The 57,414-nt window shown below is 68.5% G+C and carries 52 protein-coding genes (2 of these 52 cut by a window edge); 33 read left to right on the forward strand and 19 right to left on the reverse strand.

Going from position 1 to position 57,414, the window contains the following annotated elements:
* The 3 genes from ACZ7OI_RS03690 to ACZ7OI_RS03700 all read left to right on the forward strand — a co-directional run.
* On the forward strand, positions 1-1,526 hold the final stretch of the coding sequence (locus tag ACZ7OI_RS03690) for a DUF7507 domain-containing protein (RefSeq protein ID WP_470262648.1). 2,461 nt of this gene lie to the left of the window's left edge; 1,526 of the gene's 3,987 nt are visible here — the last part of the coding sequence; its start codon lies off the left edge, out of view; its stop codon occupies positions 1,524-1,526.
* A gap of 174 nt (positions 1,527-1,700) precedes the next feature.
* Positions 1,701-4,292, forward strand: a complete 2,592-nt coding sequence (gene rph / locus ACZ7OI_RS03695) for a rifamycin-inactivating phosphotransferase (protein ID WP_470262649.1) — start codon at positions 1,701-1,703, stop codon at positions 4,290-4,292.
* Positions 4,293-4,389: 97 nt separating this feature from the next.
* Complete coding sequence (locus ACZ7OI_RS03700; protein ID WP_470262650.1) at positions 4,390-5,079, forward strand: CAP domain-containing protein; 690 nt, start codon at positions 4,390-4,392, stop codon at positions 5,077-5,079.
* On the opposite strand, the gene ACZ7OI_RS03705 is transcribed toward ACZ7OI_RS03700, so the two are convergent.
* From ACZ7OI_RS03705 to ACZ7OI_RS03715, 3 genes are all read right to left on the reverse strand, one after another.
* On the reverse strand, positions 5,073-6,065 hold the full coding sequence (locus ACZ7OI_RS03705; RefSeq protein ID WP_470262651.1) for a cation diffusion facilitator family transporter: 993 nt from the start codon (positions 6,063-6,065) through the stop codon (positions 5,073-5,075). The two genes, ACZ7OI_RS03700 and ACZ7OI_RS03705, sit on opposite strands and share 7 nt — an antisense overlap.
* A 10-nt stretch (positions 6,066-6,075) precedes the next feature.
* Positions 6,076-7,005 carry a hypothetical protein gene (locus tag ACZ7OI_RS03710; RefSeq protein WP_470262652.1) on the reverse strand — a complete coding sequence of 310 codons (930 nt, stop codon included), beginning with the start codon at positions 7,003-7,005 and terminating at the stop codon, positions 6,076-6,078.
* 132 nt (positions 7,006-7,137) lie between these two features.
* On the reverse strand, positions 7,138-9,429 hold the full coding sequence (locus tag ACZ7OI_RS03715; RefSeq protein WP_470262653.1) for a (Fe-S)-binding protein: 2,292 nt from the start codon (positions 9,427-9,429) through the stop codon (positions 7,138-7,140).
* A 169-nt stretch (positions 9,430-9,598) separates the two neighbouring features.
* Here ACZ7OI_RS03715 and ACZ7OI_RS03720 point away from each other — a divergent pair, with 169 nt between their 5' ends.
* Genes ACZ7OI_RS03720 through ACZ7OI_RS03730 form a run of 3 tightly spaced genes read left to right on the forward strand, consistent with a single transcriptional unit; the run spans position 9,599 to position 10,951 of the window.
* A complete protein-coding gene (locus ACZ7OI_RS03720) occupies positions 9,599-9,925 on the forward strand; it encodes a DMT family transporter (protein WP_378303537.1) in 327 nt (108 codons plus the stop codon).
* The gene (locus ACZ7OI_RS03725) at positions 9,922-10,482 is read left to right on the forward strand and encodes a TetR/AcrR family transcriptional regulator (RefSeq protein WP_009085017.1); all 561 of its coding nucleotides are present in this window, start codon (positions 9,922-9,924) and stop codon (positions 10,480-10,482) included. Before ACZ7OI_RS03720 ends, ACZ7OI_RS03725 begins: the two co-directional genes overlap by 4 nt.
* 43 nt (positions 10,483-10,525) lie before the next feature.
* A complete protein-coding gene (locus tag ACZ7OI_RS03730) occupies positions 10,526-10,951 on the forward strand; it encodes a GNAT family N-acetyltransferase (protein WP_470262654.1) in 426 nt (141 codons plus the stop codon).
* Here ACZ7OI_RS03730 and ACZ7OI_RS03735 read toward each other — a convergent pair whose 3' ends face one another.
* Complete coding sequence (locus ACZ7OI_RS03735; RefSeq protein ID WP_470262655.1) at positions 10,952-11,416, reverse strand: NUDIX hydrolase; 465 nt, start codon at positions 11,414-11,416, stop codon at positions 10,952-10,954.
* A gap of 8 nt (positions 11,417-11,424) precedes the next feature.
* Positions 11,425-11,964, reverse strand: coding sequence for a YbhB/YbcL family Raf kinase inhibitor-like protein (locus tag ACZ7OI_RS03740; RefSeq protein ID WP_470262656.1), 540 nt, complete (start codon positions 11,962-11,964; stop codon positions 11,425-11,427).
* Between the two features lie 162 nt (positions 11,965-12,126).
* On the opposite strand from ACZ7OI_RS03740, the gene ACZ7OI_RS03745 reads away from it, so the two are divergent.
* The 7 genes from ACZ7OI_RS03745 (at position 12,127) to ACZ7OI_RS03775 (ending at position 18,950) form a co-directional block, all read left to right on the forward strand.
* Positions 12,127-12,903 (forward strand): DUF4097 family beta strand repeat-containing protein, encoded by a 777-nt coding sequence (locus tag ACZ7OI_RS03745; protein WP_470262657.1) that lies wholly within the window; start codon positions 12,127-12,129, stop codon positions 12,901-12,903.
* A gap of 19 nt (positions 12,904-12,922) precedes the next feature.
* Positions 12,923-13,141, forward strand: coding sequence for a hypothetical protein (locus tag ACZ7OI_RS03750; protein WP_370933009.1), 219 nt, complete (start codon positions 12,923-12,925; stop codon positions 13,139-13,141).
* Entirely contained in the window at positions 13,138-14,544 is a 1,407-nt protein-coding gene (locus tag ACZ7OI_RS03755) for an alpha/beta hydrolase (protein WP_470262658.1), read from the forward strand. Before ACZ7OI_RS03750 ends, ACZ7OI_RS03755 begins: the two co-directional genes overlap by 4 nt.
* Before the next feature lie 187 nt (positions 14,545-14,731).
* Positions 14,732-16,597: a molecular chaperone DnaK gene (dnaK, locus tag ACZ7OI_RS03760; RefSeq protein ID WP_370933012.1), complete on the forward strand. Its 1,866-nt coding sequence runs from the start codon at positions 14,732-14,734 to the stop codon at positions 16,595-16,597.
* Positions 16,594-17,292, forward strand: coding sequence for a nucleotide exchange factor GrpE (gene grpE, locus ACZ7OI_RS03765; protein WP_470262659.1), 699 nt, complete (start codon positions 16,594-16,596; stop codon positions 17,290-17,292). Before dnaK ends, grpE begins: the two co-directional genes overlap by 4 nt.
* A 33-nt stretch (positions 17,293-17,325) precedes the next feature.
* Positions 17,326-18,510: a molecular chaperone DnaJ gene (gene dnaJ, locus ACZ7OI_RS03770; protein WP_470262660.1), complete on the forward strand. Its 1,185-nt coding sequence runs from the start codon at positions 17,326-17,328 to the stop codon at positions 18,508-18,510.
* 5 nt (positions 18,511-18,515) lie between these two features.
* Complete coding sequence (locus ACZ7OI_RS03775; protein ID WP_116199398.1) at positions 18,516-18,950, forward strand: heat shock protein transcriptional repressor HspR; 435 nt, start codon at positions 18,516-18,518, stop codon at positions 18,948-18,950.
* A gap of 25 nt (positions 18,951-18,975) precedes the next feature.
* Here the strand turns inward: ACZ7OI_RS03775 and ACZ7OI_RS03780 are convergent, their stop codons facing one another.
* Positions 18,976-19,566, reverse strand: coding sequence for a TetR family transcriptional regulator (locus ACZ7OI_RS03780; RefSeq protein ID WP_470262661.1), 591 nt, complete (start codon positions 19,564-19,566; stop codon positions 18,976-18,978).
* A gap of 100 nt (positions 19,567-19,666) precedes the next feature.
* Between ACZ7OI_RS03780 and ACZ7OI_RS03785 the strand changes: the two genes are divergently transcribed.
* Positions 19,667-20,599: an SDR family oxidoreductase gene (locus tag ACZ7OI_RS03785; protein WP_470262662.1), complete on the forward strand. Its 933-nt coding sequence runs from the start codon at positions 19,667-19,669 to the stop codon at positions 20,597-20,599.
* On the opposite strand, the gene ACZ7OI_RS03790 is transcribed toward ACZ7OI_RS03785, so the two are convergent.
* Positions 20,596-21,255 carry a response regulator gene (locus tag ACZ7OI_RS03790; RefSeq protein ID WP_470262663.1) on the reverse strand — a complete coding sequence of 220 codons (660 nt, stop codon included), beginning with the start codon at positions 21,253-21,255 and terminating at the stop codon, positions 20,596-20,598. The genes ACZ7OI_RS03785 and ACZ7OI_RS03790 overlap by 4 nt on opposite strands.
* Positions 21,248-22,306 (reverse strand): sensor histidine kinase, encoded by a 1,059-nt coding sequence (locus ACZ7OI_RS03795; protein ID WP_470262664.1) that lies wholly within the window; start codon positions 22,304-22,306, stop codon positions 21,248-21,250. Before ACZ7OI_RS03795 ends, ACZ7OI_RS03790 begins: the two co-directional genes overlap by 8 nt.
* A 134-nt stretch (positions 22,307-22,440) precedes the next feature.
* Between ACZ7OI_RS03795 and ACZ7OI_RS03800 the strand changes: the two genes are divergently transcribed.
* Positions 22,441-23,139 carry a hypothetical protein gene (locus tag ACZ7OI_RS03800; protein ID WP_470262665.1) on the forward strand — a complete coding sequence of 233 codons (699 nt, stop codon included), beginning with the start codon at positions 22,441-22,443 and terminating at the stop codon, positions 23,137-23,139.
* On the opposite strand, the gene ACZ7OI_RS03805 is transcribed toward ACZ7OI_RS03800, so the two are convergent.
* Together ACZ7OI_RS03805 and ACZ7OI_RS03810 are read right to left on the reverse strand one after the other, a co-directional pair.
* Positions 23,140-23,832, reverse strand: a complete 693-nt coding sequence (locus tag ACZ7OI_RS03805; RefSeq protein WP_470262666.1) for a dienelactone hydrolase family protein — start codon at positions 23,830-23,832, stop codon at positions 23,140-23,142.
* A 4-nt stretch (positions 23,833-23,836) separates the two neighbouring features.
* Positions 23,837-25,015 (reverse strand): globin domain-containing protein, encoded by a 1,179-nt coding sequence (locus ACZ7OI_RS03810; RefSeq protein WP_470263435.1) that lies wholly within the window; start codon positions 25,013-25,015, stop codon positions 23,837-23,839.
* Positions 25,016-25,359: 344 nt separating this feature from the next.
* Here ACZ7OI_RS03810 and ACZ7OI_RS03815 point away from each other — a divergent pair, with 344 nt between their 5' ends.
* The 4 genes from ACZ7OI_RS03815 (at position 25,360) to clpB (ending at position 32,017) form a co-directional block, all read left to right on the forward strand.
* Positions 25,360-25,845, forward strand: a complete 486-nt coding sequence (locus ACZ7OI_RS03815) for a MarR family winged helix-turn-helix transcriptional regulator (RefSeq protein WP_009085003.1) — start codon at positions 25,360-25,362, stop codon at positions 25,843-25,845.
* A gap of 38 nt (positions 25,846-25,883) precedes the next feature.
* The gene (locus ACZ7OI_RS03820; RefSeq protein ID WP_470263436.1) at positions 25,884-28,004 is read left to right on the forward strand and encodes an MFS transporter; all 2,121 of its coding nucleotides are present in this window, start codon (positions 25,884-25,886) and stop codon (positions 28,002-28,004) included.
* A gap of 137 nt (positions 28,005-28,141) precedes the next feature.
* Complete coding sequence (locus ACZ7OI_RS03825) at positions 28,142-29,329, forward strand: MFS transporter (RefSeq protein WP_470262667.1); 1,188 nt, start codon at positions 28,142-28,144, stop codon at positions 29,327-29,329.
* A 93-nt stretch (positions 29,330-29,422) separates the two neighbouring features.
* Positions 29,423-32,017: an ATP-dependent chaperone ClpB gene (gene clpB, locus ACZ7OI_RS03830; protein WP_470262668.1), complete on the forward strand. Its 2,595-nt coding sequence runs from the start codon at positions 29,423-29,425 to the stop codon at positions 32,015-32,017.
* Between the two features lie 45 nt (positions 32,018-32,062).
* Here the strand turns inward: clpB and ACZ7OI_RS03835 are convergent, their stop codons facing one another.
* Together ACZ7OI_RS03835 and ACZ7OI_RS03840 are read right to left on the reverse strand one after the other, a co-directional pair.
* Complete coding sequence (locus ACZ7OI_RS03835) at positions 32,063-32,530, reverse strand: hypothetical protein (protein ID WP_470262669.1); 468 nt, start codon at positions 32,528-32,530, stop codon at positions 32,063-32,065.
* A gap of 76 nt (positions 32,531-32,606) precedes the next feature.
* A complete protein-coding gene (locus tag ACZ7OI_RS03840) occupies positions 32,607-33,503 on the reverse strand; it encodes a hypothetical protein (RefSeq protein WP_470262670.1) in 897 nt (298 codons plus the stop codon).
* 271 nt (positions 33,504-33,774) lie between these two features.
* Between ACZ7OI_RS03840 and ACZ7OI_RS03845 the strand changes: the two genes are divergently transcribed.
* A complete protein-coding gene (locus ACZ7OI_RS03845) occupies positions 33,775-34,914 on the forward strand; it encodes a glycoside hydrolase family 88/105 protein (protein ID WP_470262671.1) in 1,140 nt (379 codons plus the stop codon).
* 274 nt (positions 34,915-35,188) lie between these two features.
* On the opposite strand, the gene ACZ7OI_RS03850 is transcribed toward ACZ7OI_RS03845, so the two are convergent.
* The 5 genes from ACZ7OI_RS03850 to ACZ7OI_RS03870 form a co-directional block, all read right to left on the reverse strand.
* A complete protein-coding gene (locus ACZ7OI_RS03850) occupies positions 35,189-38,386 on the reverse strand; it encodes an arabinosyltransferase domain-containing protein (protein WP_470262672.1) in 3,198 nt (1,065 codons plus the stop codon).
* Between the two features lie 278 nt (positions 38,387-38,664).
* Positions 38,665-39,843 carry an McrC family protein gene (locus ACZ7OI_RS03855; protein WP_470262673.1) on the reverse strand — a complete coding sequence of 393 codons (1,179 nt, stop codon included), beginning with the start codon at positions 39,841-39,843 and terminating at the stop codon, positions 38,665-38,667.
* Positions 39,840-41,903 (reverse strand): McrB family protein, encoded by a 2,064-nt coding sequence (locus ACZ7OI_RS03860; RefSeq protein ID WP_470262674.1) that lies wholly within the window; start codon positions 41,901-41,903, stop codon positions 39,840-39,842. Before ACZ7OI_RS03860 ends, ACZ7OI_RS03855 begins: the two co-directional genes overlap by 4 nt.
* Positions 41,900-43,756, reverse strand: coding sequence for a DNA/RNA helicase domain-containing protein (locus ACZ7OI_RS03865; protein ID WP_470262675.1), 1,857 nt, complete (start codon positions 43,754-43,756; stop codon positions 41,900-41,902). Before ACZ7OI_RS03865 ends, ACZ7OI_RS03860 begins: the two co-directional genes overlap by 4 nt.
* Positions 43,757-43,917: 161 nt before the next feature.
* Positions 43,918-44,787 carry a hypothetical protein gene (locus tag ACZ7OI_RS03870; protein ID WP_470262676.1) on the reverse strand — a complete coding sequence of 290 codons (870 nt, stop codon included), beginning with the start codon at positions 44,785-44,787 and terminating at the stop codon, positions 43,918-43,920.
* A gap of 61 nt (positions 44,788-44,848) precedes the next feature.
* Between ACZ7OI_RS03870 and ACZ7OI_RS03875 the strand changes: the two genes are divergently transcribed.
* From ACZ7OI_RS03875 to ACZ7OI_RS03930, 12 genes are all read left to right on the forward strand, one after another.
* Entirely contained in the window at positions 44,849-45,616 is a 768-nt protein-coding gene (locus ACZ7OI_RS03875; protein WP_470262677.1) for an SDR family NAD(P)-dependent oxidoreductase, read from the forward strand.
* Between the two features lie 79 nt (positions 45,617-45,695).
* Positions 45,696-46,442, forward strand: a complete 747-nt coding sequence (locus ACZ7OI_RS03880; RefSeq protein ID WP_470262678.1) for an ABC transporter ATP-binding protein — start codon at positions 45,696-45,698, stop codon at positions 46,440-46,442.
* A 14-nt stretch (positions 46,443-46,456) separates the two neighbouring features.
* Positions 46,457-48,880: an ABC transporter permease gene (locus ACZ7OI_RS03885; protein WP_470262679.1), complete on the forward strand. Its 2,424-nt coding sequence runs from the start codon at positions 46,457-46,459 to the stop codon at positions 48,878-48,880.
* Positions 48,881-48,920: 40 nt separating this feature from the next.
* The gene (gene pyrE / locus ACZ7OI_RS03890; RefSeq protein WP_470262680.1) at positions 48,921-49,484 is read left to right on the forward strand and encodes an orotate phosphoribosyltransferase; all 564 of its coding nucleotides are present in this window, start codon (positions 48,921-48,923) and stop codon (positions 49,482-49,484) included.
* Between the two features lie 92 nt (positions 49,485-49,576).
* Entirely contained in the window at positions 49,577-50,131 is a 555-nt protein-coding gene (locus ACZ7OI_RS03895; RefSeq protein WP_470262681.1) for an RNA polymerase sigma factor, read from the forward strand.
* On the forward strand, positions 50,122-50,679 hold the full coding sequence (locus ACZ7OI_RS03900; RefSeq protein ID WP_470262682.1) for an Asp23/Gls24 family envelope stress response protein: 558 nt from the start codon (positions 50,122-50,124) through the stop codon (positions 50,677-50,679). Before ACZ7OI_RS03895 ends, ACZ7OI_RS03900 begins: the two co-directional genes overlap by 10 nt.
* Positions 50,676-51,038, forward strand: a complete 363-nt coding sequence (locus ACZ7OI_RS03905) for an Asp23/Gls24 family envelope stress response protein (RefSeq protein ID WP_470262683.1) — start codon at positions 50,676-50,678, stop codon at positions 51,036-51,038. The genes ACZ7OI_RS03900 and ACZ7OI_RS03905 overlap by 4 nt, the downstream gene beginning before the upstream one ends.
* Positions 51,035-51,337, forward strand: a complete 303-nt coding sequence (locus ACZ7OI_RS03910; RefSeq protein WP_470262684.1) for a hypothetical protein — start codon at positions 51,035-51,037, stop codon at positions 51,335-51,337. The genes ACZ7OI_RS03905 and ACZ7OI_RS03910 overlap by 4 nt, the downstream gene beginning before the upstream one ends.
* 56 nt (positions 51,338-51,393) lie before the next feature.
* The gene (locus ACZ7OI_RS03915) at positions 51,394-51,711 is read left to right on the forward strand and encodes a hypothetical protein (RefSeq protein ID WP_470262685.1); all 318 of its coding nucleotides are present in this window, start codon (positions 51,394-51,396) and stop codon (positions 51,709-51,711) included.
* Positions 51,712-51,994: 283 nt separating this feature from the next.
* The gene (locus ACZ7OI_RS03920; RefSeq protein ID WP_470228476.1) at positions 51,995-52,393 is read left to right on the forward strand and encodes a DUF2784 domain-containing protein; all 399 of its coding nucleotides are present in this window, start codon (positions 51,995-51,997) and stop codon (positions 52,391-52,393) included.
* Positions 52,394-52,409: 16 nt separating this feature from the next.
* Entirely contained in the window at positions 52,410-53,069 is a 660-nt protein-coding gene (locus tag ACZ7OI_RS03925) for a TrmH family RNA methyltransferase (protein ID WP_470262686.1), read from the forward strand.
* Positions 53,070-53,398: 329 nt separating this feature from the next.
* Positions 53,399-54,652 carry a glycoside hydrolase family 76 protein gene (locus tag ACZ7OI_RS03930; RefSeq protein WP_470262687.1) on the forward strand — a complete coding sequence of 418 codons (1,254 nt, stop codon included), beginning with the start codon at positions 53,399-53,401 and terminating at the stop codon, positions 54,650-54,652.
* Positions 54,653-54,655: 3 nt separating this feature from the next.
* Here ACZ7OI_RS03930 and ACZ7OI_RS03935 read toward each other — a convergent pair whose 3' ends face one another.
* Entirely contained in the window at positions 54,656-55,522 is an 867-nt protein-coding gene (locus tag ACZ7OI_RS03935) for a LacI family DNA-binding transcriptional regulator (RefSeq protein ID WP_470262688.1), read from the reverse strand.
* A 147-nt stretch (positions 55,523-55,669) separates the two neighbouring features.
* On the reverse strand, positions 55,670-56,689 hold the full coding sequence (locus ACZ7OI_RS03940; RefSeq protein WP_470262689.1) for a LacI family DNA-binding transcriptional regulator: 1,020 nt from the start codon (positions 56,687-56,689) through the stop codon (positions 55,670-55,672).
* Positions 56,690-56,820: 131 nt separating this feature from the next.
* On the opposite strand from ACZ7OI_RS03940, the gene ACZ7OI_RS03945 reads away from it, so the two are divergent.
* Positions 56,821-57,414, forward strand: partial view of a substrate-binding domain-containing protein gene (locus ACZ7OI_RS03945; protein WP_470262690.1) — the 5' portion only. The gene runs 426 nt beyond the window's last position; 594 of the gene's 1,020 nt are visible here — the first part of the coding sequence; its start codon is at positions 56,821-56,823; the stop codon falls past the right edge of the window.

A 57,414-nucleotide genomic window follows, 5' to 3' on the forward strand; every position in this document is an offset into this window, starting at 1 on the left:
TCGGCGGCACGGTAACCGCTACGGCCGACGCGGCGTTCACCGTGGTGCACCCAGGATTGGCGCTGACGAAAATCGTCCACGGCGGCCCCTTCCGCGCAGGCGACCCGGTCACGTTCACCATCACGGCCACCAACACCGGCGACGCTCCGCTGACCGCCGTCAAGGTCGCCGACCAGGGTCCGTGCGCGAAAACCCTCGACACCCTCGCCCCGAAAGCGAACAAAACCTACGACTGCACCATCCCCGCCCCAGCCGACGACGCGGTCAGCACCGCGCGCGTGACCGGCACCCCGCCGGTGGGTCCGCCTCTCACCGCGTCCGCGGACGCGCACATCGACGTCATCCACCCCGCGCTCACCGTGATGACCTCCGCGAACCCGACCGTCGCACGGGCTGGCGACACCCTCACCGTGACAGTCGCCGTCACCAACACCGGCGACGTCCCGCTCGCCGCGGTGACCAGCAACGATCCCAGCTGCGCGAAGAAGTTCGACCGCCTCGAACCCGGCGCCGCACAGAGCTACCAGTGCACGGTGAAGGCCAAACCGGACGACTTCGCCGTCGTCGCGACCCTGACCGGAAATGACCCGACGAACCGCCCGGTCACCGCGTCCGGTTCGGCGAAGATCGACGTCATCCACCCGGAAATCGCGATCATGAAGGACGCCCAGCCGTACGAGGTGCGCCAGGGCGACAAGGTCACCTTCTCGCTGCTGGTCCGCAACGTCGGCGACGTCCCGCTGACCGCGGTGTCCGTTGTGGACGATCGCACCCCGGCCTGCGCGCACCAGATCCCGAGCCTGGCCCCGGACGCCCAAATCGAATACCAATGCACGATCACCGCGGGCGCGGCCGGATTCACGAACACCGCGAAGGTCACGGGCGCCGACCCGACGCAGCGCACGGTGAGCGCGTCCGCCCAGGCGTCGTTCAAGGTGAAGAAGCCCGAGTTCACCGTCGCCAAGCACGCCGCCGGCACCGCGTATCGAGCCGACGACTCGGTGCCGGTCGAGGTCGTGCTGACCAACACCGGCGATCAGCCGTTGCACGACGTCCGGGTGACTGACCCCGCCTGCGGGCGCACCTTCGCCGAGCTGCCGGTCGGCGGAATCCAGCGCTACCAGTGCGTGACTCCAGCGAACGGCGCCCCGGCGACAGCGACCGCAGCCGCGCCGTGGGGCCCGCCGGTCACCGCGACCGGAAAAGCGGACTTCGCGGTGCTCCATCCGGCGCTCGACCTGCGTCGCGATTACCTGCGGCAGCCGATCCGGCCGGGTGACCCGGTGACGTACGTGAGCACCCTCCGCAACACCGGGGATGCGCCGCTGCACGACGTGACCGTTCGCGCCGCGGACGCGGCGTGCTCGTTCACCGTCACCCAGCTGGCCCCTGGCGAACAGGTCACTCGCGCCTGCACGCTCTCGGCGCGTGCGGACGTGACCACGACGACCACCGCGACCGCGACCGATCAGACCGGCCGTCCGGTGACGAAGGATGCCGTCACGACGACGAAGGTCAGCTCGTGAACTGGGAAAAAGAAAAGGCAGAAGAGATCTCGTCTCCCTGCCGTATTTAACTTATAACGCATTGGGGGGCTTGCCGCAAGACCCGGGTGGTACCGCAGAATCTCCAGCCGAACAGGCTGCCGCTCGCGGGCGAGAAGAAAGCCGAGAACGACCACAGACGGGGGAAACGAACGAATGGGCAGCTACGTGCTCGGTCTCCAGGAGATCGACCGGGAGCAGGTCGCGATCGTCGGAGGCAAGGGCGCGCATCTGGGCGAACTCGCGCGGATCGACGGGGTCCGCGTGCCGCCCGGTTTTTGCGTGACGACGGATGCGTTCGAGCGGATCATGGAGAACGCGCCGGAACTGGCGAAGCCGCTGGAGCGGTTGTCGAACCTGAACCCGGACGACCGGGACGCGATCAGCGAAGGCAGCGCGGAGGTCCGGCAGGCGCTCGAAGCGATCGTCATCCCGGACGACCTGGCCGCGGAGATCACCGGCGCGCTGGTGGACGGACGGGCCTACGCGGTCCGGTCGAGCGCGACCGCGGAGGACCTTCCGGGGGCTTCCTTCGCTGGTCAGCAGGACACTTACCTGAACGTCATCGGCGCGGAGGCCGTCCTGGCGCACATCAGCCGGTGCTGGGCGTCGCTGTTCACCGAACGCGCGGTGACCTACCGGCTGCGCAACGGCTTTGACCACCGGAAAGTCCACATGGCCGTGGTCGTGCAGCAGATGGTGTTCCCGCAGGCGGCCGGGGTTGCCTTCACCGCTGACCCGGTGACGTCCAACCGCAAGATCGTCACCGTCGAGGCCAGCTTCGGCCTCGGCGAGGCGCTGGTTTCCGGCTTGGTCAACGCCGACAGCTACCAGGTGCGCGACGGCGCGATCGTCGAGAAGGCGATCGCCGCCAAGCAACGCGCCATCCTGGCCGTCGAGGGCGGCGGCACCGAAGAGCAGCTGATCGCCGCGGACCAGCGGGAACAGGCCGCGCTGACCGACGAGCAGGTGCTGCGGCTCGCGGAACTCGGCCGCACGATCGAAGCGCATTTCGGCCGTCCGCAGGACATCGAATGGTGCCTGGCCGACGACGAGTTCCAGATCGTCCAAAGCCGCCCCATCACGACGCTGTTCCCGGTCCCGGAGGCCGCCGACGAGAAAAACCACGTCTACGTCTCCGTCGGCCACCAGCAGATGATGACCGACGCGATGAAGCCGCTCGGCCTGTCGGTCTGGCAGCTGACGACCCCGCGGCCGATGGCCGAAGCCGGCGGGCGGCTGTTCGCGGACGCCACCGCGATGCTGACCGCGCCCAAGAGCCGCAGCAGTTTCCTTGAGATGGCGGGGAAATCCGACCCGCTGATGGGCGACGCGCTGGAGACCGTCCTCTCCCGCGACGGCTTCATCCCGCTGGCCGAGGACGACGGCCCCGGCCAGCAGGTCCCCGGCGCCGCACCGGCCACCATCGAGACCGATCCGGCTGTCGTCACCGAACTGATCCAGCACAGCGAAGCTTCCATCACCGCGCTGCAGGACGAAATCGCGACGAAATCCGGCAGCGAGTTGCTCGACTTCGTTTTCGAGGACATCAAGGAACTGCGCAGGATCCTCTTCGATCCGCGCAGCCACGAGGTGTTCACGGCGGCGATGCAGGCGTCCTGGTGGCTGAACGACCACCTGCAGGACTGGCTCGGCGAGAAGAACGTCGCCGACACGCTCACCCAGTCCGTGCCGCACAACGTCACCGCCGAGATGGGGCTGGCGCTCCTCGACGTCGCGGACGTGCTCCGGACGCATCCCGAGGTCGTCGGGTTCCTGCAGGCCGTCGAGGACAACGGTTTCCTCGACGAACTGCCCAAGCTGGCCGGCGGGGAGGAATCGCGCGCGGCGATCCAGGGGTACCTCGACAAGTACGGCATGCGCTGCGTCGGCGAGATCGACATTACCCGGCCGCGGTGGAGCGAACAGCCGGGCGCGCTGGTGCCGATGTTGCTGTCCAACATCAAGAACTTCGAGCCGGGAGCCGGGCAGCGCCGCTTCGAACAGGGGCGGCGGGAGGCGTTGGACAAGGCGCAAGAAGTGCTGGAACGCTTGCGCGCCTTGCCGGACGGCGAGGCGAAGGCCGAAGAAACCGAGCGGATGATCGAACGCGTCCGGACGTTCACCGGATACCGCGAGTACCCGAAGTACGGCATGGTCAGCCGTTATTTCGTGTACAAGCAGGCCTTGCTGGGCGAGGCGCGGCGGCTGGTGCGCGCCGGGGTGCTCGACGAGCCGGAGGACCTCTTTTTCTTGCGGCTGCAGGAATTCCAGGAGGTCGTGCGGACGAACAAGGCCGATCGCGAGCTGATCCAGCAGCGCAAGGAAGCGTTCCGGTCCTACGAATCGCTGACGCCGCCCCGCGTGCTGACGTCGGACGGCGACGCGGTTTCCGGCAGCTACCGCCGCGACGACCTGCCCGAAGGCGCGCTGGTCGGGCTGCCGGTGTCCGCCGGGACCATCGAGGGACGCGCTCGCGTCATCCTGGATCTGGCCGACGCCGATCTCGAGCCGGGAGACATCCTCGTCACGGCGTACACGGACCCGAGCTGGTCGCCGCTGTTCGTCGCGATCACCGGCCTCGTGACCGAGGTCGGCGGCCTGATGACGCACGGCGCGGTGATCGCGCGGGAGTACGGCCTGCCCGCGGTCGTCGGGGTCCAAGGCGCTACGCGGCTGCTCAAGGACGGACAGCGGATCCGGGTCAACGGGACCGACGGGTACATCGAGGTTCTCGACGCCGGGTAGTGGGTCTCCGGCCGCTGCGCCATTTGGAGGTAACCATCGTAATCAGTTCGTGATAGTTTCCGCGGCTGTGTCCTCCATTAGTGTGCGCGTCCGGGTCGTGAGTGTGACTCTCAGTGTTCTCTTCGGGGGGCTCGGAGCAGCCGGCGGAACCTTCGCGCTGCGCTCCGGGCACCTCGACACACTGAGCGTCGCAGTCCCGGAAACGCACGACGCCGGGCTGTCCGCGGGTGCGTTGCGGCCCTTCGCGGTGTCGCCGGCGTCATCCACGTCGGCGACACCGAGCTCCAGCGCCCCCGCGACCACGACGACCCCGTCGACGTCAGCCAAGCCCGCGCCGCCGCCTCCGCCCACCGAAGAGTCCAAAGAGGACACTCCGACGAGCAGCAGCGCGAAGCCGTCGCCGAAGCCGCGCAGCTCGCCGACGCTGGCGGGGCAGGTCATCGGCCTGGTCAACGACGAGCGGAGCAAAGCGGGCTGCGACCCGGTGACCGAGGAATCGCACCTCGACAAAGCGGCGCAGGGACACAGCGACGACATGTCCAGCCGCGACTACTTTTCCCACGACACCCCGGAAGGCGAAAGCTTCGCCGACCGCATCACCGCCGCCGGATACTCCAAGCCGGGCGCGGAGAACATCGCGAAGGGCGCGACCAGCGCGGACCAGGTGATGCAGATGTGGATGAACTCCAGCGGGCACCGCAAGAACATCCTCAACTGCTCGCTGACGAAACTGGGCGTCGGCGTCGCGACGGACGGCTGGTACTGGACCCAGGACTTCGGCTACTGAGTCGGCCGCGGCGGGAGGCCGTACCGGGCCAGCACCGTCGCGCGCAGCTTCGGATCCGTCCGCGGCACCGGTTCGATGAACACCTCCGCGACGTCCGGGAACCGCTCGCTCAGTTCGTCCGCCATCCGCACGCACGCGCGTTCCAGGTCGGCGGCGCCGAGTGCGTCGTCGAAGTCCACGCGGGCGCAGACCAGGACGTGGTCGGTGCCCATCAGCATGGTCTGCAGATCCACCAGCGCGTCGATTTCCGGCGCGGCCCCGAGGTGGTCCCGGATGCCGCGGACCAGGCGCGGATCCGCCTGACGGCCGACCAGCAGGCCGCGGTTCGTGCTGCCGAGCAGGTACGCGACGCACGCCAGCAGTACGCCGATGAGGATCGACGCGATGCCGTCCCACACGTCCGAACCGGTCAGCTGGTGCAGCCCGATTCCGGCGAACGCGAGCAGCAGCCCGACCAGTGCCGCGGAGTCCTCGAACAGCACCGTCTTCGGGGCTGGGTCGTCGATCATCCGCAGGTAGGCGAAGAACGACCGCTGCTCGGCCTTCGCGTCGCGGCGCACCTGGCGGACCGCCTGCGTCCACGACACCGATTCGAGCGCGAACGCGATCGCCAGCACGATATAGCCGACGATCGGTTTGGTCTGCTCCGCGCCTTCCCCGAAAACGGTGCTAAAGCCTTCGTACAGCGCGAAAACCGCACCAGAGGCGAAGATCGACACCGCGGCCAGCAGCGACCAGAAGTACCGCTCCTTGCCGTACCCGAACGGATGGCGGCGGTCCGCCGGTCGCTCCGACCGCTTCAACGCGGTGAGCAGCAGCACCTCGGTGATGGTGTCGGCGACCGAATGCGCGGCCTCCGACAGCATCGCGCCCGACCCGGTGACGATGCCCGCGACGAGCTTCAGCACCGCGATGGCCAGATTCACCCCGCCGGCCAGAACCACGGTGAGAGTGCTTTCGCCGCCGCCCTCGGATTCGTCGCTCACGCCGGGAAGACTAACTGCACTGCGGGGTGCGCCGCCTGCTGCAAGCGGCCACCACGAGCGCGAGCGCGCCCGTGACCAGTACCGATTGTTCGACCGTCGCGGCGAAGCCGGCGTCCACGGCTGTCAGCAACCCGACCCAGCCGTACGTCACGGTGGCACCCGCGGCCAGCGAAATGGCTGGAGGACGTACGCGGATCGCGTACGCGACCACGGCCGCTTCCAACGCCAGCATGACGCCGACAGTCGGCCACGGAGGCAGGTCCGCCTTCATGACGAGCTGGAACACGGTGCTTGCGATGAGTCCGACCGCGAAGCCGATCCACCCGTTGCCGCGCGCCGGCTTCGGGGCGGCCGTCAGCCGAAGAGCGGCGAACGCGAGTCCGGCTGCCACGAGGAACGCGCCGATCAGCTGTGCCGGAGCCGCGAGGAAGTACCCCATTCGGTAGCTCACGACGAACGTTGCCGCGCAGCCGATAACCAACACGACGCTCCACGCCCATAACCCAGGTCGGCGCAACCACGGCGTACGGCCGAAGAAAGCTTCCGCGATCGCGATGGGCGTTGCGATGCTCCACACCACGTGCAGCGTCACCACGTAGACCGTCCACTGCCCGCCGATGCCCAGCCATGGAACGTACGCGGGCTTCAGCAGATCGAGACCGAGGTAGTGCGGGTTGAAAAGGGTCTGGGTCAGCAGTCCTTCTTCTGCGACGCCGTACGCGACGGCCAGCGCGATAATGGTTGGCCAGCCGCGATTCATCCGCCGCGCCACCTCGCGGATCAACACCGCCCCGGCTCCGTACAGCGTCACGAACATCGCGAACATGGCCAGCTGACCGACTTCCGGCGGGCCCGCCAAGTATTGGTCGCCGAGCAGGAACTCGGCGAAGAGCGGAGAAAGCGCTGCCAGTGCGGCGACGGCGGTCTTCCGGAATGTCATATCGGGAGAGTCGCAGGGCGCGCGTCTCCGGACCCGGGCCGAACATCACGATCCGCCCCTGACAAATGTCCTGGTAACGGAACGGCCCCTGGCATCCGCGGATGCCAGGGGCCGTCTTCAGTGCTGACAGGGTCAGTCGTCGCCCTCGGGCAACGGCGTTCCGGTCGGCTTCTCGTCGGTCGGGACGTCCGGCTTGGCCGACAGCTCCGCGTCCGATTCGTCGAGCGACGGCGCGCCCGAGGCGACCAGCGCCGGCTCCGGCTTGCGCTTCACCGCGGTGAGCAGCAGCTGCGCGACGTCCACGACCTCGACCTTCTCGCTCGCCAGCCCGTCGCTCTGGCGCGAGGTGACGCCGTCGGTGAGCATCACGCGGCAGAACGGGCAGCCGGTGGCGATCTTCGACGGAGCGGTGCCGAGCGCCTCGTCCACGCGCTCGACGTTGATCCGCTTGCCGATCTTCTCTTCCATCCACATCCGCGCGCCGCCCGCGCCGCAGCACATCGACCGGTCGCCGTGCCGCGGCATTTCGCGCAGCTGCGCACCGGACGCGCCGACGAGCTCGCGCGGAGCGTCGTAGACCTTGTTGTGCCGGCCCAGGTAGCAGGGGTCGTGGTAGGTGACGTCCTCGGCGACCGGCGCGACCGGTGTCAGGTGCTTCTCCCGCACCAGGCGGTTCAGCAGCTGCGTGTGGTGCACGACGTCGAACTGGCCGCCCAGCTCCGGGTACTCGTTGGCGAGGGTGTTGAAGCAGTGCGCACAGGTGACGACCACCTTGCGCGCCTTGCGTTCCCGGCCCTCGAACACCGAGTTCAGCACCTCGACGTTCTGCTGCGCCAGCATCTGGAACAGGAACTCGTTGCCCGCGCGGCGAGCCGGGTCACCGGTGCAGGACTCCTCCGAGCCGAGCACGGTGTACTTGACGCCCGCGATGTGCAGCAGTTCGGCGACCGCGCGGGTGGTCTTCTTCGCGCGGTCCTCGAACGCGCCGGCGCAGCCGACCCAGAACAGGTACTCCGCGTCGCCGAGGTCGCCGTCGAAGACCGGAACCTCGAAGTCGAGGTCCTCCGTCCACTGCAGACGGTCCTTGGCGTTCTGGCCCCACGGGTTGCCCTTGTTCTCCAGGTTCTTGAACATGCCGTTCAGCTCCGTGGGGAACGACGACTCGATCATCACCTGGTAGCGGCGCATGTCGACGATGTGGTCGACGTGCTCGATGTCCACCGGGCACTGCTCGACGCACGCGCCGCAGGAGGTGCAGGACCACAGGACGTCCGGGTCGATGACGCCGCCGTCGTCGCCGACGAGCGCCTTCTGCGACTCAGCGATCGCGAGGACGTCGATGCCCGCGTACATGTTGTCGCCGGACAGACCGACCTCGTCACCGGCCATGTCGCGCTTGCCGCCCGCGAGCAGGTACGGAGCCTTCGCGTAGGCGTGGTCGCGAAGCTGCGTGATGAGCAGCTTCGGCGACAGCGGCTTGCCGGTGTTCCACGCCGGGCACTGCGACTGGCAACGGCCGCATTCGGTGCAGGTGGAGAAGTCCAGCCAGCCCTTCCAGCTGAAGTCCTCGATCGCGCCGACGCCGAAGGTGTCCTCGTCCGGGTCGGCCTCTTCGAGGTCGAGCACCTTGCCCTTGCTCATCATCGGCTTGACCGCGCCGAGCGCGACGCCGCCGTCGGCCTCGCGCTTGAAGTAGATGTTGAAGAACGCGCTGAACCGGTGCCAGGCGATGCCCATGGTCATCGTGCGGGCCACGACGATCAGCCAGACCGTCGCGCTCATCAGCTTGATGAAGGCGAACACCGACACCAGCGCCGCGCTGGAGGGCAGCAGCTCACTGAGCGGGTTCGAGACGAAGGCGGCCCAGGTCGGCGTCTCGTGGACGTGCATCGCGGCCTTGCCCGCGCGCACGCCGATGATGCCGATGCCCTCGACGATCACCACGGCCTCGACGAAGTAGGCCCACTTGAAGTTCGAGCCCGCGAAGCGCGACAGCCGGTCGGCCCGGCGCGGGTGGTTCAGCTGCCGGATGATCGCGAGCGCGACGCCGCCGACGACCGTGCCGACGCCGAGCAGCTCCATCAGGAGGCTCCAGAGCGACCAGTCCTCGAGGATCGGCCAGCCCCAGGTCGGGACGAACACCTCGCCATAGGCCTCGAACAGCGCGAGCGACCCGATCAGGAAGCCCCACATGACCAGCCAGTGCCACGGGGCGACCTGGCGGAACTTCGCCATGCGGGTGTGTGCCGCGAATTCCTTGATCAGGGTCATCAAGCGCGCCGTGAACGGGCCGTTGCGGGTGGCGTCCGGCTGGCCGAGCTTGATCACCCGCACGAAGCGGGCAATGGTCGCGATGAACATTCCCCAGGCGACGATGCCCAGGAGGACGGAGATCCCCCCGAGCGTCAGCTGTACAGCGCCCATCGTCGGGTGCCTTTCGTCCGGTGTGGTGGTGCCGCCGCGCGAGCGCGCCGGTGCCGAGCAGGGTAACGCTTCTTACTGATGGGTAACCGGTCTGGCGGCCCCAAGTCCCACCGATGTGGTGCACGCCTCGCTGGCAAGTGGGACGATCGTTCAGGTAATTTAGTGAGCTATGGGTGCTTACTTGTACCTCGCTTTGGCCATCGCCGCAGAAGTGACCGCCACGGTTTCGCTCAAGCTTTCCGAGGGCTTCTCCAAGGTGACGCCGTCGATCCTGGTGATCGTCGGGTACGGGCTGGCGTTCTTCGCGCTGTCTCGGGTGCTGAAGCTCGGGCTGCCGATCGGGGTGGCCTACGCGATCTGGGCGGCGGCGGGCGTGGCGCTGGTCGCGCTGGTCGGCGTGCTGTTCCTGAAGGAACCGATCAACCTCGCGGTGATCTCCGGGCTGGTTCTCGTGGTCGGCGGGGTGGTGCTCATCGAGGTCGGGAGCCAGTCGTGAAAATCCAGACCGACGGCCGCAAGGCTCGCGGCGAGAAGCGGCGCACGGAGATCATCGAGGCGACCCTGCGAGTGATCGAACGCGACGGCGTCGCCGGGGTCACGCACCGCACGGTCGCGGCCGAAGCGGGCGTGCCGACGACGTCCACGACCTATCACTTCTCCTCGCTGGACGACCTGCTCGTGGCCACGCTTATCTCGTGCGCGCGCGACATGGCGACCGAGGTGTACTGGATGATCGACCGCGCCCGGTCCCGCGGCAGCCGCGGGGCCGAAGAGGTGGCTGGCCTGCTCGCGGAGGCGCTGGGCCCCCGCCGCGGCCGCACGATGGCGGAGTACGAGCTGTACCTGCTGGCCGCGCGCAAACCCGAACTGCGCCCGGCCGCGCGACGCTGGCTGGACGTCCTGACGTCGATGGTCCGGCACGACGACGAGGTCGCGTTCCGGGTGTTCCTCGCGGGGATCGACGGCCTGCTGATCCAGGGGTTGATCGACGACGAACCGCCGTCCGCGGAGGAGCTGCGGCCGGTGGTGGACTACCTGCTCAAACCCGCTTGAATTCGGTGGAGTTTCCGGGCGGCGGTCGGCTAGCTTGCCGGGCATGAGGGTCGTGGGTGAATACGAGGTCGACGACCGGCGGGAGCGGCTCGACCTCGACGTGCTGTGGGAATTCCTCTCCACCGAGGCCTACTGGGGCCGATGGCGGACGCGAGAACAGGTGGAAGCGGCGATCGCCGGATCGTGGCGGGTCGTCGGCGCCTACTCGCGCGCGGACGGACGGCAGGTCGGCTTCGCGCGAGCCTTCTCCGACGGCGTGACCTCGGCGTATCTCGGAGACGTGTTCGTGGTCGAGTCCGCGCGCGGGAGCGGGCTGGGCAAAGAGATCGTGCGCGAGATGATCGAGAATGGGCCGGGGGCGCAGTTCAGGTGGATGCTGCACACGTCGGACGCGCATGAGCTGTACCGGAAATTCGGGTTCGCGGAGCACGCGCAGGGGCGGTACCTGGAACGCGAGGCGGTTCGCTGATCAGTCCACTGAGGACAGTGCGCGGGCGACGACGTCCCTGATCAAGGTGTCGTCCGGCTCGCAGTTCTCGCGCAGCATGTCCAGGTCCTCGGCACCGGCCCAGGCGTAGCGCGGGTGCTTGTCCCATTCGAGGACCGGGCGGGCCAGGTCTCCGTCCACTTCGATCACGAAGTAGAGGCCGGTCCGCTCGACGCCGTCGTTGTCCGGCCAGTGGAAGCTGCCGAGGTCCCGGACGATCCGGCGCAGCCGCCATCCGGTTTCCTCGGCGACCTCGCGCTCCAGCGCTTCCCTCGGCGTCTCGCCGGTCTCGACCTTCCCGCCCACGACGTCCCACGTGTTCGGGTAGAGGTCGCGGTCCGCGCTGCGGAGCTGGACGAACGCGCGACCCTCGGCGTTCAGGACGACCGCTCCCACCACGTCGGGCCGCGGTTGCTCAGACGCAACCGCGACCCCCGGCTCCTCCACCGAAAACCTCAGCCCTTGTTCTCGTAAACCGGCACCAACGTGGCCCGCCCCAACGTGTGTCCGAACAGGTTGAACCCGAGAAACGCGGGCGTAGCGTCCTCCGGAACCTCCAGCGTCTCCACATCCAGCGCGTGCACCACGAAGAAATACCGGTGCGGCCCGTGCCCGGGAGGCGGCGCGGCCCCCAGGTACTGCTTCACCCCGCCATCACCCTTGAGCGTGACAGCGGACGAGGGCAGCCCCGACCCCGCTGAATCCCCCGCGCCGGCCTCCAGCGAAGTCACCGACGCCGGGATGTTGAACACCGCCCAGTGCCAGAAACCGCTGGCAGTCGGGGCGTCCGGGTCGTACACCGTCACCGCGAAGCTGCGGGTGCCTTCCGGGAAGCCTTCCCACGCCAGCTGCGGCGAGCGGTCCTCGCCGCCGGCGCCGAAGATGCCCGACAGGTGCGGCTGAGCCAGGGTCTCTCCGTCGGCGATGTCCGTGCTGCGCAGGGTGAACGAGGGAACCGACGGCAGGTAGTCGTAGGGATTGGGCGGCTGGGGCATGGGTTCCTCCTGATCCACGGGGCTCTCCGGCCGCCAGGTTAGGACCCTGGCCCTCCGGTCGCCGCCTCAGGGATGTTTCGGGGGGTTTACCGGATGTCCCCGGGGGCCCGCACCTTCTAACGTCTCTCCAGACAGCCGAGAGTGGTACTGAGGGGAACTGACATGGCACGCCCGCTTCTGGCACTGGCCGGCATCGCGGTGATCGGCGTTGGGGTGGCGATCGGATTCGGCGGGTGGGGGTTCGGGTCCACGGTCTCGCGGGACGCGACGCTGACGCAGGAGATCCGCTCGGTGAAGCTGGAGAACGGCTCCGGCGACGTGCGCATCCGCACCGCGCCCGGCGCGGCCCGGGTGCATCAGACCCTGCGCTACCACTTCAGCGGCGCGCCCGGCGACGCCTACCGCGTCGAGGGCGACCAGCTCGTCATCGTCGACTGTGGCCGCAACTGCACCGCCGACATGGAACTGATCGTCCCGCCGGGCATCCCGGTCACGGGCAACTCCGACTCCGGCACGCTGGATTTCGCGGGCGTCGGCAGCGTCGACGTCGTCGCCGATTCCGGGCGGGCGCAGATGCAGGACGTCCCGGGGCTGGTCAAGCTCCAGCTGGACAGTGGCGCCGCCGAACTGCACAACGTCGGCGAGGTGCGGGTGCACAGCCAGTCCGGCCGGATCGAGGGCGACGGGGTGCACGGGCCGGTCGACGTCTCGGCGGGCAGCGGGCGGATCGAACTCACGCTCGCCCAGCCCAACGCCGTCAAGGCGCAGGCCGACTCCGGCCGGATCGCGCTGACCGTGCCGCGCAACGGGTCCTACCAGGTCACCGGCAACAGCGAGAGCGGTCACCGCAGCATCGACATTCCGCAGAACTCCGGCCCGGACGCGAAGACGCTCGAGCTGACCACGGACAGCGGCAGCGTCACCGTCAAGGCCGTCTGAAGGGGAGAACAGACACATCATGCGCAAACTCGAAACGCGGCTGCTGGCCGCGGTGCTGGCGGGCGCGGTGGGGGCGTTCGCGATCACCGCGGCGATCGGCCACTCGCCTGAGCCGCAGGCCACGACGCCGGTCGCGGTGGTGGAAGTTCCGGTGCAGCAGGGGGTTGTCCGGAACGCGGAGACCGTCGTGCTTCGCACGGCCGCCGAGGACCGGGCCGCGCAGGTGCGCCGGGCATGAACCTGGCCGCTGCAGTGCTGACCTTGCTTCCGCTGGTCAGCGCACCGACCCCGGCATTGACCTGGACGCCGTGCGGGACCGAGCAGGAACCGACCGCCCAATGCAGTCAGATCGAGGTGCCGATCGACCGTGCCCACCCGGAGACGGGCATCGCGCACATCGCGCTCACCCGGCTGCCCGCGGCCGACCAGAAGCACCGGATCGGTTCGCTGCTCGTCAATCCGGGCGGGCCGGGCGGATCCGGGGTCGGCTTCGTGCGCTTCGGCGGACTCGACACCAAGATCATCGGAGCGGCGCGGAAACCGTTGCGGGACCGCTTCGACATCATCGGCTTCGATCCGCGCGGCGTGTGGTTCAGCGATCCGAAGATCAGCTGTGACCAATCGAAACTGTACGACCCGAAGCTCGGCCTCTTCCCGGCCACGAATAAGCAGTACGACGCCTTCGTCGCGCACAACCGCGCGGCGGGCGAGGACTGTCTCGCCAAGACGGGCCCGATGCTCGGGCACGTCGACACGCAAAGCGCCGCCGAGGACATCGACGGGATCCGCAGTGCGCTCGGCGAGCAGAAGATCTCCTGGCTCGGCGTCTCGTACGGCACCGAATTGGGCGCGGTGTACGCGTCGAAGCATCCGGACCGCGTGCGGACCATGGTGCTCGACGGCGCGGTCGACCACGCCCGGCCGGTGTGGCAGGCGATGATCGAGGAAGCCGCCGCGACCGAGGACGCCTTGCTGCGGTTCGCCGCGTGGTGCGACCGCTCGACCGACTGCGCGCTGCACGGCAAGAACGCGCTCGCCCGCTACGACGACCTCGTTGCCCACGGCGCGTACGCGAAAGCGTTGGGCCGCAAGGCAACCGGCGAGGAACTGGCCTCCGGCGCGTACGGCCACCTCTATCTTCCGGTCGAGTGGCCGGTCCTGAGCCGCGCGCTGGCGGACCCGGACGCGAGCGCGCTCGCGACGAACTCGTCGTTCGCGAGCGACACCTACGGCGCGTACCGCTCGATCGGCTGCCAGGACTTCCCGTCGCCGTTCACCGGCCCGGCGGACCTGCGCGCGGCGGCCAGGACGATCCGCGCGGTCGCCTCGCACAGCTGGCGCTACAGCGAGTTCTGGGACATCTCCGCGGGCTGCACCGGATGGCCGCTTCCCGCGCTGAACCCGCCGCAGCCGCATCCGGTGCACGGAGCCCCGCCGATCCTCGTCGTGGGCGGTGCGCACGACGCGGCGACGCCGTTGCCGTGGGCGCACGGGCTCGCCGCGAGCATCGACGGATCGGTGCTGCTCACGTACCTCGGCGACGGCCACACCGGGCTGCTCAACTCGCAGTGCGTGCAGCGCGCCGAGGCCAGCTATCTGGTGAGTGGCGTCACACCACCGCGGGGCGAATTCTGCGGGTGAACCCGGGAACAAGTACGGCCGGTTCCCCGTTATCCTGATATCAAGGTTGAGCGCAGTCGGCTCAAGTCTGGCGGACCAGGCCGAGCGCGAGACCGGGAGAACCTGCTAGGAAGGTACTCAAGAGTGCCTCGAAACCGCAGGTCACGAACATAGCATCAGTACTGGACTGAACACGAGAGGAAGCACCATGGCGCGAGCGGTCGGCATCGACCTCGGCACGACCAACTCGGTCGTCGCCGTCCTTGAGGGCGGCGAGCCGACGGTCATCGCCAACTCGGAAGGCTCCCGTACCACCCCCTCCATCGTCGCCTTCGCCAAGAACGGCGAAGTGCTGACGGGCCAGCCGGCGAAGAACCAGGCCGTCACGAACGTCGACCGCACGATCCGGTCCGTGAAGCGGCACATCGGCACCGACTGGAAGACCGAGATCGACGGCAAGGGCTACACGCCGCAGGAGATCAGCGCCCGCGTGCTGATGAAGCTCAAGCGCGACGCGGAGGCTTACCTCGGCGAGGAGATCACCGACGCGGTGATCACCGTCCCGGCGTACTTCGAGGACGCGCAGCGCCAGGCCACCAAGGAGGCCGGCCAGATCGCCGGCCTGAACGTGCTCCGGATCGTGAACGAGCCGACCGCGGCCGCGCTGGCCTACGGCCTGGACAAGGGCGAGAAGGAACAGACCATCCTGGTCTTCGACCTCGGCGGCGGCACGTTCGACGTCTCGCTGCTGGAGATCGGCGAGGGCGTCGTGGAGGTGCGCGCCACCTCCGGTGACAACCACCTCGGCGGCGACGACTGGGACGAGCGCATCGTCACCTGGCTGGTCGACAAGTTCAAGGCCACCAACGGCATTGACCTGACCAAGGACAAGATGGCGCTGCAGCGCATCCGCGAGGCGGCCGAGAAGGCGAAGATCGAGCTGTCCAGCTCCAACTCCGCCAGCATCAACCTGCCCTACATCACGGTGGACGGCGACAAGAACCCGCTGTTCCTCGACGAGACGCTGTCGCGCGCCGAGTTCCAGAAGATCACCTCGGACCTGCTCGAGCGCACCCGCCAGCCGTTCAACAACGTGATCCGGGACGCGGGCATCGCGGTCGGCGACATCGACCACGTGGTGCTCGTCGGCGGTTCCACCCGCATGCCGGCCGTGTCCGAGCTGGTCAAGGAGCTGACCGGCGGCCGCGAGCCGAACAAGGGCGTGAACCCGGACGAGGTCGTCGCCGTGGGCGCCGCGCTGCAGGCCGGCGTGCTCAAGGGCGAGGTCAAGGACGTCCTGCTGCTCGACGTGACCCCGCTGTCGCTGGGCATCGAGACCAAGGGCGGCGTCTTCACCAAGCTGATCGAGCGCAACACCACGATCCCGACCAAGCGGTCCGAGATCTTCTCGACGGCGGACGACAACCAGCCGTCGGTGCAGATCCAGGTGTTCCAGGGCGAGCGCGAGATCGCGGCGGCGAACAAGAAGCTCGGCATGTTCGAGCTGACCGGTCTTCCGCCCGCCCCGCGCGGCGTGCCGCAGATCGAGGTCACCTTCGACATCGACGCCAACGGCATCGTGCACGTGACCGCGAAGGACCTCGGCACGAACAAGGAACAGTCGATGACGATCACCGGCGGCTCCGCGCTGCCGAAGGACGACATCGAGCGCATGGTCAAGGACGCCGAGGCGCACGCCGAAGAGGACAAGAAGCGCCGCGACGAGGCCGAGACCCGCAACCAGGCCGAGACGCTGGTCTACCAGACCGAGAAGTTCGTCAAGGACAACGAGGACAAGCTGCCCGAGGACCTCAAGGGCAAGGTGAAGTCCGCGATCGACGAGGCGAACGAGGCGCTCAAGGGCACCGACTCGGCCAAGATCCGCGAGTCCATCGAGAAGCTGAACACCGCTTCGCAGGAGCTGGGCAGCGCGCTGTACGCGAACGCCGGAGCCGAAGGCGCCCCGGGCGCTGAGGGCGCGGCCGGCGCCGCGGGTGCGGCAGGCGACGCTCCGAAGTCGAAGGCGGACGACGTGGTCGACGCCGAGATCGTGGAAGAGGACGAGAAGAAGTGACCCCCCGCCACTCCGAGACCGAGGGTCCTGGCCCCGAGGAACCGGTAGTCGTGCGGGATCGGCGACGGGTGGACCCGCAGACCGGCGAGGTCCGCCCGCCCGCCGCGGAGGAAACTCCGGCCGGCGAGGAGCCCTCGGGCCCCTCGCTGGGCGATTCCGTGGACGAAGCGGTTTCGGCCACCTCGGACGTCGAAAAGCAACTGTCCGAGCGCACTGCCGACCTGCAGCGTTTGCAGGCGGAGTACGCGAACTACCGCAAGCGGGTCGACCGCGACCGCGAAGCCGTCGTGCAGGGCGCGAAGGCGTCCGTGGTCGGCGACCTGCTGCCGCTGCTGGACGACCTCCAGCGCGCGGAGCAGCACGGCGACCTCACCGGCGCGTTCAAGGCGGTGGCCGACAAGCTGGTCAGCAGCCTGGAGCGGGCCGGTCTGGAATCGTTCGGCGCCGAGGGCGAGGAATTCGACCCGAGCGTCCACGAGGCCGTGCAGCACAACACGTCCCCGGACGTGAAGGGCCCGACCGTCACCCTGGTCATGCGCCGCGGTTTCCGCTTCGGCGACCGGGTGCTGCGGGCGGCGCTGGTCGGCGTGACCGACCACGAGCCCGGCGAGGCGCCGGCGCAGCAGCCGGTCGATCCGCCGGTCGGCGGCGAACTGCCGCTCGACGGTTCGGTCGATGAGTCCGGCCAGCAGTAACACTCGGTTTGCAGCGAAAGGAGGAGACACCCGATGAGTGCTCGGGAGTGGATCGGCAAGGACTTCTACAAAGAGCTGGGTGTCTCCTCCGACGCGACCGCGGACGAGATCAAGAAGGCCTACCGCAAGCTGGCCAAGGAAAACCACCCGGACGCCAACGCGGGCAACACCGCGGCCGAGAACAAGTTCAAGGCCGTGTCCGAGGCGTACGGCGTGCTGTCCGATCCGGCCAAGCGCAAGGAGTATGACGAGGCGCGCACGCTCTTCGGCTCCGGCGGCGCGGGCGGGTTCGGCGGCTTCCCCGGCGGTGGCGGCGCGGGCGGCTTCGACATGAGCGACCTGTTCAACCAGGCCGGCGCCCAGGGCCAGCAGGGCGGATTCGGCGGCCTCGGCGACATCCTCGGCGGCATTTTCGGCCGTGGCCGGGGCGGAGCCGCCGGAGCGACGGCGAACCGGCCGCAGCGCGGCGCGGACGTCGAAACCGATGTGCGGATCGACTTCCTCGAGTCGGTGAAGGGCGCGACGCTGCCGTTGCGGCTGTCGAGCCCGGCCACCTGCAGCACGTGCGGCGGAAACGGCGCGAAGCCGGGCACCTCGCCGCGGGTCTGCCCGACCTGCAGCGGATCCGGGCTGGTCAGCCGGAGCCAGGGCGCGTTCGCGTTCTCCGAGCCGTGCCAGGACTGTCGCGGCCGGGGCAAGATCATCGACGAGCCGTGCCCCGAGTGCGCGGGCGAGGGCGTCAGCACCCGCACCCGCACGCTCACCGTGCGCATCCCGCCGGGCGTGAAGGACGACCAGCGGATCCGGCTGGCCGGCCAGGGCGAACCCGGGCGCGGCGGCGCGCAGGCGGGCGACCTGTACGTGCGCGTGCACGTGGCCCCGCACAAGCTGTTCGGGCGCAAGGACCTCAACCTCACGCTCACCGTGCCGGTGGACTTCACCGAACTCGCGCTGGGCACCACCGTCACGGTGCCGACGCTCGAGGGCAAGGTGTCGCTGAAGGTGCCCGCGGGTACCGCGAGCGGCCGAGTGTTGCGAGTGCGCGGAAAGGGCATTCATAAGCGGGACGGCGCACAGGGCGACCTGCTGGTCACGCTGGAGGCTGCGGTCCCGGCGAAACTCGACGACAAGGCGCGGTCGGCACTTGAGACCTACGCCGAGGCGATGAAGGGCCACGACCCGCGGCCCGAGATCACCGAGTTGCTCGAAGGCAGGTGAGGTCGATGTTCGGCGGCAATCCGGGACTCCCGCACGGCGCGGACGAGGACACCCCGGTGTTCGTGATTTCGGTGGCGGCCCAGCTTTCCGGGCTGCACGCGCAGACGTTGCGCTCCTACGACCGGCACGGCTTGGTTTCGCCAGGCCGCACCGCCGGCGGCGGACGGCGCTACTCGATGCGCGACATCGCCCTGCTGCGCGAGGTCCAGCGCCTCTCGCAGGAGGACGGGGTCAACCTGTCCGGGATCAAGCGGATCATCGAACTGGAGAACCAGGTCGACGCGCTGCAGTCCCGGGTGCACGAGCTGACCGAGGAACTCGCCGCCGCCTACGTGGCCGCCGAACGAGCCGCCGCGGCGGTGCACGCTTCTTATCGCAAGGATCTGGTGCCGCTGCAGCAGAACACCGCGCTGGTGGTCTGGAAACCCAAGCGCCGCTGAGCTTTGTGCCGAAAGCCCTCCCGGGTTACGACGCGGGAGGGCTTTTCGCTGTCCGGACCTCCGCGCCGAGCGTCCGCAGATCCGCGAACGCCTCATCCAGATAATCGTCCAACCCTCGCGCGGGATCGCTGATCCAGGCTTGCGTGGCGTGATGGAACGTCGCCCACCCGGTCTGCGCGGCCAGCCGCGCCAGCCGCTCCTCGATCCCCCGCTCCCGCAACGCTTCCGCGAGTGCCTCGGCGAGCGTCGCGGCCTTGGCGAGGTTGCGCTCCCGCAGAGTCGGCGTCGCGGCGATCAGGTCGCGCCGGGGTTCGGCGAACGGGAGGTTGCGCTCCATGATCCGGCCGGCCTTCTTGAAGGCGCGAAGCAGGATTTCCAGCGGCGCAAGGTCTTCCGGGGCTTCGGCGACCGACTGGGTGAGGTCGTCGCGCAGGTCGGCTTCGCCGTCGAAGAGCACCTCGCGCTTGTCCGGGAAGTGCCGGAAGAAGGTGCGCTCGGTGACGCCTGCCCGAGCCGCGATCTCCGCCGTGGTCGTCTTGTCGAACCCGTTTTCCCGGTACAGCTCCAGCGCCGCCTGTTTGAGGCGGCTGCGCGCTTCTGCTCCGCTCCGTGGCACGTCCTGAGCCTACCCGGGGTTTGCGCCAGTGACTGACGCCACATTGCGTCAGTCACTGTCGCTACGCGTAGAGTCAGTGACTGACACTAAGGAGCCCTTCATGCACTTCTTCGTCACCGGCGGATCCGGCCAGACCGGCCCCGCCGTCGTCGCCGAGCTGGTCAGGGCCGGGCACACGGTCACCGGCTTGGCTCGTTCGGACACCTCGGCCGCGCGGCTGGAGTCGCTCGGCGCGACGCCGCATCGCGGTTCGCTCGACGATCTCGACAGCCTGCGCCGCGGTGCCGAAGCCGCCGACGGCGTGCTGCACATGGCCCAAGGCGGCGGCTACGCCGATCCGGACGACCTCATCCGCCGCGACTGCGAGGCGATCGACGCGCTGGGCCAGGCGCTGGTCGGCACCGGCAAACCGTTCGTCAGCACGTCCGGCACGCTGGTGATGAAGGCCGATCAGGTCAGCACGGAACTCGACCCGGCCGACCCTGGCTCCGTCGCTTACTTCCGCATCCCTGGCGAGCAGACCTGCCTCGGTTTTGCCGACCAGGGCGTCCGCGCCAGTGTCGTACGGCTCGCCCCGACCGTGCACGGACCGCGCGACCACGGCTTCATCCCAGCGCTCATCGCGGGCGCGCGCCGGGCAGGGGTTTCGGCGTTCGTCGGCGACGGCACGAACCGCTGGCCCGCGGTCCATCGCGAGGACGCGGCAGTGCTTTTCCGGCTGGCACTGGAGAAAGCGCCTGCGGGGAGCGTGCTTCACGGGGTCGGGGAAACCGTCGCGATCAAGAGCGTCGCGGAGAAAATCGCGCAGCTGCTGGACATTCCCACCGCGTCACTGACTCTCGAAGAAGCCGCCGAGCACCTCGGAAACCCTTTCCTGGCAAGGTTCTTCTCGCTCGACGTGCCTGCCTCCAGCGCGCACACGCAAGACCTGCTGGGCTGGACGCCGCACCACGCGACGCTGCTGGAAGACCTGGAGACCGGCGACTATTTCACCCCGGAGGCCAGCGATCGCGCCGAGGCAGTGTGGCGCTAGTTCCGCGGACGCACCAAACCGGATTCGTACGCGACGATCACCAGCTGCGCGCGGTCCCGGGCGTCGAGTTTCGCCAGCAGCCGTCCGATGTAGGTCTTCACTGTCGCCATCGACAGCTGCATCCGTTCAGTAATCTCCACATTGGACAGTCCACTCGCGACGAGCGTGAGCACCTCGCGCTCTCGCGGGGCCAAGGCGGCGACGTCGGCGCGCGGCGGGGCGTCCGGGATCCGCGCGAACTGCGCGACCAGCCGTCGGGTGATGGACGGGCCGAGCAACGCGTCTCCGGAAGCGACCACGCGCACCGCAGCGCACAGGTCGGCCGGGCGGGTGTCCTTGAGCAGGAATCCGGTCGCTCCGGCGCGCAGGGCGGCGAACACGTGCTCGTCGAGGTCGAACATGGTCAGCACCAGCACCCGAACGTCCGGGGCGCGCTCGCTGATCAGCAGGGTCGCCTCGATACCGTCCATCACCGGCATCCGCACGTCCATCAGCACCACGTCCGGCTTTTCGGCCACGGCCAGCTCGACCGCCTCGGCACCGGTCGCGGCTTCGCCGATCACCGTGAAGTCCGGTTCGCTGTCGAGCAGCAGCCGGAAACTCCCGCGCAGCAAGGCTTGATCGTCCGCGATGACGACCCGGATCTGGTCAGGCATCGGCGCACCGGAGAGTGGCGCTGACGCGGAACCCGCCGTCCGGGCTGGGACCGGCGACCAGTTCGCCGCCGTAGAGGGCGACGCGTTCGCGCATTCCGGTCAGGCCGTGGCCGAGTCGCAGCTCGCCAACTGGTGCCGCGCCGTCGTCGGTGACTTGGATCCGGATCTCTTCAGCGGCGACCGCGACCACCACTCGGCACCGGGCCGGCGCGGCGTGTTTCACCACGTTCGTCACCGCTTCCTGCACGATCCGGTACGCAGCCAGCGCGACCGGTTCGGGAACCTGCGCGGTGCCCAGGACGGACAGCTCGACGTCGACCCCGGTCTGTCGCGCGCGTTCGGCCAGCTGCGGCAGCGCGGCGAGCGGGTCGGCCGGGGTCTCGTCGCCGTCGTCGCGCAGCACGTGCAGCAACCGCCGCATCTCGCCGAGCGCGTTGCGGCTGGTCGCTTCGATTACCCGCAACGCGTCGCGCGCTTCCTCCGGGCGGCTGTCCGCGACATGGTTGGCGACGCCCGCTTTCACCGCGATCAAGCCCATCCCGTGCGTGACGACGTCGTGCAGTTCGCGCGCGATCCGGACGCGTTCGTCGACCAGGATCCGATGTTCGCGTTGCCGTTCCTGCCGCGCCGTTTGCTCGCGACGGGACCGCACCGCTTCGGCAAGCCCCCAGGTGAGCAACACCAGCGGGACGCCGAACGCGTACCACCAATGCCCCACCACCGCAGTTGCCGCCGACACCGCCGCAACCCCGGCCGCGGCAGGCAACGCACGAGGCGGACGCACGAGATACAGCACCAGAGCCGCCCCGACGAAGGGATCCCACAGCAGCCCGAAAGCCGCGGCGGAAGCGGAGACGACCACGGTGCCGATCAGTACCGGAACCGGAGCCCGCCGCCGCAGGAGGACCGCGGCGGCGATCAGCGTCGCGACCGCCGCGGAAACCGGCAGCCGCCAAGGCTCCTCGTCGATCAGCAGATTCCCGGCAAGCCCGACGTCCGTGACGAGGAGGCCTGCCGCCAGCGCGACGTCGCTCACTCGCAGAGGGGACATAACCCCACGTTAGCCAGTGCGGCGGGCGCGCACATCGTGCTGTGGTGGGTCATCCCCTGGTTTAGTTCCGTGGCGTGGAACTGTCCGCCCCGGACCGATGTGCGCGGAGTGTCCGGCCGGGCACGGTGAGCGGCATGTCGACCTTTCCCGGCCCTCGCCTCGGCGGAGCGGCGCTGGTTCTCGGTCCGGTGCTCGTGCTCGCCGGCGTGCTGCTGCGCCTGCCGTATCCGTTCTTCTTTCCGCACCAGCTCGCCGCGATCGTGCGGCATCCGGCACAAATGACCGCCGCCGCCACCTGTTTCCTCGCCGGTCAGGTGGTTCTTCTCTTCGCAGTGTCCACAGTGGTCCGTCAGATCGCGGTGGCGAAGCCGCGCTGGGCGGCGTGGTCCGGCGCGTTTGTGCTGATCGGTCTGGTCGAGCGGGTCTTCCATGCCGGATTCGACCAGGCCGCAACGGATCTCGCCCGGCATCGCGGAGCGGACTACGCGACCGCGTTCGTCGCGGAGGCCTACGGCGATCTGCACCTGTTCAGCTTCTTGTCGTTCACGATCATGTTCGGCTGGCCGCTGCTGGGTTTCGCGGCCTACCGCGCGGGAGTGCTCGGGCGAGTGCGCTCGGTAGCGCTCGCCGTCGTGAGTGCCATGCCGCTCGGTGTCCTCAAAGGAACGACGATGTGGTCGATCGCCGCCGCGGCCGGGTTGTGCGTGGCGCTCGTGCCGTCCGGCATCCGGTTGCTGGCGCAAGCCCAGCGGGCGGATCGACGCACCGTCGGCCTCGCCTGCCTCGGCGCGGTCGCAGTCGGAGCGCTCGGCTATTTGAGCACTTTCGGCTGACTACTTCAGGTGCTCCTCGAAGAACGCCATGACGCGTCGCCAGGCATCCGAATCCGACGGTTCGTGATAGCCCATGCCCGTGACCTTCGCGAGAGCGGCCAGCGGCGTGGGCCGGTAGTGGTTCGCGAAGCCGTGCCCGGCATCGGGGTATTCCTTGACGTCGTGCGGGATTTCTCGTTCGGTGAGCGCGGCGTCGAGCTTGGCCGCGGCACCGCGCAGGGGGAGGTCCTTGCGGCCGAAGCTGCCGACGATCGGGCAGGCACCGTCCAAAACGGACAGATCCTTCGGCAGTGCGCCGTAGTACGGAGCGGAAGCGTCGAAGTCCCGAGAGGCGGCTACCAAAGCGAACCCGCCGCCCATGCAGAAACCGACGACGCCGACCTTGCCGGTCGCGTCGTCCCGCCCGGCGACGAGCACCCGTGCGGCCTCGATGTCCGCGAACGCCCGGCCCTCGCGGGCGAGCATGTCCTGGAAAGTCCGCTTCACACACCGAATCATGCCGCCGCGCGAGTACAGATCGGGGCTCAGCGCGAGATAACCCGCGGCGGCGTACCGGTCGGTGATCTCGCGTGCGTCTTGGTTCAGCCCGAAGATGTCGTGGATCAGCACCACTGCCGGGAAAGGCCCGTCCCCGGCGGGCACTGCGAGATAGCCGTCGATTTCCCCGTCTGCCACCGGAATCCGGATGTCCACGGGCTCAGTCCGCGGTGAACGGGTCGTACTGGATCTGGTCCAGCGCACTGCCCGCGACCAGCATCCGGGACACCGTCGCGCGGATCATCGCCGGAGACCCGGACACCAGGATGTCGTGGTCCGGCCACGCGCCGTACCGCGTGACCGCCTCGGCGAGAGTGCCGTGCTCGCACCCGGGCAGATGGTCGCCGCGTTCGACGACCGGGGTGATGGTGAGCCACGGGTTGGTCGCGGCGAGTGCGCGCAGTTCTTCCAGGTCGTAGAGGTCTTCGCGAGTCGGACCGCCGTAGAACAGCCGCGTCTTCGGGTTTTCGCCCCACAGCGCGAGATGGTCGAGAATCGCGCGCAGCGGCGCGACCCCGGTGCCGCCCGCGACCATCAGCACCCCGCGCGACTGCTCGCGGTTGACGTTCATCCGGCCCAGCGGCGGACCGAGCCGCCAGACGTCGCCCGCCTGCGTGTGGCTCACGATCGCCCGGGACACCCAGCCGCCGTCGACCGCGCGCACGTGGAATTCGATGCCGCCGTCCTCGCGCGGCGCGTTCGCCGGCGACAGATACCGCCACAACCGCGGCCGCTGCGGCACCTCGACGCTCATGTACTGGCCCGGCGAATACGGCACCGGCTGGTCCGGGATCACCCGCACCAGCGCGAGATCCCAGGTGAGCCGCCGGTGCTCGACCACGGTGGCCGACCACGACGCCGGGTTCTCGTCCGCCGCCGCGGCCTCCTGCATCGCGCGCGCGACGATGGTGAACGCCTCCGCCCACGCGCGCTCGACCTCCGGCGTCCACTCCGGGCCGAGGTGGTTTTTCAACGCGGCCAGCAGCGCGGTGCCGACGGCCTCGTAATGCTTCGGGGCCACGCCGAACTTGCGGTGGTCGCGGCCGAGCTGGCGCAGGAACGGGAGCAGGTCGTCCGGCCGGTCCACCATCTGCACGACGCGGGCCAGCGCGCGGATGATCCGCCCGCCCTGCACTTCCATGTTGATCGGGAAGAAATCGCGCGTGGCGGGCGCGAGGGTGAACAGCATCCCGTAGAAGAACTGCGAGATCTCCGGGGCATACGGCTCCGATTTCGCCCAGGTGTCGCGGATGAGCTGCACCATCGCGACGACGGCCGCGGGCGCCTGCCGGGGCGCGGCCGAGGTCCGCGGGAGCGGGCTGATCGAATCGGCTGTCATCGGGCTGTCGTCGTTCATGGGTCGGAACCGGAGACCAGGGGGTTGGGAGGGAACGGTCACGAGAGCAGGGCGGCCGAGATTGTCGGATTCGGCTCGCGCCGTCGCGCGGGGGAATTCGCCACTCCTGCTCCTCGTTGTCCACGACGTGCTCGCCGCGTCGGCATCGCGGGGCGTCTGGTCCGCAGAGTAGCCGCACTGAGGCGGAATGCCCGCATCGTTGCTCCGGTCGGGTTACCGGCCGGTCGGGACGTGGGGCAGCTCACCGATTAGATAGTTGTCCTACGCAACCTTCGGCAGCTAAACTTGTAGAATACAAGCAAGTGGGCACCGGCCCTGGAGGAACGATGAGCCCAGCTGACGACGTGCGGCTCGAACTGCTGCGGGAGCTGAAGGCGTCCGCCCAGCTCCAGCACCTGTGGATCATGCAGGCGTGGCAGAACGAGCCCGGGCTCCACCCGGCCTCGGCGATGCTGCTGTCCGACCTCGCCAAACACGGCGAGGCCCGCCCGTCGGAGGTCGCCAAGCGCAGGCTCGTCGACCTGTCGGTGATCAGCAGGCAGATCGCCCAGTTGCAGGCCGCCGGGCTGATCCAGCGCCGCCCCGCTCCCGAGGACGGGCGCGCGTCGCTGATCAGCGTGTCCGAGGCCGGTCTCGAGCGGCTCGAGCTGTGGCGGAAGCAGTACCTCGAGTTTTTCGAGACGGCACTGGGCGGCTGGGACGAGGCGCGGATCGAGGGCCTCACCTCCCAGCTCGCCGAATTGAACGAAGGTCTGCGCGCGACGCTCGGCCCGTCCGGGTACTGCGCCGGCGCACCCCACGCGGGAAAGTGAAGTAGCGAACAGTGGAAAACACCGCATCCGGGCAGCCGATGACGCACCGGGAAATCCTCAAGGCCTTCACCGGCCTGCTGCTGGCCCTGCTGGTGGCGTTGCTGTCGTCGACCATCGTGTCCAACGCGCTGCCGACGATTCTCGCCGACCTGCACGGTTCGCAGAGCGAGTACACCTGGGTCGTCACCGCGACGCTGCTGACGTCGACCGCGACCACCCCGATCTGGGGCAAGCTCTCGGACCTGTTCAGCAAGAAACTGCTGTACCAAATCGCGATCGTCGTCTTCACCGTTGGTTCGGCACTGGGCGGGATCGCGCAGTCGATGCCCGAACTGATCGCCTACCGCGCGCTGCAGGGCATCGGGCTCGGCGGGCTGCAGGCGCTGATCCAGGTCGTCATCGCGGCGATGATCGCGCCGCGCGACCGCGGCCGCTACACCGGTTACACCGGCGCGGTGTTCGCCGTCGCGACCGTTTCCGGCCCGTTGATCGGCGGGCTGATCGTGGACTCGCCGCTCGGCTGGCGCTGGTGTTTCTGGGTGTGCGTGCCGCTGGCCGTCCTCGCGTTCATCGTGCTCGGCCGGACGCTGAAGCTCCCGGTGCTCAAGCGCAAGGTGCGGATCGACTGGCTGGGCGCGACCCTGCTGGTCGGCGGCGTCGCGCTGCTGCTGATCTGGGTTTCGCTGGCGGGCGGCAGCTTCGGCTGGGTTTCGTGGTCGAGCGCGGCGTACGTCGGCGGCGCGATTGTCGCGCTGGCGCTGGCGGTTCTCGTCGAATCCCGGGTCGCGGAGCCGGTGGTTCCGCTGCGGCTCTTCCGCAACCGCACCTTCACGCTGTCGGTGCTCGCCTCGCTGGCAGTCGGCACCGCGATGTTCGGCGGTTCGGTGTTCCTCGGGCAGTACTACCAAATCGCGCGCGGATTCTCGCCGACGCACGCCGGTCTGATGACGCTGCCGATGGTGCTCGGTCTCGCGATCGCTTCGACCGGAGCCGGGCAGGTCATCTCCCGCACCGGGCGCACCAAGCCGTTCATGGTCGCGGGCGGGGTTTCGCTGCTGGCCGGGCTGTTCCTGCTCTCGACGGTGGACCACGCGACGAACCTGACGCTGATGGGCGTCTACCTCGCGCTGATCGGCCTCGGGCTGGGCTTCCTGATGCAGAACCTGGTTTTGGTAGTCCAAAACACGGTGGCGATGAAGGACATCGGCTCGTCGTCCTCGGTCGTCACGTTCTTCCGGTCGCTCGGCGGCGCGGCGGGCGTGTCCGCGCTCGGTGCGGTGCTGGCCGCCCGGGTGGCCACGAACATCGCGAACTCCCTGTCGCAGATGGGTATTCACACTGGCGGCGCGGTTTCCGGTGGCGGTGGCACGTTCGCCATCTCGTCGCTCCCGCCGACGTTGCAGCCGGTGGTGCGCGGGGCCTTCGGCGACGCGACCGGCACGGTGTTTTTCGTCGCGGGCTGCATCGCCGTGGTCACCTTCCTCGCGGTGCTGTTCATCAAGGAGGTGCCGCTGCGCCGGACGCTCGACGCGGACGCGCCTGCGCCGACTGCGGCTGCTGTGTCGGTCGAGGCTGTCTCTGTGGTCGAAGCTCCGGTCGAGATGACCTCCGTGTTGCGCGGCCGGGTTCTCGACGCGGGCGGTCGTCCAGTGTCCGGTGTCGTGCTTACGCTCACCGACATGGCGGGGCGTCAGGTCGACGTCGGGCGCACGGGGCGTACCGGCGCGTACGAGCTGTCGGCGGACACTGTGGGCGAGCACGTCCTTCTCGCGACGGCGGGCTCAACGCGGCCCGCGGTGTCGACCGTGCGGCTTAACGGCAACGCGCGTTGGCACGACTTGCTGTTGGACAGCCAAGGTGCAATCTCGGGCCGCGTACGCGTCGCTGGTCGGCACGCCGCCGTCGCAGGCGCGGTGCTGACCCTCACCGACCGCCTGGGCATTGTCACCGCGACGCACATCGCGGGCGGCGACGGCGCGTACCGCTTCACGGGAATCGAACCGGGCGCGTACACGCTCACGGTGTCTGCGCACGGATACACGCCGCACGCGGAGCCGATGACGGTCGGCGATGGTGCGGCCGCACAACACGATGTCGAGCTGAGCGAAGCTGTCGAGCGAGAGTTCGTTAGGCACCAAGGAACACTCAGCGTCGACTAAAGAGGCTCGTGAGTGTTTTCCCGGTTCTGCCCGGGACGGACACTCACGAGCTTTCTACTGGGAGTGGCATTTGCCGCCGAGCGATGCGCCCTCCCGGCCCTGCCTCGTCCCCCTTCCCCGGAGGTAGCGTCGAATATGTGACGCGAAGCAGGGTCGCGATGTTGCTGGCTATGGGGATCGACAACTTCGGTTCCGGACTTTTCCTTCCGCTCGCACTGGTTTACGTGACGCGGGTGATCGGAATCCCGCTCGTCGAAGCGGGCACGGCAGTCACTTTGGGCACCACGGCGGGGCTTCTCATGCCGCCGCTGGCCGGACGGCTGGTGGATCGTGCTGGGCCGAGAGTCGGAGTTCTTGCGGCGCAACTGTTGCAGGCTGCCGGAACCAGTGCGTACTTGTTCGCGCACGGCATCGGCGGCGTTGTGGTGGCCGCCATACTTCTTGGTGCCGGGCAACAATTGTTCTACAGCTGCTTGTTCGCGCTCATCTCCGAAGTCGCCGGGGACGTGCCGAAGGACCGGCCGTTCGCCGAAGTCGGAATGGTGCGCGCGGGCGGATTCGGGCTCGGCGGGCTGATGTCGTCGGCATTGATGACCTGGTTCGGCGACGGCGGCTACAACGTCGCGCTGGTCGTGGACGTGCTGACTTTCCTGGCCGCGGCGGGCCTCGTCGCGATGTTCATCCCGCCCGGCCGCCGGTTCGCGCCCGTGGTCCGCGTGAGAAGCGGGGTGTTGCGCAACCGCCCGTACCTGACGTTGATCCTCCTGAGCGGGCTGTTCGGGCTGTCGCTCGATTTCTTCCTCATCGGCACCCCGGTGTTCGTGCTCGACCGGCTGCACGCGCCGACCTGGCTGCCCGGGGCGATCCTGTTCCTGCTGACCGTCCTGACCAGCGCCGGCGGCACGGTCGCGCTGCGGCTCACGCGCGGGCTCACCCGGATCAGCGCGATGCGGGCCGGGTCCGCGCTGTTCGCCGCGTGGTGCCTGGCGAGCGTCGGCGTGCTGCTGGTGCCGCGAAGCTGGCAGGTGCCGTATCTGCTCGCCGCCACGCTCGTGTTCGCCGCCGGTGACCTGGTGTTCGGTCCACGCTCCGGCGCGCTCGCCGAGGCCGCCGCGCCGCCCGAAGCCAAGGGCCGTTACCTTGCCGCGTTCCAATACGCGTTCACTGTGGCTCAGGTGCTGGCTCCAGCGATCGTGTCGTTGTTTTCCGTGGCGGCGTGGTTACCCTGGGTTCTGGTCGGGGGTTGCGCTTGCCTCGCGGCGCTCGGGCTCGGCAGGCTGGGACCGAGGCTGCCCGCGGCCGCGGTGGCACCAATTCAGAGTTGAGCGGAACAGACTCAACTTTGCTGACGTTATACCTGTCGACGGGCCTGGGTCGGGCCTGTCACCAGGTATTTCCACGAACGCATGAGGTGAGGGATGGACGCTTTCAACCCGACCACGAAGACCCAGCAGGCGATCTCGTCCGCGGCGCAGGCGGCCACCGTGGCCGGCAACCCGCACGTGTCGGCCGCCCATGTGCTGGGCGCCCTGCTGGCGCAGGGTGACGGGACCACCGCGCCGCTGCTGACCGCGGTCGGGGCGGACCCGGAGACCGTGCACAAGGAGCTCGAGCCGATCATCAACGGGTTGCCGTCGGCGACCGGCGCGACCGTGTCGACGCCGCAGTTCGACACGCCCGCGGTCAAATCGCTCACGCAGGCGCAGAAGCTCGCCACCGAACTCGGCGACGAGTACGTGTCGACCGAGCACCTGCTCGTCGGGCTCGCCACTGAAGGCGCCCAGGTTGCGGACCTGCTCAAGCGGCACGGCGCAACGCCGGACGCGCTGCGCGAGGCGTTCGCGAAGGTGCGCGGGTCGGCCCGCATCACCAGCGCGGATCCCGAAAGCACGTTCAAGGCGCTGGAGAAGTACGGCGTCGACCTGACCGAGCGCGCCCGCGCGGGCGAACTCGACCCGGTCATCGGCCGCGACACCGAGATCCGCCGCGTCGTGCAGGTGCTTTCCCGGCGCACCAAGAACAACCCGGTGCTGATCGGCGAACCGGGCGTCGGCAAGACGGCGATCGTCGAGGGCCTCGCCCAGCGGATCGTCGCGGGCGACGTGCCGGAATCGTTGCGGGGCAAGCGAGTTGTCGCACTCGACCTCGGGTCGATGGTGGCCGGCGCGAAGTTCCGCGGCGAGTTCGAAGAGCGGTTGAAGGCTGTGCTCAAGGAGATCACCGACTCCGCGGGCGAGGTCATCACGTTCATCGACGAGCTGCACACCATCGTCGGCGCGGGCGCGACCGGCGAGGGCGCGATGGACGCGGGCAACATGATCAAGCCGATGCTGGCTCGTGGCGAGCTGCGCATGGTCGGCGCGACCACGCTCGACGAATACCGCCAGCACATCGAGAAGGACCCGGCGCTGGAACGCCGTTTCCAGCAGGTGCTGGTCGGCGAGCCGTCGCCGGAGGACACCATCGCGATCCTGCGCGGTCTGAAGGAGCGTTACGAGGTGCACCACGGGGTCCGGATCACGGACGCCGCACTGGTCGCCGCCGCGACGCTGTCGGACCGCTATATCACCGCGCGGTTCCTGCCGGACAAGGCGATCGACCTGGTCGACGAGGCCGCGTCGAAGATCCGCATGGAGATCGACTCGCGTCCGGTGGAGATCGACGAGGTCGAGCGGGCCGTGCGGCGCATGGAGATCGAGGAGATGGCACTGTCCAAAGAGGACGATGCGGCCTCCTTGGAACGGCTGACCGCTCTTCGTGCCGAACTGGCGGAGAAGCGCGAGGAACTCACTGCGCTGACTGCGCGTTGGCAGAACGAGAAGGGCTCGATCGAGACCGTCCGTGAGCTGAAGGAGCAACTGGAGCAACTGCGCGGCGAATCGGAACGCGCCGAACGCGACGGCGACCTGGGCAAGGCCGCCGAACTGCGGTACGGCCGGATTCCGGTGCTGGAGAAGGAGTTCGAGGCCGCGATGGCCGCGAACGAGGCCAGCAAGCAGAACGTCATGCTGAAGGAAGAGGTGGGCGCGGACGACGTCGCCGACGTGGTCAGCGCGTGGACCGGCATCCCCGCCGGGCGCCTGCTGGAAGGCGAGACGGGCAAGCTGCTCCGGATGGAGGAGGAGCTGAACCGCCGCGTCATCGGTCAGGACCAGGCAGTCCAGGTCGTCTCCGACGCGGTGCGCCGGGCACGGGCCGGCGTCGCGGACCCGGACCGGCCGACCGGCTCGTTCCTGTTCCTCGGCCCGACCGGCGTCGGCAAAACCGAGCTGGCGAAGGCGCTGGCGGAGTTCCTGTTCGACGACGAGCGCGCGATGCAGCGCATCGACATGAGCGAGTACTCCGAGAAGCACTCGGTGGCCCGCCTGGTCGGTGCTCCCCCGGGTTACGTCGGCTACGACCAGGGCGGCCAGTTGACCGAGGCTGTCCGGCGCCGTCCGTACACGGTGGTGCTGCTGGACGAGGTCGAAAAGGCGCACCCGGACGTGTTCGACGTGCTCCTGCAGGTCCTCGACGACGGACGGCTGACCGACGGCCAGGGCCGGACGGTGGACTTCCGCAACACCATCCTGATCCTGACGTCGAACCTCGGCTCGCAGGCGATCGCGGACCCGGCGCTCGACGAACGCCAGCGCCGCGACGCGGTGATGGAGGTCGTCCAACGGCAGTTCAAGCCGGAGTTCCTGAACCGGCTGGACGACATCGTGGTGTTCCACGCGCTCGGCACCGAGCAGCTGACGTCCATTGTGGACATTCAGGTCGCGCGGCTCGCGAAGCGCCTCGCCCAGCGCCGGTTGCACCTCGAGGTGACCGACGGCGCCCGGGAATGGCTGGCGTTGAACGGCTTCGACCCGATCTACGGCGCCCGGCCGCTGCGTCGGCTGGTGCAGTCGGCGATCGGGGATCAGCTGGCGAAGCAGTTGCTGTCGGGTGAGGTCCGGGACGGGGACACCGTGCGGGTGGACCTGCCGGAGCTGGAGACCGGTGACACGTTGAAGGTGTCTAGGGTCTGACAGCGATTGATGAAGGCCTCCTTGCGGAGTTTCGCGGGGAGGCCTTCACTGCGTCTTGCCAAGGTCGGCGGTCCAGACGCGAACTGCGAAGTGCGTTTCCGCGGCGTGGTCGTCCGATCCCGGACGAAGATCGTCCCACGACACCTGGCCTGGAGATTCATCGTTGAGAAACTCTTCGGCGATGGCGGCCAGCGGGACATCGAGTTCGACCCGTGCCCCGAAGGGCAGTTCATCGCTCGGCCGCGAGGTGGTCGAGCATCTCAGCTGCCCGGCCTGCCGGTCGTGCCAGACATAGAACGTCGCGGGCCCGTCGTAATCCAGCGAAAGGACCCGCTCGCGCAGGACCGAGGCGCATTCCTCGAACGCGGCAACGATCTCTTCCGCCGATACCGGACCGTGTTCCTCGTCCGGCATCGAGAGCGACCAGGTGTTCTCCCGGTCCTCGAGGTTTCTCGCGGCCGGGTCGATGAGCAGCGGCTCGTCCGCGACCTCGCGGATCCATCTCAGCAGCACCGCGTCACCCTGGCAGAACACCTGCCGAACAAAAAACCGCCCGGCCGCTGAAGCGCGACCGGGCGGTTCCCGTGTCTCAGGAGGTGGCGTCTTCGCCGCGCTCCGATTCCACCGGCCGAGGCGGCGGAACTTCGCCCCTGCCCGGCGGAGTCCGCGGCGCGGGCGGCGAAGGCTGCCGCTCCGTAGCCCGCGTGTCGGCCGGCGAAGGAGCCGTCGTGTCCACCGCGCGGGTGTCGACCGGACGCGTCGCCTGGGTGTCCGCCGGTGACGGAGCGCTGGTCGTCGGCGCGACGGGGGTGCCCGCCGACGGCGTCCACGTGCGGTTCGAGTCGTAGTCCTCGTCGAACGGGTCCACGATGTCGGCGATCTCGCCCAGATCCCGCAGCAGCCGCTCAAGCCGCGACGGCCCGGCCCCCGGCACGACGCTCGCCAGCACCCACTCGTTCTCCAGCCAGGCCACTCCGACGTCGCCGCCCAGCTGGTCGGCCGCGTCGACCAGGTCCTGGGTGATGACCTGGCGCGCCCCCTCGGAGTCGTCCGCGAAGGCGTAGCGCTGGCCGATCGGGCCGAGCATCTCCGGCATGTTCTCGCGCTGGAACGGCACGCTCGACAGCCACATCTCGACCGGCACCCGGTGCGTCTTGTTGCAGCGCACGGCCACGACCACCGCGGGCACCTGGCCCTGGGATTCGATGTCGAAGATGAACACCGGACGGCGGCCGTCGGAGGTGAAGGTGGAGCCCGCGACGACGTTCACCGCCGCGTCGGCGCCGAAGTAGCCGATCGCGCCCCCCGACCACTGCCGGGGCAGCCGTTCGTCCTCTTCCACGAACTGCCAGCCGCGCAACTGGGCCCAGCGCTGCCGCTCACGGTTGCGCGAGCCTTCCCTGGCCCGGTCCGCGAAGAGCAGGCCGAGCCCCGCCACCAGCGCGACGGCGGCGATGACGAACCAGATCCACGCCGAGATACCCACGCCGGTCAGGGTATCGCTGTCGAGCCCTCCTACCCGGACGGCGGCACCGTGTCGGCGCGCCCCGTTTGGCCGGAACCGTCCAGTCTTCGTCGACATATCGGCTAATCGCCCGGCTCGGGTGTCCATTGCGGACGGGTTCCCGCTGACCGGAGGGCCCGCTGCGCCTATCCAGCGATGTCTCGGACAAGTTCCTTGCCGGACCGCTCCACCGGCGAGTAGAGGTCGTTCGACACCTCTTTCCCGCCGCCGCCGACAGCAGGAAGGACACCGCATGTCCCTCTCGAGAAGATCGGTGCTCACCGGGACCGCGGCGGCGCTCGGCGCGCTCGCGCTGCCCGGGGCCGCGGCGGCGGTGGGGGCGCGCGACTGGTCCCGCGCCGTCATCGACTCCACCATGAAGCGCTACACCCCGGCGTCCATCGGCGGCTGGAGCTATCCGCTCGGCCTCTACTTCTACGGCCAGTACCTCTTCTACCGGCGCACCAAGGAACGCCAATATCTCGACTACATCGTCGCCTGGTACGACCGGTTCATCACCGACGACGGCATTTCCAACAGCTTCAGCAGCCTCGACTCGATGCGCGCTTGTCAGATGCTTCCGTTGCTGTACAACGAAACCGGCAACGCCAAGTACCGCAAGGCCGCCGACCAGCTGCGCAAACGCTTCGAGACCTACCCGCGCACGAGCGACGGCGGCATGTGGCACGCGGTCAGCCGTCAGCACCAGCTGTGGGGCGACGGGGTGTACATGGCGCAGCCGTTCCTCGCGTTGTACGGCAAGGTTTTCCACGATCCGGCGTACTGCTATGAGGAAGCCGCCAAGAATCTCTCCGTCTACTTCGGACACCTCAAGGAGCCCGCGAAGGGCCTGATCTACCACGCCTACGACGAAAGCGGCACCCAGCCGTGGGCGACCGGTCCCGGCAAGCACTCCAGCTTCCACTGGGCCCGCGCGATCGGCTGGTTCGGGATGGCGGCGATCGACATCCTCGAGGTGCTGCCCGCCGACCATCCGCGACGGGCGGAACTGGTCGGGATCGTCCAGTTCCTCGCGGAGGGGTATCGCCGGTTCCAGGATCCGCGGACCGGCCGGTGGTATCAGGTGGTCGATCACGGCGGGGACGACGGGAACTGGCTGGAGACGTCTGCGTCGTCGATGTACGCGTTTACCGTTTCCCGGGGGGTTGAGCGGGGGTATTTGCCTGCTTCTTATGCCTCGGTCGCGCAGCGCGGGTATGCGGGGGTGTTGCAGAAGGTGTCTGTGGGGGCGGATGGGCTGACGAATCTTGCCGATATTTGCGAGGGGACGAATGTTGGGGATCTGAAGTTTTACTTCGGGCGGAAGCGGTTGACGAATGACTTCCATGGGTTGGGGGCGTTTTTGATCATGAACGAGCAGTTTGTTCGGTAGCGGGGGCGGCTCGTCGCCTGGCGGCGACATTGCGCATCGATGCGTTGCGTGGGGCACCCCGAAGCCTGATTGTGCTGACGGTCTGGGGGTGCTTGTCAAGGCGGGAAAGATGCCTTGACAAGCACCCCCAGACCGCAGGGAGGCTTCGTATCGGGGTGCAGGGTGGGGGCTGGCTGCTTGGTTTCGTTGGGTGCGCGGGTGCCGGATTTAGGGCTGTGAGGGGAACCCTGGGGGAATCAGAGGCCCTCAGGGTTCCCCTCACAGCGCGTCGGCTTTATGACTCGCCGGTTGGGTTGGCGGGTTTGGCCAGCGGGCCTGGCGACCAGATTCCGGAGTGCGTCACTGACTGCTGGTGCAGCGCGGCCGAAGCCGGGAGTGCGTTCGAAACCTCGGGGGCCACCTCGTACAACGTGCCCCAGTCTCGGTCGACGTCGCCTTCCAGGTACGTCGGCAGCGCCTGCATCTGGGTGGCCACGTTCATCCACACGAACGACCCGCCGCCAGCCGGCGAGGACCAGTACTTGCCGACCGTGCGCAGGTCGTCGCCCGCGCTGATCCGGTACTTCGGCACCTCGGCGATTCCGTTGTGGATCGACGACGGGCGCAGGCACGGGTGCTGCGCGGCGGCGGCCCACTCCAGGAATACCGGGTCCTGCCCGACGACATCGGTCATCTTCGCGATCTTCGGCGCCCGCGGCGCGCTGAACGCGACCCAGCCGTCGCTGCCGAGCCCGCGGCCCTTCGCCACGAGCCGCACCTGGTCCGCGCCCTCGGGCACGCTGACCCGCGCGTCGCGCCAGTTGGTGTCCTTCTTCTTCGCGTCGAGCTGCTCGCGGTTGAGCACCTGGAACCCGGCGGGGGTGTTCTTGCCGAATTCCGCGGTCAGCGAGTTCGGGTCGTCGGCCTTGCCCGCGAGGGCGACCACGATCGGCACCGAGCCGTCACGCGCCCGTTCCGGGATCGAGTACCACTGCGTGCGCAGGTCGCCCGCGCCGTCGCCGGACTTGTGGTAGCTGCCCCAGATCGGTGCGTTGCCCTTGCCGAACTGGTACGGCGGGTTCCAGCTGTCGGCGTTTTCGGTCGGCAGTCCGCCGTTGGTGACGAAGCCCTTCTGGGTGCTGGCCAGCCAGTCCTTCGGGGTGGTCCCGCGGTCGGCGTCGGCGGGCACCGTCCAGCCGGGCGCGGCGTTCTGCGGCTGTTGCGGCGCGGCTTCCAGCAGTCCGGCCTTCGGGTCGCGCTCGACCTTGATGTAGTCGGACAGCCCGCAGCTTTGCCCGGCCAGCTGGCGGATGTTGTCGGCACCCATGTTGTAGGTGTCCCAGCGCTTTTGGATGCCCTTGGCGATGCTGCCGATCTCGAACAGCACCAGAATCGCGCACACCGTCGACAGCGGCGCGAGCCCGAGCCGCAGCGCCCGGCCGCGGTTTTCCAGATCGGACTTCGCCACCGGCGCGGGCGGGACGAACGGTTCGTGCTCGTTGTGCTTCATGTGCTCGATCGCCGCGATCGCCAGCGCGACCGCCGCCGCCACGAGCGCCATCGTGCTCAGCTTGATGCCGAATACCTGCGGAGGCAGGTCGAACCACGGCACGCCCCAGGCCGAGACGTACCACCAGGCGTTCGGCCCGGTGGAGGCCAGCGCGACGATCACCATCAGCCCGGCGAAGAACGCCGCGCGGTTGCGGCGCGACAGCAACACCGTCGTGCTCGTCGACAACGCGGTGAGCGCGGCGAGCGGACCGCCGACCGCGACCAGCATGCCGAAGTGGTGCGTGTGCTTGGTCGGAGCCACTGCCAAGACCACAAAGGACAGTGCGCTGATGCCGAGAAGGCGGCGGCTCGGGCCGAGCGCGGCGCCGCGGATGTTCCCGCGTCGCAGCAGCACGACCGCGCAGGTCGCCAGGCACAGGAAGATCAACAGTACCGGGAACCGGCGCGTCATGGAGCCGTCCGGGCCGTTGCTGAACAGCATCGAGTACCGGTCGAGTTCGTCGTACCAGGAACCGGTCGGTCCGAGCGACGACCGCAGCCGCACCGATTCCAGCGCGCCGCGCAGAGTCTGGTCGCAGAAGATCAACGCGAGGATCACCAGTCCGGCGGCGGCGATCGGCGCGAGCACCGGCACCCAGCCGAACTGGCGGGCGTGCCGCAGCACGATCTTCGCCAGCGGCTTCAGCCCGACCACGAACGGCAGCACGGCCATCAGCCCGTGCGGGTTGACCGAGACACACAGCGCCGCGACGGTCAGCCCGATCGCCGCCGGACCCAGCCGCCGGGTCGCCACCGCGCGTTCGACACAGCAGATCGAGATCAGCGACAGCAGCGCGACCAGGTTCTCCGGGCGCAGGCCGTTGTCGTAGGGCAGCCAGAAGGCGAGGAAGACCGCGCCCGCCGCCCAGCCGGCCGCACTGCTGGTCCGCACCTGCTTGCCGAGCCGCGGCAGCACGCCGCGGCTGATCAGCATCCAGCAGGCGACGCCCATCAACAGCGACGGCAGCCGCATCCACGGCGTGAGCGAACTGACCTTGGCCATCGCCGCGTAGACATCGACAAACCACGCCATCGGCGCGTCCGGCGCGGCGAACCATCGGTAGTACTCGCCGATGTACCCGGCGTCGCCGCGGACGCGCGCCATGGTCGTGAAGTAGCCGTCGTCGGCGGTCATCGCGCCGATCAGCCACCAGAGGGCGAGCGTGCCGAGCACGGCTATGTCGAGGAATTTCAGCTTCCACCAGCCGCGCGCGGCCAGCCTGGGCGCGCGTCGGCCGGAGAGCCGGTCCAGGCGGTACAGCGCGAGCACCGCGCCGATGAAGCACAGCACCGACAGCACGATGGCGGCGAGTTTGATGCCGGTCGCGGTGCTGGCCCAGCGGTTGTCGACCTGCGCGGAGACCGAGAGCCCGTGCGTGTCGTCCTGATTGGTGAGGTCCGAGTAGAAGCCGGTGACCTGCGGCCGGTGGTCGTCGGTGACGTCCGCGATCCGGTCCCCGCCGACGGACGCCGTGGTGCGCTTCGCGTCGGTGTGCACGGTGATCGTGCAATCGCCGTCGCCGACCGGGGCCGAGCCGAGCTGCTGGCCCTGCGAGGAGAGCGTGAGCTGACCGTTGGCGACCTGCAGGGCCATCCCGGTGACAACGCCGATGCCGGAGTTCGGCGGGTTGGTGCTGAACAGCACGGCGTTGCCGTCGGTACGCGCGTCGAGCGCCCGCGCGGTCGTGCACGGGACCTTCGCGTCGAGCGAGATCGGCGCCTGCGCGGTCAGCGGGGCGGTCACGGCTCTGGTGCCCTGGGCGGTCGGCCAGTCGAGCGTGGTTTGCTCGAGCGTGACGGGCAGGAACGGGACCGCGATCGCGAGGATCGCGCCGGCGATTCCGAAAACCGCAGCGAGCAACCGCGCCCGACGACCGGCTTGGCTCTTGCCGATGGCTGTCGGAGACGCCGATTCGGCGGCAACGGATTCGAGGTCGACCACGCCCCGCAGGCTATCCAAGCGGATGCGAGCCTCCCGCTGGGGACTCTCCCGGGGGCGGCCCCACCTGGTCGAGACGGGATTCCCTCCGAAAATAACCACGGTGGGTAAAGGAAACCCGGCCTTGCTTACGGCGAACGGGTGACTCCGCGCAGCTCACTGCGGTCCAGGCGCTGGCCGTTTCGCGATCCGGAAACGGTCCGGACTCGGTTGCCGAAATCGGACTCGGCGAGTGGATGAACTCAGCTGGGCGAGTAAGTGAACGGCGGCCGGTCGCGGGCTCAGGCAGTTCGCTGAACTGCTCCAGCGATCCGTTCGGCGACGCGGTCGATCTGCGCCAATAACTCTTCGCGGTCGCTCGTCAGGTCCAGCGAATGTCGGTAGAGGTCGGTTTTCCCCGCTCTGAGCTGGTTGACCTCGTTCTTCCCTTTGGCGTAGACGAGGTGGCCGCTGCGGACATCCAGTGCGGCGCAGTAGGTCAGAAGCTGGTAGAGATTGTCATTTTTATGCCGTCCGGAGTATTTGGCGTCGATCACTGTCACCGGTGTATCGCCGTCCAGCCAGACGAGGTCCGGATGCATCGTGATGGTTCGCTCGTCGTCCAGATGCCACTCTTGCTGAGGTACCCCCCTGCCGGAGATGCGTCTGGACAGCGCTTCGATCAGCGCTTTCGTCACAAAATCCTCGAACACCGTCTCAAGGTTGAACACGAAGCCGTTTACCGGCACGTTCCCGCCGCCGAGCTCCGGCGACCAGGCGTCGAGAAGGAACTCGCACAGGCCGAGCAATGAGTGGTAGTGCTCGTTCAGCCTGGTCGCTTGCCACCGTGGTCGAGGGCCGAGCGGCCGGAGCTGAGAGACGTCCACGAAAAGCCTGCTGAGCGCTTCGAGCTGGTGTTCGGATTGACTGTCGAGGTCCGGAAGCGCCAGCATGCGGGTGATCGCCGCGAGGGCGATCTGGTTCTCCGGGATGTCCACGGTGTAGTCGTCATAGGAGACTTCTACCGGAAGAGCCTGGTCATAGTGCTTTCGGAACTGAGCTGTCGGGCGGAGCCGTCCTCGCATGGTCGTTGTGGTTTCGGTCACTTCCTGGTACCCGCGAAGGATGCCGGTCTTGAACGCGGTGCGCGCCAGGCGCCACAGCGAGTTCGCAACGACGGGGACAAGCCCCTCCGCGGCTGCTGCCTCGACAGCGTCGTCGTGCCAGTTTCCTGGTCGTGCGTACCCGGCGAGGAACAACACGCGAGAGATGGGAATTTTCGGGTTCAATCGGACGGTCCGGCCGCCCGCGTCGAACACGCCTACCCAGCCTCGTCGGCCGGTGACCTGCCATTCGTCCGCGCCGGAGCGTGTTGGTGTCACGTCGACGAACCTGCAAGCTCGGAGGGCGCTCAACTGCGGGGCGCTGAGGACTTCCACGGCTGATCCATTTTCGGGGATCTCCAGCGGATCGGGCTTCATTCTGTGGTCGAGGCGAGTGCCGCGCGTACCGATTGCAGGGTCGGCCCTCCGCCGGCCGAGACGAGGTACTCGGCCAGGAGCGGAGCGATCGCCGCGTCCCAGGTCCGCTGCAGCCCGTCCGGGCGGCTGTAGATCGAGGGACGCATCAGAAACGACGGACCGATCGCCAGTTCGCGGTTGCCGATCTGCCTGTTCAGCTCAGCGAGTACCTCGGGAGCATCCAGATTGTGCTCCGCAGCGGAAGTGTCTTTTCGATGCTCGTCCAGCCATCGTCGCAGCAAACCGGAAGTCGGAGCGAAAGAGGGATGCATTTCAGTGAAGGCGAACCGCCGTCGGATCGCGGCATCGACGCTCGCGATTGAACGGTCGACAGTGTTCATCGTTCCGATCACGAAGATGTTCTCGGGAAGAGTGAACTCTCCGTCTGGCGAGTACAGGAGGCTGATGAGTTCGTCCCGGTACTCCAAGAGGAAATAGAGTTCGCCGAAGACCTTGGCGAGGTTCGCGCGGTTGATCTCATCGATGATCAAGATATGCGGATCGGCGGGCTGTTTCCTCGCGTCGTCGACCAGCTTTCGGAAGGGGCCAGGGTGAAGCCCGAAGGCGACCTTGCCGTCTTTGTCCTGCACCGGCCGGAACCCCTCGAAGAAATCTTCGTAGGTGTAGGAGGGGTGGAACTGGACGAGTTTGACCGCCTTCGGAGCAGCTACCATCAGCGCGAGCTTGCGAGCGAGGAAGGTCTTCCCCGTGCCCGGTGGCCCGTGAAGAATCAGCTGCTTGTGGTCCCACAACAGCTCTGCTTGCCGAGTGAGCCAGTCATGGTCGACGAGGATTTCGTCTGCCTGCTTCTGCGTGATCGGCGGAAAGGCCAGCTTGCGCTGAGGAGCAGTCACCGGTGAGCTGAGCGTGACCTGGGCATCCCGGAGGAACTGCTCGATGAGCGGGATGTCTTCGGTCAGTTCGGTGACCATTGACGAACTTCGGAGCTTGGCTTGCAGCGAAGCGGGAAGGTGCGTCGTTCGTGGCTGTGGATCGATCCGTTCCCACGAGGCGAACCTGCGCATCGCGGCGCTCAGATCTTTGCTGAGGAAACTCGGGGCGGAGTCGATGCGCCCGAAATGCACCGCGTCTCCGCGCAACGTGATCAGGTAGTCCGCGGGCTGCATCCGGTTGAGAAAGTCGTCGAATACCGCGAACCGGGAACTGCGCGCGCTGTAGGACTCGTGCCGGAAGTCTTCTTCGATCGCGGCGTCCAGCTTGTCGGACGAAACAGGAAGGGAGAGCAAGCGGAGACCAGCCGAAGGAAGCGAGACAAACCCTTCAGCCAGCCAGCGGTCGACCCAGCGTTCTCCCGGGTCGGCATCCCGCACGAACCAGGCGCGCCGCACCCTGGGCTTAAGCGAAACGATGTCTTCGGTGCTCTGCGCTCGCAGGTCCGCGGCGGACCTGCGACAAGCTTGTGTCGCGCGTCCCTGGCCATCGAAGACGATTCCTTCGGAGGTCAGCCGATCGCGGAGAACCGCGCCTCGGTACCGAGGATGCCGCTGGGAATCGTCCGGCGGGGAACCGTCTTCACGGAGAACGCGGTGCGCGCCGACCGGTCCTTTCGTAGCGAGCAGGGTCGAGACCTCGGCGGCGGAGTACCCGGCGGCGCTCGCCACGTCCTCCTGGGAACTCCAGAAACCAGGGTCGATCGCATAGACAGCCAAGAGCACCTTGCGTTGGTGCTCAGGCAGACTCGAGAGGGACTCGATGCGATTCGCGTGTGCTTCCGAGTATCGGTTCTCCAGTTCCTCGTTCAGCCGGTCGCCCGGTAATCCTTCGAACGCGAGTTCGCCGGCGTCGGTGAGGGAAAATCCTCCCGCCGAGTTGAGCCAGCCTATGGTCACTGCTTTAGCGGTCTGCTCAACGAGTGCCGACCCGGGGTCGGACCCAAGCTGTGTGCGCAGGTCAACGAGCGAAACCGGCTCGTCGGTCTCGCGCAGCAGAGCAAAGCAAGTGCGGAGGAGCTGAGGAGTGCCGACAACGAGGGGCCGGGAACTCCGCTGGTGCTCGGTCATCCTGTCATCGTCTCGAGGAATTCCTGCGTTTCCGGATCGGTCGAGTAGAGACACGCGCCGTCCATCCCGCGGGTCAGCAACACTTTGTACGCTTGGGCGACGAGCCGGTGGAACTGCTCGTCAGTGGACTTTTTGCGGATCTCCATGTCGGCCGATCCGCCCTTGAACGAAACCCAGCGGTCGTTCCGGCGCACGAGGTCAGGCCCGAAGATCAAGCCTGCCCAGTCGTACTCGAACCCCTGCGCCGTGTAGACGCATCCAACCTGGCTGAATCCGCGGGGATCCGTCGCCCAGTAGTGCGATGCGGGAATGCCCGGAACCGGGTTTCGGACGTCCGGCTTCGCGTTCCACGGCCGCTTCCAGTCGCCGATCTGGACGTCGTCGACCAGACGGCGCTCACCGTCGACATCGACTGGATCGCTCCATGGCCAGCAGAACCCCGCCGCGATCCGAGCGGTCGTCCCCGGGTGAGTACTCTGATGTTCGGCCAGCCAAGCTTCAAGCGAGACCGGGTCGGCGGCGCTCGCCACCTCGAAGCGGTCGTCAGGCAGGGCGACGCTGCTCCACTTGACCGGTGGGAGGGGATGCAGCCCGAGCAGGCGCGAGGCCCAGTGCTCGAACGCGTCCGAGCCACCGCAACGGAATTGGCCGCCTAGATGGAGTACCTCGACTGCGTAGCCGTGTTCGCGGGCAGAGGCTTCGATCGTCGCCCGAGAGCCGATCTCGTTCGGCCGTACCTGCTGGTTCTCGTCGAGAAGGAAAATCGGAACCCGAGCGGCGGCGAGAAGTTCGTCGATCTGTCGCCGGGCGACCGCGCGCTGTTCTTTAGTGGCGAACCGTGTGTAGCTTTTTTCCCGGATGCGGTGCGCCTCGTCGCAGATCAGGGCGTCGAAGCTCTGACCGCTGCTCATGTAGCTGTTGAAGAAATTGAAGCCGTTGTTCTTGCGGCTAGACCTGGTGCCACTGAACGAGCGCAGGGTGTTGGTGAACGACCTTGAGCCGGTTGCGTGCTCGACTGTCAGCCCCTCGGCCTCGAGCTCATTTTTCAGCGCCAGTGCGACGGCGCTCTTCCCCGTTCCAGGTCCGCCCATGACGATCACCGCGGTACGACGTCCTCCCGCGTGCGCACGGTGAACGACTCCGAGTACCCGTTGGTAGGCGACCTGTTGCTCGTCGAGCAGGACAAAGGCCGTCCGCAAGGTCCGTTGGAACCGCTTGCCCACGGGTTGCGACCGGAAAAGGTACAGATCGGTGTGCTGTGCTCGTTCGAACTCGTCGCCGGCTTTCTTGGTGTCTTCCCGCGCTGCGGAGGTATTGAGAAGAGACCGCAGGTGGTACTGAAGATCCGCCTGGTCATCTCGGGAATACACCCGGACGGCCGGAGAACGCGGGTAGTCCTCGATCCAGTGGCCGTCGGTGCCTGCATCGACATAAGCCACCGCGTGCAACGCGTTCGACGGCAGATCCGGTGTGGTGTCCGCCAGGTAGTCGCGAGCCTGCTGAACACGGGTTCCAGGGTGCAGGACCAGTTGGTCGTCGTCTTCGAGCAGCTGGTCAGGCGCGGAGCGCGCGTTCTGCGCGTCAGCGAGATCGACGAGCACGAAGTTTGGCTTGTCCGCGTGGGGGTCGCGTCCGGACAGGACGAGACTTACGTGCTTAGGGCTGTTGGGCAGCCGGTGATTGACGATCACATCGACATTGCCCAGCGCCGCGGTCTCGAGGTCGCCTAAGAACGCCGCGAGCAACTCGGCCGGGATGCCTGCGTCATCGCCTTGCCTCGCCAGCTGGTGCGTAACGCTCGCGTCGCCGTTTCGGACGGCTTCAAGCAGCTCGTGGACACTGGTGCGGAACACCGATTCTCCCCGCCTGGGCACACGTGATTTCCACGCGGGTGGGGGCAGCAACGAAATCCTCGGTGCCCGTCGGGCCGCATTGCCCGACCAGGCTAGTCGATCAACAGGATGCTGTCTGCAAAGTGCGGGTTTTCCCAGGGCTTGCCTGCTGCGACCCCTTCTCAGCCGGGCGAGTAAGTGAACGGCGGTCCGGAAACTGTCCATCCGTTGTCGATGACCGGTTTTCCGAGCACCTCGGCGCCCACGTGCTGGCTCCGGGTAACCGGAACACCCAGAGTAGAAGAGCTGCTGGCCCGCGCCGCCGCGATGTCCGCGGCCGACAGCTCCCCGTGGAATCGGTCCGTGCGCTCGGCGGTCGACTGGCTCGTCGCGGCCAGCGTGTGCAGCGGGCCGAGGTCGCCGGACACGCTGTGCCGCTCGGTCGACTCCAGCCGCGTCACGTCGAGCTTGCCGGCGAACTGGCCGAGCACGCTTTCGTCCGAGTTCGCGACCACCGAGCCCGCCGGGCCGAGGTCGACGGCGTCGGCGGAGGTGCGTTCGACGCGGGTGCCGCTCATCAGGTCGCCGGAAAACCGGCCGGCCAGCCCGGTCTCGGTGCCGGTTTTGCTGGTGGAGAGCGCGTCGACGCCGTGGGGCAGCTGGACGCCGTGCCGCATCGACTGGTCCAGACCGGCCACGTGGGCACCGTCGAACGGCTGCGTGTGGTGCACGCCGAGGTCGTTGCCGGTGAACGCGCGGCCTGGCGCGCCGAGACGCAGGTCGTGGGTCTGGGACTGGCCCGCGGCGTTCGGGTCGAGCGTCTGGTGCAGGTTCGACGCGGCGGACGCCGGCAGGTCGTGCGTGGCGATCGTCTCGTCGCGAGTGCCTTGAAGGTCACTGGAGGAACTGTGCTGGTGCAGGTCGAGCGGCAGTCCCCCGCGCGGGGTGTCCGCCAGCGCCGCAGCCGGGCCGGCGAGCAACAGAGCGAGGGGCGCCGCACCGGCGGCCATCCGGGGCAGATATCCGGGCGTCCGCTTGGTGTGCTTGCCCATAAGCCGGACCATACTGCGCCACCAGGGCGAACGCAGCTGAAAAACGGGTAGCTTCACCCACATGACCACCACATCTGTCATCACCGGAGCCACCGCGGGCATCGGTGCGGAATTCGCGCGCCGGCTCGCCGCCGAGAAGCACGAACTCGTCCTGGTCGCGAGGGACGAGGAACGGCTGAACGCGCTGGCCGGGCAGCTGCGCGCGCAGCACGGCGTCGAGGTGACCGTGCTGTCCGCCGATCTGTCCGAAGTGGACGGCCGCGAGCGGGTCGTAGAACTGCTCGAAACCCAGCCGGTCGACCTGCTGGTCAACAACGCCGGTTTCGGGCTGAGCGGGGAGTTCTGGGAGATCCCGGCCGAGGATCTGCAGCGCCAGCTCGACGTGAACGTGACCGCCGTACTGCAGCTGACCCGCGCGGCGCTTCCGGGCATGGTCGACCGCAAGCACGGTGCCGTCATCAATGTCAGCAGTGTTGCTGGCTTCTTTTCTGGACGCGGCTCGACCTATACCGCCAGCAAGAACTGGGTCACGTCGTTCACCGAGGGCATCGCGATGTCCCTGCCGAAGGGCGTGCGGATGATGGCGCTGTGCCCGGGCTTCACCTACACCGAGTTCCACGAGCGCGCCGGTCTGCAGCGGGAGGGGCCGAAGGCGCTGTGGCTCGACGTGGCCCAGGTCGTCGACGAAGCCCTTGCTGACCTGCGCCGGGGCAAGGTGATTTCGGTGCCGAGCCTGCAGTACAAGGCCCTGGTCGGGATCGGCGGACTGCTGCCGAGGCCGGTGCTGCGCAAGCTCGCCGGAGGCTTGGGCAACCGCCGCCGCACCTGAGGGGGTAGGGAGAGCCCTACCCCGTCCCGGCGTGTGTGCCCCAGGGTGTTTTCCCCCGGCAGGCCATAGCGTTTTCCCCATGGCGACTGGGGAAGCGGTGCGGCTCGAATCCGTCCGCAAGGAATACGGCCGGGTCACGGCATTGGACGGGGTGAGCCTGTCGTTTCCGCGCGGCGGTTTCACCGCGGTGATGGGCCCGTCGGGCTCGGGCAAGAGCACGTTCCTGCACTGCGCGGCCGGGCTCGACCGGCCGACCAGCGGCTCGGTGCTGCTCGACGACCAGGAACTGGGCAAGCTCTCCGAGACCCAGCTGACGAAGCTGCGCCGGGACAAGATCGGGTTCGTCTTCCAGGCGTTCAACCTGCTGCCCGCGCTGACCGTCGAGCAGAACGTCGTCCTGCCGCTGCGGCTGGCCGGCCGCCGGGCAGACCGCCGCCGCGTCGCCGAGATGCTCGGGCACGTCGGGCTGAGCGACCGGCGCAAGCACCTGCCGGGCCAGCTGTCCGGCGGCCAACAGCAACGGGTGGCGATCGCTCGCGCGCTGGTCAGCCGTCCGGCAGTGCTGTTCGCCGACGAGCCGACCGGTGCCCTCGACACCCGTACCGCGGGCGAAATCCTTGGCCTGCTTTCGGAATCGGTGCGCGGCGGGCTGACCGTCGTGATGGTGACGCACGATCCCGTCGCGGCGTCCTACGCGGACCGCGTCGTCTTCCTCGCCGACGGTCGCGTCGCCGGCGAGTTGCTCCGGCCGACCGCGACGGCGGTCGCGGAACGCATGACGCACCTCGGCGCCTGGGCCGACCGGATGCCGGTGGGCGGCTTCTGATGTTCAGTCTTGCCTTGCGCACCTTGCGTTTCCGCACCGGCGGGTTCGTCGCCGCGTTCGTGGCCGCGTTCCTCGGCGCGGTGATCGTGTCCGCCTGCGCCGGTCTGATGGAGACCGGAATCCGGTCCGCGACGCCGCCGCACCGCCTGGCCTGGGCGTCGGCTGTCGTTGCCGGACAACAGGATTTCGAGCTGCAGAAGCATTCCGACAAGCCCAAGACGCAGTCGGTCGCGCTTTCGGAGCGGGTCCGGCTGGACAGCGCGCTCGCGGAGAAGATCCGTGCGACGCCCGGAGTGTCCACTGTGGTCGGTGGGGTGAATTTCCCGGTATCGCTGGGGAAGCAGCCGCTGACCGCACACGGATGGGAGTCGGCTCGGCTGCCCGGCCCCGCGCCGCGCGCCGACGAAGTGGTGGTGCCCGCCGCGAGCGGAGTGTCGGCTGGAACGACCGTCGACCTCGCCGTGCAGGGAGCGATTCGCCACTACCGCGTCGCTCGGACCAGCGACCGGCCTGACGTCTTCTTCGCCGACGCGGTCGCCGACCAGTTCTCCGGGCACCCCGGTGAGGTCGACTATTTCGGTGTCGTCACTGACAATCCGGCGGCTTTGCAGCTCGGTTCAGGCGTGTCCGTGCTGACCGGGGATGAACGCGGCCTTGCCGAATTCCCGGAAGCGCAAGCGAGCGGCGGCAGGCTGATCCCGCTGTCCGGCGTCGCGGGCGGGCTGTCCCTTTCGGTCGCTGTGTTCGTCATCGCGAGCACGCTGATGCTGTCGGTGCGCCAGCGGCAGCGGGAATTGGCTCTGCTGCGCGCAATTGGCACGACACCGCGGCAGTTGCGACGCATGGTTCTCGGCGAGGCGCTGGTCATCGGCGTGCTCGCGACCGGGGCCGCGGCCGCGCTGGGTCCGGTGTTCGGCGGGTGGCTGTTCGGGCAGTTCACCTCGGGCGGGTTCATTTCGCCCGCCGTGCAGTTCCACCAGGGCTGGATCCCGATGATCATCGCGGCGGGAGCGACGCTGCTCGCCGTCGGGATTTCCGCGCTGGTGGCCGGATTCCGGGTCGGCCGCATCCGGCCGACCGAGGCGCTCGCCGAGGCCTCCGTGCCGCGCGGCTGGCTGACTCCGCTGCGGCTGATCGTCGCCATCCTGTGCTTCGGCGGCGGGACCGCGCTGGGCATCGTCACGCTCGCGGTGATGACGGGACCCATCGCGGCGAGCACGGCGGGTCCGGCGGTGATGCTGTGGGCGATCGGCGTCGCGATGATCAGCCCGGGCGTCACGAAGCTGACCGCGATCCTGTTGCAGGGCCCGATGCGCCTGTTCAGCGGCGTCACCGGCTGGCTGGCGATCACGAACACGCGCAACGCGGCCACCCGGGTCGCCGGCGCGGTCACGCCGATCATGCTCGCCGTCGGCATCGCGACCGCCAACATCTACCTGCAGACCACGACCACCGCCGCTTCCGCGCAGGCCTTCGCCGAAGACCTCCGCGCCGACGCGGTCGTCGCGGGCCCCACCGGAATTTCTCCCGAGGCTCTCGACCGCGTCCGGCACGCGGACGGCGTCGCGGCGGTCTCGTCGTACGTCACCAGTCGCGCGTTCATCACCGCGCCGTTCGACGAGAACCAGACCAAGAAGGGCTACCCGGCGCTCGGCCTCACCGACGCGACGACCAACGCGGCCACGGTCGTGAAAGGCAGTCTCGCCGACCTCAAAGGCGACACGATCGCGTTGCCCGACGCCGCCGAAGTCTCCCGATCCGTCGGCGATTCGGTCACGCTCCGTCTCGGCGACGGGACCGACCGGACCCTTCGCGTCGTCGCGATCGTGCATCAGCGAGACGGTGCCGAACAGCTTCTCCTGCCCGCCGATCTGCTCGCCGCGCACACCGCCGCCGGTCTCCCCCGGCAGGTGCTCGTCCGCGCCGCCCCCGGCGTCGATCAAGCTCGCCTGACCCAGAGCCTGACCGCCGCGACCGCCGGTCTCCCGGTGTCCGTCGGCGACCGGAGCACGCTGGCCGCCGCGAACGCCAAGGGCGACGAGACCGGCGCGTGGGTGAACTACCTGCTGGTCGGCATGATCGTCGGCTACACGGTGATCTCCGTGGTGAACACCCTGGTCATGGCGACTTCGCGCCGGCGGCGAGAGTTCGGCCTGCAGCGGCTCGGCGGTTTCACCCGCGGCCAGGTGCTGCGGATGGCCGCGGGCGAAGGCGGCCTGATCGCGGCCATCGGCATCCTGCTGGGCACCGTGGTGTCGGCGGGCGCGATCGTGCCGTTCTGTCTCGTGGCGACCGGGCGGGTGCTGCCGGACGGGCCGCTGTCCATCTACCTGGTGATCATCGCGACCGCGATCGTGCTCGCCTTGGTCGCCGCGGTCCTGCCGGCTTGGGTGGCGACCCGGACGCGTCCGGTGACGGCCGTCGCGACCGGGGAGTGACGCGCGGAAGTTGTCGGTGGCGTGTGTAAGACTCTCGGCCGTGGCGTACCCCGGGTTGGATCAAACTGCGAAGCTCGAACTGGCCAGGCTGGTCGGAGAATTGGCCGTCGTGCACGGCAAGGTCACCTTGGCCTCGGGCAAGGAAGCCGACTACTACGTCGACCTCCGGCGGGCGACGCTGCAGCACGCGGCCGCCCCGCTGATCGGCAAGCTCCTGCGGCAGCTCACCGCTGACTGGGACTACGTCGCGACCGGCGGGCTCACCCTCGGCGCGGACCCGGTGGCGCTGGCGATGCTGCACTCCGCCGCGGCCGAGGGCGTCGTGCTCGACGCGTTCGTGGTCCGCAAGGCGATCAAGGAACACGGCATGCAGCGCCGGATCGAGGGCGTGGAGGTGCGCGGCCAGCGGGTGCTGGCCGTCGAGGACACCTCCACCACCGGCGGCAGCGTGCTCACCGCGGTCGAGGCGCTGCGCGAAGGCGGAGCCACCGTGGTCGGCGTCGCGACGGTCGTCGACCGCGACACCGGCGCGCGGGAGGCCATCGAGAAGGCCGGCCTCGAGTACCGGTACCTGCTGAACAAGGACGACCTCGGGCTCAACTGAGGCTTCAACCGAGCGAGAGTGAGCACAGTCACTCACAATGCGTGCGTGACGAATGCCCGCCCAGCGGTGTCCCCCTGACGGAAGGGGGTGCCGTGACCACGACCAGTGTCCCGCTCGACGACGCCACCCTCGTCAGCCGTGCGCGAGACGGCGACGTGCGCGCGTACGAACAGCTTGTGCAGCGTTATCAGGGCCCGATGTTTCGGCTCGCCCTGAAAATGCTGCGCCACCGCGGCGACGCCGAGGACGTAGTGCAGGAAGCGTTCCTCGGCGCGTGGCGGAAGCTGGCGCAGCTGAACGACGACAAGGCGTTCGTCGGCTGGCTGTACCGCGGAACGACCAACCGCTGCCTCAACGTGATCCGGGCGCGCCGCCCGCAGGCCGACGTCGACCTCGACCTGGCCGAATCGCCGCGCCGCGACACTCAGCCCGAGCACGCGGCGCAGGTCAGCGGCCAGCTCGCGGCGCTCGACGACGCGCTTCAGACCCTGACGCCGCAGCAGCGCGCGTGCTGGCTGTTGCGTGAGGTGCACGGCCGGTCGTACGACGAGATCAGCGAGATCGTCGGCGCGAACCCCACCGCGGTCCGGGGCCGGATCGCCCGGGCCCGTGCGCAGCTGGCGGAGGTGATGAAGCCATGGAGGTGAACCAGGACTACGGATTGCCGTGCGGCCGGGAACTGGAGACGGTCTGGGAGCACCTGGACGAGGTCGACGAGCACCAGCTGGACTGCGTCCACTGCCGCACCGCGCGGGAAAGCCTGCTGGCCCTGCGCGAGGCGACGCAGGAGCTGATCGACGAGCCCGACCCGACCCCGCCGGACCTGATGGGCCGGATCATGTCGGCCGTCCGCGCCGAGGTGCGTCGCGGCCAGATGCTGGACCTGCCAGCGACCGAACCGGGCTCCGTCGAAGTGAGCGAGCAAGCCGTCGCGGTCGTGCTCCGCTACGCGGCCGACTCGGCCGGCAACGTCCGGGCTCGCCGGGTGCGGGTGCGAAAGGTCGGTGTCGACCCCTCTGGCGCGGCTGAGGTCGAGGTCGAACTCACCCTCACGACGCGTCTGGGGAACACCAGCGGCGCTGACACGTTGGCCCGCGTACGAGAACTGGTGTCCGCCGCCGCGAGCTCACGAGTGGGTATTTCGTTGGTAAGCCTGGATCTGCTGGTGGAAGACGTGTACGAGGACGGGGAATGACCGCCGAATACGTGATCGCCGCCCCGGTGATCGCGAGCGTCGCCGCGCGGGCGGCCGCCGAAACCGCCGGAGTCGTGCGCCTGGAGCCCGGCCTGCGCGGCTTGGCGACCGCCTGGACTCGCGCCGCCCGGCAACGCTGGAAGGGCCTGGAACCGGCTCCCGCGGACGGCGTTCGGGTCCGCGTCCACGAGGACCGCCTGACTGTCGAGGTCGACGTGGTCATCTCGGACGCGGACCAGGCCGCCGCCGTGGGCCGCGCCGTGCAGCTCGCGGTGTTCCGGGAAGTCCTGGCGCAGACCGGCCGTTCCGTGGACGCCGTCCGAGTGTCCATTTTGGACATCGAAGTGGGGCGGCAGTGACCGATCCGCGTTCGCTGGCCGGAAGACTCGCCGACGCCCTGTCCGCCATCGACGGCCTTCGCCCCGCGACGAGCGTGGCCGCGGAAATCAGCTGGCTGTCGACCGATCCCGCTGGTGGGTCGGTGGATCTGACCTCGGGGTCAGTGGAGGTTCGGTTGGTGGCTTTGCGGCTGCCGCTGCCGCCGCTGCTGTCGGCCGCCGAGACGCGGGTGCGCGAGCTGCTCGAGGGGACGGAGTGGGCGGAAGCGAGTATTCGCTTGGTGGTGACGGACATCGACGGGGCGGCGTTCGCTGACTGAACGTTCCTTGTCCCCTGAACCGGTCCCGTATCGTGGTCTTCGAGCCAGGGGGGCGCATGATCCGGATCCAGGTGACCAACAAGGACGACAAGCCTCGCAGCTGGAATGTCGAGCCCTCCGGCGACGAAGTCGTTCTCGGCGTTGACGACGTGCTCTCGATCGAGTTCGCGCACCCCGCCGACGTGACCTTCGACGTGACCCTCTATCCCGACTCCGAGGTCGTCTGGACGACGGCTGGCCCGGACGACACGGCCCTGCTGCCCGATGACCTCAAGCTCAACGCGGTCACCCTCTGGCCGGGCTCCGGCGCGGGCTCAAGCACGGGCTCTGGCGCGAGCTCTGGCACGAGCTCTGGCACGGGCTCGCCGGGCTAACCGCGGCCGTCCACCTTCCGCGTTTGTCAACCGCTTTTCCGCTCGCTTTCTCCGCCGATTCGCGCTCTCTCCGGGTGCACGGAACGGAGTCATTTACCCCGCGTTGAGTCGCTCGTGGAGGGCGTCGCGGGAAGGTCTCCTACCCGGAGTGATCCCTCCGTTACCTGCCGGGTGAACTCGTTGCTCCGGTGGGTCGAACATCACATCAGGTCCCCCGATATCCCGCTCCCGGCGCGGTTAATCGGAGTAACGTCGCTGGTGGGTGCACTGGAAGGGGGCGAAGGTGGACACGACGGTCGCGCACGTTCTCGCCGACGTAACCGTGGCGGTGCACATCCTCGCTCTGCTCTTCATCGGTTTCGGCGGATTCCTCGCCTGGCGGTGGCCGAAAGTCATTTTCGGGCACATTTTCTTCGCGGTGTGGGGCGTTCTGGTCAATGTCACGCCGATTCCGTGCCCGCTGACCGCGCTGGAGGATTTCTTCCGGCATCAGCAGGGCCTTGGCGACCTGCCCGGCGGATTCAACGCCTACTACCTGTACGGGACGGTGCTCCCGCGCTCGCTGCTGCCGGTGGTGGTCGTAGTGGCCCTGGCGGTGCTGGTGATCTCGTACCTCGGGGCGTACCTGCGCTGGCGACACCGCCACGACGACAGTCCGGCGCACGGCGTCAGCCTCGGCTGAGCGAGAATCGTCCTTCGTGACGACGGAACAACCCGAAGCGGGCCCCACCGAGTGGGTGAACCGCGAGGAGGTCGGCGTCGGTCCATGGCCAGGAACCTGGCCGGACGACCCGCGCTACGACCCCGAACTCCTGACCAACGGCGACCGCCGCAACGTGGTCGACGCCTACCGCTACTGGCGCCGCGAAGCAATCGTGTCCGATGTAGACACCCGACGGCACCCGTTCCACGTCGCGATCGAGAACTTCCAGCACGACCACAACATCGGCACGGTCGTCCGCACCGCGAACGCCTTCGCCGCCGCCGAGGTCCACATCGTCGGCCGCCGCCGCTGGAACCGCCGGGGCGCGATGGTGACGGACCGCTACCAGCACCTCCGCCACCACGAGGATGTCGCAAGCCTGCTGGACTTCGCCACCGCCGAGGGCCTGACGGTGGTGGCCGTCGACAACACACCCGGCGCGGAGCCGGTGGAGACCGCCGAGCTGCCGCGCAAGTGCCTGCTGCTGTTCGGTCAGGAGGGCCCCGGCCTGTCCGAAGCCGCCCAGTCGGACTCGGCGAAAGTGGTGTCCATCGCCCAGTTCGGCACGACGAGGTCAATCAACGCCGGCGTGGCGGCGGGGATCGTGATGCACGCGTGGGTGCGGCAGCATGCGGACCTGTCCAAAGCCTGGTGACTCTCGCTTTGCCCGCAGACGGGTTTCTCGTGAGTGCTCACGCCGGTTCTAGCCGGGGTAGGCACGCACGAGAACCCAGGCTCTGACCGCGCGGTTGGCCTGAACGCGCGCCGAGCAGTCCGAGCGAATGCTGGCAGAGCACTCCATTCCGGCTGCCTGGCTTGAGCGGTCGGCGCGGCAGTGGGTTGGCAGTGGCAGTGGTTGGCGCGGCAGTGGATGGCAGCGGCTGGTCGGGCGGTTCGGCGGAGGCGCGGATCTCCCCGGATTGTTCGGCGGTCGGCAAATGTCGTGGAGAGGCACGTTGTCCGCAGCGCAGGCAGAATCGGCCTATGACAGCCGATCCGCCTGAGCCCGCCGATCCTGCGCGCGACGATGCGGCTGACGCCGCCGCCAGCGCGGCCAGCCCCGTGAACGGCGCGGCAGTCCCTGCCAACCGTGCAACAGATCCTGCCGAGCGAGCTGCGGCGGCTGAGCGAGCCGCTGCAGCCGAGCGGGCCGTATGCGCCCGCCACGTCCGGCGGCTATGGGCCCTGCCTGGCACCGCCCTCGGACGCAGCGGTTGGCCGCCCACTTTGAGCCAGCGGTTCCACTGGCACTGGAACTACTGGTGGCAGGCCCATCTCCTGGACAGCCTCGTCGACGCGCAGCTGCGTGAACCAACCGACGACCGGGCACGGCTGATCGGCCGGTTCGTCACGACGGTGCACCGGCGCAACTTCGGATCCTGGGTCAACGACTACTACGACGACATAGCCTGGCTAGGGCTCGCGTTGCAACGAGTGCGCCGACTTGGACTATCCACAGTGGACGAATCGACAGCAGGCGAATCCACGGCGGGTGAACCGACAGCAGGCGAATCGACAGCGGACGAATCGACGGCGGGCGGATCCACAGCGAGCAAATCGACAGCGGGCAAATCCACGGTGGACGAAGCGATCGAGGCCATCGACAAACGGCTGCATGAAGGCTGGACTGAAGACCTTGGCGGGGGAATCTGGTGGCGGCGGGGCGACTCCTTCAAGAATACCCCCGCAAACGGCCCAGCCGCCATCTTTCACGCTCGTGTGGGTGATCAAGACCGCGCCCGCGCGATGACGCAATGGCTCACCGACACGTTGGTAGACCCCGAAACCGGCCTCGTCTGGGACGGAATCAGAGCGGACACGGGCGAAGTCGTCAAGCATATTTTCTCGTACTGCCAAGGGGTTTACCTCGGAGCGTGCCTCGAACAGCAATGGTGGGACGAAGCGGCACGCACGATCCGGGCGGTCGAACACCACGGAGCCCCCGGCGGCATCCTCCCCGGTTCGGAAGGCGGCGACGGCGGGCTCTTCTCGGCGATTTTGGCCCGCTACCTAGCACTCGCGGCGAAAACCCTGCCCAAACCGGAAGCGGAGACGGCCAAAAGGCTAGTCCAGAAATCAGCCGAAGCGTGCTGGAACGGGGCGGCGCAAGAGAAAACCGGACCACTGTTCAGCGCGGAGTGGGCACGGCCCGCAAAGAACCCGCCGGGAAAAGCGGAACGGGACTTGTCTGTCCAAATTGGAGGGTGGATGTTACTGGAAGCAGCAGCCACCCTGTAAACCTCAACAGCCGCAAGAAGCGCGGTGCAGGAAGCGCGGCGCGAGGCGGACGGACTCGGGCCGGCGCTCCGGCTCCCGGCAGCGCGCCAGCAGCAGCTGCACCGCCCGGCGGCCGATTTCCGAGATCGGTTGCGCCATCGTCGTCACGCCAGGCGAAACCGTGCGCGCCCAGTCCATATCGCCGTAACCGACGACCGCCAGCTCCGACCCGATCCGGATTCCGCGCCGGTGCGCTTCCCACTGCACCCCGATCAGCATCGCTTCGCCAGCGACGACCAAGGCGGTCGGCGAAGGCCAGCCGTCCAGGAGTTTGGCGGCGGCTCGGGCGGCTCCGCCTGCGGTGGATTGGCCGGAGGCGACCAGTTCCGGGTGGTAGCGCAGGCCGGCACGGCCTAGGCCCAGGCGGTAGCCCAGCGCGCGTTCTTCGCTGACGGTGGTTCCCTCGGTACCGGTGATCAGCGCGATCCGCCGGTGTCGTCGCGCGGCCAGGTGCTCGACCAGCGCGGACATGGCCTGGAAGTTCTCCGACCCGACCTGGTCGACGTCGTTGCGGCCGGCGATCCGGTCGACCAGCACGGTCGGCACGCCGGTCCGCACGAGCCCGTTCACGACGGCCTCGTCACCGGGAGCGGGCACCAAGAGCACGCCGTCGATCCGGTCCGCCTGCAGGGCGCGCAGCACTTCGGCTTCCTCGCGCGGACAGTCGCTGGTGTCGGCCAGCAGCAGGTCGCAGCCCGCCCGCGCGGCAGCGCCGCGGATCGCACGCAGCAGCTGGTCGTGGTACGGGCTGGCGTGCCTCCCCAATGCCACCCCGAACCGATGGGTGACCGGCAGGTCCCAGTGGGAGACCTCCGGCGCCAGAACGGTCATTTTCCCGGCCCTCGTCGTCGGTACCTACCCAACAGTAGCCACTGTTGGGCCGCGCAAGAGAGGGTCCGAGACGATCGGGTCCCGAGAATCACTGAGGTGAGTGAACGAAGCGCGTGCTTGGTTACGCCGGGCAGTCAAGACCGGCGGCTACGAGCACCCGCAGGAAGCTCGGTGCCGCAAAGTCGGCGGCAACCGCACAGTCTCAGCGGGCCGTCCGGGATCCGCCAGTCGAGCCAGCAGCAGCTGCACCGCCCGGCGTCCGATCTCATCGATCGGCTGGGCCATGGTCGTCAGCGGCGGGTCCACGAGATCGGCCCATTCGACGTCGTCGTAGACCACCACGGGCAGGTCCTGGCCGATCCGCAAGCCCCGCCGCCGCGCCTCGTGCAGGACTCCGACCATCATGCTGTCGTTCGCGACCACCAGCGCGGTCGGCGGATCCGGCAGCGCCAGCAGCGTGCTCAACGCCAGGCCGCCACCGTCGCGAGAGGACTGTCCGCAAGCCACCAAGTCAGGCGACCAGCTCAGCCCGGACCGGCCGAGGCCGAGCCGGTAGCCCAGTACGCGTTCGTCGCTTGTCGTGAGACCCGGCGCGCCGGAGATCATTCCGATCCGGCGATGGCCCAGCGACGCCAGATGCGCGGTCAGTGCCGAGGTCGCCTGGATGTTCTCCGCGCCGACCTGGTCGATGTCGGTCCGGGTGGTGAGCCGGTCCATCAGCACGGTCGGCACGTCCAGCGACACCAGTTCGCCGAGCACCGACCCGTCGCCAGGCGCGGGGGTGATCAGCAGGCCGTCGACGCGGCGCGACCGCAGCGCGCGCACCACGTCCCGTTCGGTGCCCGCGGTGTCGTGCGTGTCCGCGAGCAGCACGGTGTAGCCATTTGCCGACGCCTCCCGCTCGATGGCGTGCATCAGCGCCGCGAAGTACGGGTTCGCGACCAGCGAGATCGCCATCCCGATCGACCGCGTACCCCCGGTGACCAGCGAACGCGCGATCGCGTCGCCGGTGTAGCCGGTGGTCTCGATCGCGCGCAGCACCGCGGCTTTCGTCTCCTCGGCCACCGCCCGCGTGCCGTTGACGACGTGCGACACCGTCGTGATCGACACGCCCGCCATTTCGGCGATGTCGCGCTGGGTCGGGCGGGCGGAGCGGGGTCGCGGCATGTCTGTCCTTCACCAAGAGAGCGAAACCAGGAGCGTTGGCAAGCGTTTGCGCAAACGCTTGCGTCATGGCATGAGTCTGTCTACCTTCCCGTCCATCGGCAAGCTCGCACCTCGATTCGGAGGGCATCCCCATGAGACACCGGAGTCTCACCGCACTCGCCTTGGCGGCCGCTGTCGCGGTCTCCACCGCCGGGTGCACCGTCGAACGCCACTGGGGCGGCAGCTCCAAAACCGGCGGCAGCGGCAAGGCCAAGGTCGGCCTCGTCACGAAGACCGACACCAACCCGTACTTCGTCGAACTGCGCAACGCCGCCTCCGCCGCGGCGAAGGCCAACGGCGCTGACTTCAGCGCGCTCGCCGGACAGTTCGACGGCGACAACGACGGTCAGGTGCGCTCCATCGAGAACCTGATGCAGCAGGGCGTCAACACCATCCTGATCACGCCGAGCTCGTCGACCGGCGTGCTCAAGGCCATCAAGGACGCTCGCGACGCGGGCATCCTGGTGATCGCCCTCGACACCGCCACCGAGCCGCCGGACGCGGTCGACGCCACCTTCGCCACCGACAACTTCGCGGCAGGCGAGCAGCAGGGCGCGTACGTCAAGGCGGCGCTGAAGGGCACCGACCCCAAGCTCCTGATGGTCGACGGCACCGCGGGCAGTTCGGTCGACACCCAGCGGCACGGCGGGTTCCTCAAGGGAATCGGGCTCAAGGACGGCGCGCCG

It is taken from the genome of Amycolatopsis sp. NPDC114503 (assembly GCF_055633655.1).

Coding starts and splice junctions, on each gene's coding strand:
- rph (WP_470262649.1), top strand. CDS start 1,701: ATGGGCAGCTACGTGCTCGGTCTCCAGGAGATCGACCGGGAGCAGGTC.
- ACZ7OI_RS03710 (WP_470262652.1), bottom strand. CDS start 7,005: ATGACATTCCGGAAGACCGCCGTCGCCGCACTGGCAGCGCTTTCTCCG.
- ACZ7OI_RS03715 (WP_470262653.1), bottom strand. CDS start 9,429: ATGGGCGCTGTACAGCTGACGCTCGGGGGGATCTCCGTCCTCCTGGGC.
- ACZ7OI_RS03720 (WP_378303537.1), top strand. CDS start 9,599: ATGGGTGCTTACTTGTACCTCGCTTTGGCCATCGCCGCAGAAGTGACC.
- ACZ7OI_RS03730 (WP_470262654.1), top strand. CDS start 10,526: ATGAGGGTCGTGGGTGAATACGAGGTCGACGACCGGCGGGAGCGGCTC.
- ACZ7OI_RS03740 (WP_470262656.1), bottom strand. CDS start 11,964: ATGCCCCAGCCGCCCAATCCCTACGACTACCTGCCGTCGGTTCCCTCG.
- ACZ7OI_RS03745 (WP_470262657.1), top strand. CDS start 12,127: ATGGCACGCCCGCTTCTGGCACTGGCCGGCATCGCGGTGATCGGCGTT.
- ACZ7OI_RS03750 (WP_370933009.1), top strand. CDS start 12,923: ATGCGCAAACTCGAAACGCGGCTGCTGGCCGCGGTGCTGGCGGGCGCG.
- ACZ7OI_RS03755 (WP_470262658.1), top strand. CDS start 13,138: ATGAACCTGGCCGCTGCAGTGCTGACCTTGCTTCCGCTGGTCAGCGCA.
- dnaK (WP_370933012.1), top strand. CDS start 14,732: ATGGCGCGAGCGGTCGGCATCGACCTCGGCACGACCAACTCGGTCGTC.
- dnaJ (WP_470262660.1), top strand. CDS start 17,326: ATGAGTGCTCGGGAGTGGATCGGCAAGGACTTCTACAAAGAGCTGGGT.
- ACZ7OI_RS03775 (WP_116199398.1), top strand. CDS start 18,516: ATGTTCGGCGGCAATCCGGGACTCCCGCACGGCGCGGACGAGGACACC.
- ACZ7OI_RS03785 (WP_470262662.1), top strand. CDS start 19,667: ATGCACTTCTTCGTCACCGGCGGATCCGGCCAGACCGGCCCCGCCGTC.
- ACZ7OI_RS03790 (WP_470262663.1), bottom strand. CDS start 21,255: ATGCCTGACCAGATCCGGGTCGTCATCGCGGACGATCAAGCCTTGCTG.
- ACZ7OI_RS03795 (WP_470262664.1), bottom strand. CDS start 22,306: ATGTCCCCTCTGCGAGTGAGCGACGTCGCGCTGGCGGCAGGCCTCCTC.
- ACZ7OI_RS03800 (WP_470262665.1), top strand. CDS start 22,441: ATGTCGACCTTTCCCGGCCCTCGCCTCGGCGGAGCGGCGCTGGTTCTC.
- ACZ7OI_RS03810 (WP_470263435.1), bottom strand. CDS start 25,015: ATGACAGCCGATTCGATCAGCCCGCTCCCGCGGACCTCGGCCGCGCCC.
- ACZ7OI_RS03815 (WP_009085003.1), top strand. CDS start 25,360: ATGAGCCCAGCTGACGACGTGCGGCTCGAACTGCTGCGGGAGCTGAAG.
- ACZ7OI_RS03820 (WP_470263436.1), top strand. CDS start 25,884: ATGACGCACCGGGAAATCCTCAAGGCCTTCACCGGCCTGCTGCTGGCC.
- clpB (WP_470262668.1), top strand. CDS start 29,423: ATGGACGCTTTCAACCCGACCACGAAGACCCAGCAGGCGATCTCGTCC.
- ACZ7OI_RS03845 (WP_470262671.1), top strand. CDS start 33,775: ATGTCCCTCTCGAGAAGATCGGTGCTCACCGGGACCGCGGCGGCGCTC.
- ACZ7OI_RS03855 (WP_470262673.1), bottom strand. CDS start 39,843: ATGAAGCCCGATCCGCTGGAGATCCCCGAAAATGGATCAGCCGTGGAA.
- ACZ7OI_RS03860 (WP_470262674.1), bottom strand. CDS start 41,903: ATGACCGAGCACCAGCGGAGTTCCCGGCCCCTCGTTGTCGGCACTCCT.
- ACZ7OI_RS03870 (WP_470262676.1), bottom strand. CDS start 44,787: ATGGGCAAGCACACCAAGCGGACGCCCGGATATCTGCCCCGGATGGCC.
- ACZ7OI_RS03875 (WP_470262677.1), top strand. CDS start 44,849: ATGACCACCACATCTGTCATCACCGGAGCCACCGCGGGCATCGGTGCG.
- ACZ7OI_RS03880 (WP_470262678.1), top strand. CDS start 45,696: ATGGCGACTGGGGAAGCGGTGCGGCTCGAATCCGTCCGCAAGGAATAC.
- ACZ7OI_RS03900 (WP_470262682.1), top strand. CDS start 50,122: ATGGAGGTGAACCAGGACTACGGATTGCCGTGCGGCCGGGAACTGGAG.
- ACZ7OI_RS03905 (WP_470262683.1), top strand. CDS start 50,676: ATGACCGCCGAATACGTGATCGCCGCCCCGGTGATCGCGAGCGTCGCC.
- ACZ7OI_RS03915 (WP_470262685.1), top strand. CDS start 51,394: ATGATCCGGATCCAGGTGACCAACAAGGACGACAAGCCTCGCAGCTGG.
- ACZ7OI_RS03930 (WP_470262687.1), top strand. CDS start 53,399: ATGACAGCCGATCCGCCTGAGCCCGCCGATCCTGCGCGCGACGATGCG.
- ACZ7OI_RS03935 (WP_470262688.1), bottom strand. CDS start 55,522: ATGACCGTTCTGGCGCCGGAGGTCTCCCACTGGGACCTGCCGGTCACC.
- ACZ7OI_RS03940 (WP_470262689.1), bottom strand. CDS start 56,689: ATGCCGCGACCCCGCTCCGCCCGCCCGACCCAGCGCGACATCGCCGAA.